Raw genomic sequence first — 42,242 nt, forward strand, 5'->3', positions numbered from 1 at the left:
GGAGCGATGGCCAGCCCTTCACGGCTGACGACATCATGTTCTGGTACGAAGACGTATTCATGAACGCAGCACTGTCTCCCGCGAAGAACCCGACATTCACGGTCGCCGGCAAACCGGTCAAGGTGCGCAAGATCGATGATTTGACCGTCGAGTTCAAGTTCGAGTCGCCCTATGGCCTTTTCCTTCAGCAGCTGGCTTACGGCCAGGGCCACCTGCCGGTCATCTATCCGAAACACTATCTCAGCCAGTTCCATGAGAAGTACAACAAGGATGGCATTCCCGCCCTGTTGAAGGCCAATCCGGCCGCTGGCGACTGGGTTGCGCTGTTCAATTCGAAAATCTCGCTCACGTTTCAGCCGCCCTATTGGCAGAACCTCGATCTGCCGACCATGAACCCGTGGGTCCTGACGGTGCCTTATGCCGACAGCGAACGCGTGGTCGCGACGCGCAATCCCTACTATTGGAAGGTTGATCCCGACGGCAACCAGCTGCCTTACATCGACGGTGTCACCTGGGCGAAGCTCGATGATCCGCAGCTGATGGCGCTGAAGATGACATCCGGCGAATTCGACTTCGCCTTCCGCCACATCAACAACGCCACCTTCAAGTCCGTCCTCTTTGACGGTCAGGAGACCGGCAACTATCGCTTCGTCGACGTGAAGGATCTTCCGGCGAACGACGCCGTCCTCCTCCTGAACCTCAACTCGACGGACGAGATCAAGCGGAAGCTCTTCCAGAACAAGGATTTCCGCGTCGCGCTCAGCCACGCGATCAACCGCCAGGAGATCATCGATCTCGTCTATGTCGGTCAGGGCGCCCCGGCGCAGGTGGCGACCCAGCCCGAGCACGAGCTCTTCAACGAGCGTGAGGCCACTCAATATACCGAGTTCGATCCGAAGGCGTCCAACGAGATGCTCGACAAGATCATGCCGAAGAAAGACGCCGAAGGGTTCCGCCTCGACGACAGCGGCAAGCGCTTCACCATCAACTTCATGGTGGCCGACGTGTTCGGTCTCTCTTATCCCGACGTCATGCAGATGGTGCAGAAGTACGCCAAGGACGTCGGGATCGACATCCAGCTGCGCACGACCGACCGCGCCCGGCTGAACACCATGTGGGCGGCAAACGAACAGGATGCCTATATCTGGAACTGCGTCGGCGGCCTGTCGGAAGTCTATACCGATCCGCGTTGCTACATGCCGTTCCAGAAGGCCGACATCTTCTTCGCGATGAAGTGGAGCGAGTGGTATTCGAACCACGCGACGGGTGAGGAGCCTCCGGCCGACATCAAGGCTCTGATGGCTTCCTACGACAAGGTCAACGCTGCCGTTACCGATGACGACCGCCGCGAGAAGATGAAGGAATTCCTCAATCTCTCGGCCGACAACTTCCTCAACATCGGGATTTCTCGCCCCATGCCGAAATACATGATGGTGTCGAAGAACCTGAAGAACGTCGTCAGCGGCATTCCGATCACCGGCAACCTCTGGCATCCGGCTCCGACACTGAGCCAGTGGTATTTCGACAAGGCCAACTGAGGCTCTTCCCGGGCCGGTGGGGATATGTTCCCCGCCGGCCGCCCCTTCGATCCCATCGAACGGTCAGAAATCATGCTCCGTTATATCGCCAAGCGGCTGGTGTTCGCGATCCCGACACTGTTTGCCGTCTCCATCATCGCCTTCATCATCATCCAGCTCCCGCCCGGCGACTACCTCACGACGCTCATGGCCGACTGGGCGAGCCAGGGCGGCGCCGTCGAGGAGGGCACCGTCGCTGCGATGCGCGAACGCTACGGTCTGGATCAGCCGATGTACTTCCAGTACTACAAGTGGATCGCAGGCATCATCATGCACGGCGATTTCGGTATCTCCTTCGAACTGGGCAAGCCGGTCACCGAACTCATCTGGAGCCGCCTCGGCTTCTCGCTGCTGCTGTCGTTTCTGACGCTTTGCTTCGTCTGGGCGATCGCCATCCCGATCGGCATCCTGTCCGCCGTACGTCAGTATTCGATCTCGGACTATTCGGCGACTTTCCTGGCATTCTTCTTTCTCGCCGTGCCGGATTTCCTGATGGCATTGTCGGCGATGTATGTGATGTCCGCCTATTTCGGCCAGAGCGTCGGCGGGCTGTTTTCTCCGGCCTATATCGATGCACCCTGGAGCTTCGGCAAGCTTGCCGATTTCGCCCAGCATGTCTGGTTGCCGGTCATCGTCATCGGCCTCGGTTCGCTCGCCGCTCTTGTCCGCATCATGCGCGCCAATCTGCTGGATGAGCTTTCCAAACCCTACGTGACGACCGCCCGCGCCAAGGGTATGTCGGAGTTCGAACTGCTGATCCGCTATCCGGTGCGTCTGGCGCTCAACCCGTTGATCTCTACGCTCGGCTGGATCCTCCCCGCCGTCATCTCGGGCGAGATCATTGTTTCGGTCGTCATGAGCCTGCCGACCACGGGGCCGCTGCTGCTGCGCGCGTTGCTTGCCCAGGACATGTACCTCGCCGGTTCACTCATCCTGTTGATTTCCGTGCTCACCATCATCGGCACGCTGATTTCCGACATCCTGCTCGCCATCACTGACCCGCGGATCCGGTTCCAATGACAGACATTACTCATCTCCCGCCGGAAACCGGCCCATCGTTCGATCTGCGCGGCAAGGATATTGCCGTTGCCGGCCAGTGGCAGCTCTTCTGGCTGAAATTCAAGAAACACAAGATCGCGCTCGTGAGCCTTGTGGTGATCGTGTTCATGTATCTGGTCGCGGCCTTTGCAGATTTCATCGCCCCGTTCGATCCGAACGCCACCAATGCGCGCTTCACCTATGCGCCGCCGCAGGGCATCTCGCTTCTACTGGACGGCTCGTTCCGTCCGCATGTCAATCAGCTGAAGATGACGCTGAATACGCAGTCCATGCGGCGCGAATTCACGCCGGACCCAGCCAAGCCTGTCCCTGTGGGCTTCTTGGTCCCGGCACAGCAGCCCTATCATTTGCTCGGCTTCATCCCGATGCAGACCAAACTCTTCGGGCTCACCAATCCGATGCCTGGTGACAGCCTGTATATTTTCGGTGCCGACCGCCTCGGTCGCGACATCTTCTCGCGCGTTGTCCATGGCGCCAAGATTTCGCTCTCGATCGGTCTTGTCGGCGTCTTCATGAGCCTGATCCTCGGCGTCACGATCGGCGGTATCTCGGGCTTCTTCGGCGGCTGGGCCGATATCGCCATCCAGCGCTTCATCGAGCTTCTGCGCTCCATTCCGACGATCCCGCTTTGGATGGGGCTGGCTGCCGCCATTCCCGTCGGCTGGCCCCCGCTCAGGACCTATTTCGTGATCACGCTCATCGTGTCCTTGATCGGATGGACGAGCCTGGCGCGCGAGGTGCGCGGCAAGTTCCTGTCGCTTCGCAACGAAGACTTCGTCATCGCCGCACGTCTCGACGGCATGAGTGAGATCGGCATCATCTTCCACCATCTGGTGCCATCCTTCATGAGCCACATCATCGCGACGCTGACGCTGGCGATCCCGTCAATGATCCTGGCAGAGACGGCTTTGTCCTTCCTCGGCGTCGGCCTTCAGCCGCCAATTATCTCCTGGGGGGTACTTCTCCAGGAGGCGCAGAACATTCGTGCAGTCGCCCAGGCGCCCTGGCTGCTCTTTACGCCCGCCGCGGCAATCGTCATCTCGGTCCTTTCCCTTAACTTCCTCGGCGACGGTCTCCGCGATGCCGCAGATCCCTACGAGTCGGTGTCATGAGCAAGAACAACGATACGATTCTCAAGGTCGACAACCTGAAGACCTATTTTCCGACGCGAACGGGTCTCTTCAAGGCGGTCGACGACGTCTCTTTCGAACTGAAGCGCGGCAAGACGCTCTGCGTCGTCGGCGAGTCCGGTTCTGGCAAGTCCGTCACAGCACGCTCGATCCTGCAGATCGTCGACAAGCCGGGCCGCATCGACGGCGGCTCGATCGTGCTGACGCGCGCCGATGGCTCGTCGGTCGATCTCGCCAGGCTGGATCCGCGCGGCAGGGAGGTCCGCAGCGTGCGTGGCAAGGAGATCGCCATGATCTTCCAGGAGCCGATGAGCTCGCTCTCGCCGGTCCATCGCATTGGCACGCAGATTGGCGAGGCGCTACGCATCCATTTCGGCATCCGCGGCAATGAGCAGCGTCAACGTGTTCTCGAACTGCTGCGCCAAGTGGAAATCCCGCGACCGGAGACAGCCATCGATCGCTATACGTTCGAATTCTCGGGCGGGATGCGCCAGCGCGTGATGATCGCCATGGCGCTTGCCTGCAATCCGCAGGTTCTGATTGCCGACGAACCGACGACGGCGCTCGACGTGACGACCCAGGCCGAGATCCTCGACCTCATCAAGCGGCTCCAGCAAAGCCACGGCATGGCGGTGCTGTTCATCACCCATGACATGGGGGTCGTGGCCGAAATCGCCGACGAAGTCCTCGTCATGTATCGCGGCAAGGTGATGGAGCGCGGGTCCGTCGACCAGATCTTCCATGCACCGCAGGACGACTATACACGCGGATTGATCGGCTCGGTCGTCAAACTCGAGAAGAAGGCCGAAGTCCGGCTGTCACGGCCGCAAATTCCGGCCGACGCTCCGCCGCTGCTGGAGGTGAGGAACCTCTCGCTGACCTTCCCTTCGGGCCTCAAGGCCGTCGACGACGTGTCGCTGATCGTCCGTCCTGGCGAGACGCTCGGGATCGTCGGCGAATCCGGCTCCGGCAAGACGACGATGGGGCGCTGCCTGCTGCGTATCTACGATCCGCAGTCCGGCGCCATGGACTACCGTCGTGCGGACGGCAGCACTGTCGATCTTTGCACGAGCAACAACACGACGCTGAAAGGTGTCCGTCGCGATATCCGCATGATCTTTCAGGATCCGGTCGGCTCGCTCAGCCCGCGCAAGACCGTTGGCCAGATCATTGCCGAACCCTTGAAACTCGCCGGCATGAAAGGCGGGGAGCTGGAGGACCGCATCGCCGAGCTCATGCAGCAGGTCGGCCTCGAACCGGCCTGGCGAGAGCGTTACCCGCACGCCTTTTCCGGTGGCCAGCGCCAGCGCATCGGTATTGCCCGCGCGATCGCGGTGAAGCCGAGACTGATTGTCGCCGACGAGGCGACGTCTGCGCTCGACGTCTCCCTGCGCTCGCAGATGCTGGACCTGATGATGAAGCTGCAGGACGAGCTCGGCCTCTCCTATGTCTTCATCTCTCACGACATGTCGGTCATCCGCTACATGTGCGATCGGGTCGCCGTCATGTACCGCGGCAAGATTGTCGAGGCGGGCGAGACCGACCAGGTCGTCAACAATCCGGCGCACGACTATACCCGCGCGCTGCTCTCCGCCATTCCCCATCCCGACCCCCGCGATCGGCGCATCCACAACCGGTTCCGCTACGACCCTGCACCAAAAGCTTCAGCCAACGGATAAGTCATGAAAATTACCGACGTCAAAATCATTGTCTGCTCTCCCGGGCGCAATTTCGTTACCGTCAAGATCTTCACCGACGGGGGCTTGACCGGTGTTGGCGACGCGACCCTGAACGGCCGCGAGAAGGCAGTCGTCGCCTATCTCCAGGATCATCTGGCCCCGCTGCTGATCGGGCGCGATCCGAGCCGCATCGAAGATATCTGGCAGTATTTCTACAAGGGTGCCTACTGGCGTCGTGGTCCGGTGACGATGGCGGCCATTGCTGGCATCGACACGGCGCTCTGGGATATCAAGGCAAAAGCCGCCAACATGCCGCTCTATCAGCTGCTCGGTGGCGCAAGCCGCGAGAAGGTGCTCTGCTACACTCACGCGCAAGGCACCGATATCGCCGAAGCGGTGGAAGCGGTCGGCAAGTGCATCGAGCAGGGCTACAAGGCGATCCGTGTCCAGGTTGGTATTCCCGGCCTGCCTGATGTCTACGGCACGGGCAAAAAGTCCGTCACGAACAATGCCGATGACGATGCCGTTCCGCACGAGGAAACCTGGTCGACCTCCAAATACCTGCGTTACATCCCCGAACTCTTCAAGGCGGTGCGCGAGGCCCACGGCTGGGATATCGAGCTCTTGCACGATAGTCATCATCGCCTGACCCCGATCGAGGCTGCCAGGCTTGGCAAGGATCTCGAATTCGCCCGTCTCTTCTGGCTGGAAGACACGGTGGCTGCCGAGTACCAGGAAGGGTTCCGGCTGATCCGCAAGCACACGACGACGCCGCTTGCCGTCGGCGAGGTGTTCAACACAATCTGGGATGCGCGGCTGCTCATGGAAGAGCAGCTCATCGACTATATCCGCACGACGACTGTGCATGCCGGCGGCGTGACGGCGCAACGGCGGATCATGGATTTCGCCAGCGTATACAACGTTCGGACCGCCTGCCACGGCGCCATGGACATGTCGCCGATCTGCCTCGGTGCAAACCTGCATCTCGATCTCTGGGTTCCGAACTTCGGCATCCAGGAGTATTCCGGGTACCTGCCGGAAATCCTCGAAGTCTTCCCGAGCGCATGGAGTCTGTCGGACGGCTATCTTCACCCGGGGGAAGCGGTCGGCCACGGTGTCGATATCGACGAAAAACTTGCGGAGAAATATCCGTACCAGCGCGCCTATCTGCCGGTGAACCGTCTTGAAGACGGCACCCTGTGGCACTGGTGATCGGGGGACACCATGAAGATTACAGCCATCAAGAGTTATGCCGTCAAGGTCGGCATCCGCAATCAGCTTCTCGTCAAGGTCGAGACGGACGAGGGCATCTTCGGTTGGGGCGAGAGTGGTCTATCCGGCCGCGAAAAGGCAGTCGTCGGAGCGCTCGAGCACTATGCGGAATTCCTTCGCGGCCGAGATCCTTTCAAAACTGGCGCGTTGTGGCAGGAAATGTACCGCAGCCAGTATTTCGAGGGCGGCCGTGTGCTCCAGGCGGCGATCTCGGCGATCGATATTGCGCTCTACGATATCAAGGGAAAGGCGCTCGGTGTTCCGGTCTATGAGCTGCTTGGCGGAAAGCAGCGCGATCGGATACCAACCTTCGCAACAACCTTTGCCGAACCCGGCCCGGCGATGATCGAGCAGGCGCAGATGCTGGTCGAGCACGGCTGGACCGCAATGCGGCTATCTCCGGCAGGCCATGAAAACAAGGATATCTACGAACCGCGGGAGCACATCGCCACCACTGCCAAATGGTGTGTCAAGGCCCGCGAGGCGCTCGGCGACGACATCGTGCTCGGCATCGACTATCACCATCGGCTGACGGTCGCGGAAGCCGCAAGCTTTTGCCAGAAGATGCCGTCCGGCACGCTTGATTTCCTCGAGGAGCCGATCCGTGACGAGTCCCCTGGTTCCTACGAAGCGTTGCGCCGCATGACGGATATTCCTTTCGCGATCGGCGAGGAATTCGCCTCGAAATGGCAGTTTCAGCCATACATCGAGCGAGATATCCATCAGTTTAACCGGCTCGATGTGTGCAATGTCGGCGGCCTGACGGAATCGATGAAAGTGGCGAGCTGGAGCGAAACGCACTACGTCGACATGATGCCGCACAACCCGCTCGGCCCCGTCTGCACGGCCGCAACGGTTCACTTTTCTGCCGCCGTGCCGAATTTTTCGTGGCTTGAAACCCGCGCCAGCCCCGCAGAGACCCATCTCGGCTTTGACAACTCCGAGTTCTTCCCCGTCCAGCCGAAGCTCGAGGGCGCATATTATCCGGTGTCGGATGCGCCCGGCCTCGGAATAGAAGTCAACGAGGAGCTGGTTGCCCGCCAAAGCTTCGAATTCTGGGAGGCACCGCATCTCAAACGGCGCGACGGTTCGGTAACGAACTGGTGAGGAAACAGCGGCCTTAAGCCCGCGTCGTCACGGTCGCGACGACGCGGGCTTCTGCTTACGATGCCATTGCCGTTGGTTCGGGTGGTCTCGCAGCAGCCCACCCATGAAACGGCCTGGCCGTTTCCTCACGCGCCATCGCCGCCAGAAGATCGTCCTTGGATCCACATCCAGCCTGGAAAAGGTCAAACAATCTGGACGCCATTGAGCAGCCCTCCACGCTATTCGGATCGGTCTTTGTCAGGCGGCACCACTCAGACAGTGCCTCGAAGACGACGGTGACGTCGTCATTCAATAAAATTGCGCGAAATAGATCACTCATGATCGCTCCTCCGTTCGGGCAGAAGCGCGTGACTCCCAAGCGGTCGCAGCCTTCAATATTCGCAACCGATAGAGAACCTGTACGCGCTCGTCGGCGTTGTCGCTATTAAGTTTGACATGTGCCGCAAACGTGAGGCCGGCAGGGATGCCGCGACACGGTGGAGTGACCGCGCAAAGTCATGCAGCTGGTGCATAGGTGGCTTGATGTCTTGCCACTGTCAGTCAACGCAGCGAGGAGCTATAAGAAGGTCATCGAAGCAAACAAAGCGCCAAGGACTGGCAGCTCTGCCTCGAAAGCCCAGGAAAGGGGATTATCATGAACGTAGCACGCTCTTTCAACAATTGGCGCAAGTACCGTCAGACGGTCTCCGAACTTGGCCGCATGAGCTCACGTGAACTGCAGGATCTGGGCATCGACCGCTCGGAAATCCACAGCGTGGCACGCGCAGCTATTGCTCGATAACGCAAGCTAGCCACCGTTTTGTATTCTAAAAACGCCTGCCGGTACTACCCGGTAGGCGTTTTTTTGCGTCGTGGCATAGAGCCAGTCAATCCTGCATCACGATGAAGGCGAGAGCTTCCCGCTCGTGACATGGCGTGTGCTTGGGTTGCACAGGTATGCATAGTATTTAGGCGAGAACCGCAGCTTATCGCAATGAAGGGTTGGAGACCGCATTACGCGGTGTCGGTCAGTTTTCAAGCTGTTGTGCCGCGACGGCACTGACAACCACCTGGTCTGCGCCCTTCGGATAGAGCGGAAGAGTAAGAGTGATCGCCAGCTCCCGTCCGCCGACCTTTGCGGTATAGGCCTTGTGGACGCTGTCCTGGCCGCGCGTTTCTCCGGCCGGCCGGGCAGCGGTAAGCTCTTTCAGCTGCAACTCGAAGGCTTCCGCGTCGATCTCGGTGAAGGCCACCGTGCAGCCTTCGACTGCGTTCCCGCCGACGGTCGACTTGGAGACGACGACTGCTTCGAACGCATCTCCGTTCTCGCTATTGCCGACGATCCAGCCCTCCAGGGCGACGGGGTTTTCGACGGGCGTCAGGCTGACGGCCATATCTGTTGCAAGCGGCGTCCAGCTTCGATCCTTCGCAACGACTGCCGTCCGCTCGAAATAGGGTCCCGGCGACAGGCAGTGCTGTTGAAATATGTTGATCGGGGGCGCTGCCTGCGCCGCAATGCAGGGGCCGGCGAGAAAAGCAGCGGCGACCGCTGCGGAAAGAATTCGTCTCATAGGAACTGACCCAATGTTCGAGCACATAGGCTAGCGTAGCCGAACACTTCGTCAATTCTTCGTCAGTCAACATCGATTCTGGTCCGTCGCCCGATCTCCCGGGCCGCGAGCTCAATGCCTCGCGCTTGGCATGTCCGAAAGCCTCACTGTTCCGAGAATGCCCGCGACATGCTGTCCGTCACCGGCTTCGCAATATAGCTGAAGAATGTTCTCTCCGCTGTCTGGATCATCACCTCCACCGGCATGCCGGGGGTGGGCGTGAACCCTCGGACCCTCGCGATTTCTTCGGGCGAGACGTTGATACGGGCAACATAGACGTCATGATCCGCCACGCCGGGCTTGCTGTCTTGAAGAGCGTCCGCCGAGAGATAGATCACGTCGCCGTGCAGGACGGGGGTTGTTCGCTGGTTCAGTGCGATCAGGCGTATGGTGGCGACCTGACCCACCTTCACGCTGTCGATGTCGTTACGGCGTATCTGCGCCTCGATGAGCAAGGGCACGCCCGCGGGAAGAATTTCGAGGATGGCCTTGCCGCTTTCAATGACGCCGCCCGTCGTATGGTAGTGCGTGCGCACGACGGTACCTGACACGGGCGAATTGATCGTTGCGCGTTGGAGGACGTTTTCGGCTTCGCGCAATTGCTCGCGAACCACATCTCGTTCACCCTGGATCGCTTGAAGCCGGTCAAGCGCTTCTTCCCGGTAAACGCCTTCCGTCCGAAGTATCTCTTGCTGTTCTTTCACCGATTGCGCTTGCGTTTCCGCTATCTCCGACTCAAGCCTTCCGACCTGTCCTTCGGCCTCGGCAATCGCGCGCTGTATCGCCTTCACATCGTTGCCGCGCACCAGACCCTTTTTGAGCAGCGACTGCTTGTCCAGATATTCGGCTTTGAGCAGGTCCACCTGCAGCACGGTCGCATCCCGTTGCCGCCTGTAGCCTTCCTCGCGAAACTTCAGGGCTTTTACATTTTGCTCGAGCAGGGAGAGTTCGCTGGACAGCTTAAGTTGCTGTGCCTTGAAATTAAGTTGCTGGCTGACGAGGATTGACCAGACATCGGGGTCGTCACGATAGTCGTTGAGCAAATCCGTGATGACAAGATCGTCCCTGCGTTCAGATTGGGCGGTCAATCGAGCCGCTGTGCCTTCCAGCCTCATACGGCGCAGAAACAACTCCCGTTTTTTTGACTTTGCTGCGGTCTCGTCAAGAAGGACAAGCGGCTGCGCCTCCGTTACCTGATCTCCCTCGTTGACGAGAATCTGCTTGATGATGCCGCCCTCCAGGTGTTGCACGATCTTGTTCTGGCCCGTGGCAACGAACCGACCCTGGGAGATCACGGCAGCGGCGAGGGGGGCTGTCGACGCCCATGTACCGAAACCACCGAATGCCACCCCGAGGAGGATCAGCCCGACAGTCGTCTGTTTCCAGATGGATCGCGGTACGTCAGCATACCATTCTATATCATGGACCTTGGCGATGTCGGACATGACGCTCGACTCCTACTGCAACTGATGACCAAACGAGCCACCCTCGATACCGATCCCACGCGACGCCATCGCCTGCAGCACGTCCATACGCACACCGAAGAGCGCCACGGTTCCGTTCACCAGCAGGAGTATCTTGTCGACATTATTGAGAAGCGAAGGCCTCTGGGTAATGGTTACCATGGTGATTTTCTGCTCTTTAGCATGCTGGAGAGCACGTACGAGCGCCGCTTCGCCTGCAGTGTCCAGGTTGGAATTGGGCTCGTCCAGCACCACGAGGTGCGGATCTCCGAAGAAGGCGCGGGCGAGAGCGACACGCTGCTTCTGGCCGCCGGAAAGGGGGGATCCGTCGGCAGCGACCACTGTTTCGTAGCCATGCGGTAGGCCTGCGATCATCTCGTGAACGTCGGCCAGCATGGCTGCCCGGTAGATCTGCGCGTCGTCGGCGTCGGTGCGCATGCGGGCAATATTGGCTTTGATCGTGCCCGGGAACAGTTGCACGTCCTGGGGCAAGTAGCCGATGTTCTCGCCGAATTGGCGCTGGTCCCAGTTGCGCAGATCCATGAGGTCCAGCCTGACATTTCCGGAGGTTGGCAGGATCGATCCAACAAGCATTTTTCCCAATGTGGTCTTTCCCGCACCGGAGTTGCCGATGACGGCAAGAGAATCGCCGGGCTGCAGGGCAAACGATAGTCCATTGAGGACGACCCGCTTCGTTCCTTGCGGTACGTAAAGCAGCCGTTCGACGTCAAGACGCCCTTCTGGCTTCGGCAGATTGAGGCGTTCGAAATTGAATGGCGAGGCTCGCAGCAATGCTGCTATCCGGCCGTAGGCGGCGCGCGACTGGCTGAATTGGTTCCAGCCCTCGATTGCGCCTTCAATGGGGGCAAGTGCTCGCCCTGCAATAATCGAAGAGGCGATCACCATGCCGCCTGTCAGCTCACCCTCAACCGAGAGATAGGCACCCCAACCAAGCATGGTTACCTGCGTCAGAAGCCTCGTGCCCCTTGAAACCGCTGCGATTGCGATATTCCTGTCCTGGGCGATGATCTGCGCCTTCAGCGAGGCGGCAGTGTCCTTTCCCCAGATCTGAACGGCCTCGGGTATCATCGCCAATGCGTTGATGATCTGCGAGTTGCGGGTCATGGAATCGAGGTGAAGATTGGCCTTCACTTGCGCAGTATTCGCTTCGGCAAAGGGGGCTGCCGTCATTCGCTGGTTAATCTGGGTGAGGATCAAAAGCAGGACCGCGGTCACCACGACGATATAGCCGAGATCGGGATGAATGAGAAAAACTGCCACGAGGAAAACGGGTGCAATCGGTGCATCCAAGAAGGACAGCAGCGTCCGGGAAACCAGAAAGCCGCGAACCTGCTGAAGGTCCCCAAGCGTCTGATATTCCTTTCCGTTGCCGTGCAGCGATGCGCGCGCTGCGGCGCTCAGAATTGGTGCGCCAAGCTGTGCGGCAACTTCAACGGCGGTACGCATCAGCACGAAGCGTCGCAATGCGTCGAACATGGATTGCAGGATGATCGCGCCGACGATCACGAGGGTCAGCATGATCAGGGTGTCGATTGAGCGGCTGGTCAGGATGCGATCGGAAATCTGGAACAGATAGATCGGAATGGCCAGCACAAGTACGTTGCTTGCCAGGGTAAACAGCATGACAATCATCAGATTGCGCCGCACCGCGCTGATGCCTGCCTGGAGGCTCGCATTGAAATCGACCGGCGCCAGACGTTTGTGAAATGTACCGCCTCCATTGCCGTGGCCCGACCCGCCGCCGCCGGACGATGGTTTGTCGACTGTGCTGTGCTTGGCGGCGATCGGGCCGCAGTCACCGTCAATGACCTTAAAACCATCGGCGGCCTTGGACGTCGGCGCGTCGCGCGCCGACGGTCCCGGCTGGCCCTCGACTGGGCGCTCTGCAACCGGGTCGCTGAAAGGACGAGGTGCACCCGGGGATGAGGCCTGGCTGTCGCCAACCGCGGAAGGAGATTGCAACGGCACCTCGGCTGCCCCCGCCACCGGCACCTGCCGCAGACTGTCCGGTTGAGGCAAGGGAGGCGCTGAGGCCACGGCGACGCATTCCTCCACGGCACGCTCGAATGTCTGATATTGATCGGCCATGTCTTCAGGACCGACTTGACGCACATTGGTGTTGTCTGGTTTGGCCGCCATCGACCCTGCCGGGACTGTGGGGCTCTTGCGGATCTCGTACATATGTCCCTCTAGTGTCCAAGCATCGTGTTGACCCCGTCATCCGGGTGGGTATCGTATTCTGCTGAAGGGTTGGCTCCGGTCTGGGTTGCATCGGACGGGGCCAGCATTGAATCGTCGAGGAAAAGGATCGCCTCGTTCACGAGTGCATCCGGATTGGCGCCCCCAAAGTCAGGCTGGTGCGATATCAGTTCGGCTTGATAGAGCGTTTCCTGAGAATATTGTTCACCGCCGACGTAGGTCTTTCCGAAAGAATCGAGGTCGACGATCGCTGCATTGTTCAAGAGCGCGTTCGAACCCGTCGAGATTGACCATTCTGCATCCGCGTGGGGAGAGACTGCATCCATCGCGAGCGCGATCTGATCGCTGTCGCCTAGTATGTTTGTCTGCTTGATGTATTGAAGGTTGATCAGGTCGCCGCTTATATAGAGGACCCTCAACCCCTCAAGGCCTGCAAACGCGTGGTCGGAAAGCACGCCACCTGGAATGTTTTTGCCGCCGGCTGCGAGTGCGTGGGCGGCATCCAGGTAGTCTTGCGGCAAAGAATCGAACCGGTCTGAACCGCCGATATTGTAGATGTGTGCCTGGTTCCAGAGAAGATTTCCGGACGAAGAGACACTGCCCATTCCGGTGGTCTGGAAACCGGACACCGCGCCCACCAGGTCGTTGTCGAACAAGACGTTCATCTGGTGAATGATGTTGGCGTCGTAGACAGATCCTCCGATGATGATCAGGTCATAGCCAAAGCCCAGTTCCACGACGGACGCGTGGTTGACGCCAAGATTGTCGCCGCTGACGATGCTCGTCGTAACGCCCGACGAGGAGAGAACACCGACATCGTTGTCGCTCATGAAGACAAGCTGTTCTAGCCAGTTCACGATCATGAGATCTCCCTTGATCTCAGTGATCGACCAGTACGCCGGGTAGTCGCTGGAGTGCAACGGATCGCCGCCCCGGGCCTGCGAGGTTTCCAGACGCTCGAACGTTGCGATGTTGAACAGCTCGTTGGCTTCACCTGTCGTCCAATGATTGACCGCAGATGTGATAGCATCGGAGTCCCAGATTGCGTTGATTTGAACAATCGCGTTCAGTTCGATGTGGTCACCGACGACCGCGGTCACCGCCCCGCCGCTCCAGAAATTCTTCATGACGGCGTCGTTGACCAGGGTGTCTCCGCCGGCTCGCAGTTCCACCGAGACCTTGATGGTGACGGACCCATCCTCCATTGTGAAGGTATTGGATTTCGGATTGGGTTCGCTGTCGTCCGCTTTGTTGTCGAACGTGTAGTGGTCTTCAAGCACAGGCGCTTCCGCCACAAGTTCGCCATTGACGTAGATGCCTTCGATGGCGTGCGTGCCGTGCAGGAAGATCTGGGTCGCCGCCTGTCCCGGAACTGCGGCGGCATCATCAAGCTGGGTAATCGCTGCCTTGATGACCTCGATGGTTTCCGCGCTCGATCCGGGCCTCTCCAGATCGCCGATAGGCGATAGCGAGGCTGCCGATTCTGCGCCGGCAAACAGCGCCGAATTGTCGACACGATCGGGTGAAAACTCGAGATTGTGCCCGCCGACGCTAAAATAGTCATCGTCTGATAGCGCGATTGCCTGATTGAGATAATTGGCCACCGATCCGGGTGGTTCCATCTCCGGTGGCGTAAATTTCATCGTCGTGGTGGCAGTGTGATGGGACTGGGACCAATGGTGCTGCCAGTGTTGCGGCCAGTGATGCTCCCGGCCCACGTGCAAGTCGTCGGCACCGTGAGGGCGTGGCAAACCCAGGAACATGGGTGGCCAGGGACGTATGTGCCAGGGATCATGACCGGGAGAGCGATAGTCTATTCCCGGCTCGTAATCGATCAGTTCGAAGGGGGCCGCGAACTCTGAAACGATTACAGGGTGCGCATCCGGTTCTGTGTGTACCGGGTCGAGAGAGAATTCCTGATAGGTCTCCCTAAACCGTGCGTCTTCGACGCTTATATGAAAGACGCCGATGAAGTGGGCGATCTCTTCAGTGATCTTATCCATCATCGTCACGGCGTGAACTCCTCTGTAACAATCGGCCATCTCTAATCATTGCCGCGAAGATCAGGAGGGTCGCATCTTGGGGCTGCGCGCAGTACCTGCGCGCAGCCCACTTTACCTGCTTTAGGATTGATCTAAGCGTATCCGGCCTCAGCTGCTGCCATCGCTCGCATCGTCGCCGATCACGGTGCTGGTCAAATCGCCGCCGACGATGGTCATGTCGATTGCGTTCTGCTGCAGATTCGCGCCCATCACGATATCCTGATTGAAGGCGCTCGTGTCGATGACAGCATCCGCCGATGCAGAGCTCGTACCGGTGACGTAACCATCGTCGCCGTTGCCTGAACCCCAGGAACCGCCGTCGCCGGCACCACCATAGCCGTTGGTGGCTATGCCGCCGTCTGCGCCGTCTCCGCCGTTCCCGCCGAAGGCCCAGCCGCCGTAGCCGTCACCGCCGATTCCATCGGCCCATGCGCCGCTGAGGGCAGTCCCGCCGTCGCCGCCGCCAGCAAACGCACCTCCACCATAACCGTCACCAGTCGTGGCGTCGCCAGTTGCTGCCGCGCCGCCGGTTCCGGCTGCACCGTCGCCGCCGTCGCCGCCATTTCCAGCACCGCTTCCAGCGCCAGCGCCAAATCCCAAACCAGCACCAGTAGCGTCGCCGCCGCGGCCACCATCACCGGCGTCCGTAGCATTTCCGCCCGCACCACCTGCGCCGCCTGCGCCGACGCCGCCACCGGCTCCGCCGGTGGAGTCGCCGCCATTTCCAGCAGTGCCGTCGCCGCCATCACTGTCTGCAAAGACGGGATCTACAAATCCAAGAACGAGCCCAACACCGGTACTGGCAGCACCGCCGGTTCCGGCACCACCATCGCCGGCATTGTCGGCGTCACCGCCGTCGGCGTCACCGCTGTCCCCACCCTGGTCTCCGTCGCCGGCTGTGTTGTCGCCGCCGTTGCTGCCGTCACCGGCAAGTGCCAGCCCCGCACCAAGGCCCAGTCCAAGGCCCAGTCCGACGCCAATGCCTTCGGCGCCGCTGCCGCCACGTCCGCCGTGGCCGGAGCCACCCTGGGCGTTGCCGCTCGTGGCATTTCCGCTGCTTCCATCACCGCCATCGGAATCGCCGCCTTCGCTGGTGCCGCCAAATGCCAGGCTAGCGGCAAGACCGCCGGCTCCGGCACCGCCCACTCCTGCTCCGGCTATCGCGCCGCCGCCGCTTGCCCCATTGCCACCATCGGCATCGGCATCGCTGCCACCTTTGCCGCCGTCGCCACCGCCGCTGATCCCATCTGACGCGAATGCCAATCCACCGTTGGCATTGTTGTTGAGCTGGAAGCTTCCGTCGTTGGAGACCTCTGCTTTTTCGAGGTAATCATTGTCTTGCAGGTTGGCAATTTGATTGATGACATTGCCAACGTCATTGCCGTCGCCGCCAAGCGCGCCATTGAGAATGTCGTCGAACTTCGTGTTGAACAGGCCGTCGATGGAGCTGCCGCCCTGGACGTCGATGTCAGCGAAGTCATCGTCGCTCGGCAAATAGCCTTCCAGGCCGACGTCCACTGAAACGTCGACGGTCGTGGTATTGGTGTTTTCGTTGATATTCTCGCTGGCATTGAAATTGCCATTGAGGTTGCCGTTACCATTCAGGTTCAGGCTGCCGTTACCGTTGAGGTTCAGGTTGCCGTTGCCATTACCATTGTAGTTTTCCGATTCACTTCCCTGGTACTGGTTCTGGCCCTGCTCCTGCTGCTCCTGCTGCTGTTGTTGCTCACGTTGCTGCTGCTGTTGCTCCTGATCGTCGTCATGGGATGACGGATCATAGTTGTTCCTGTGCTTGTCAGCCATTGTCGTGTCCTCTGGCTCTGGATCCGCAACAGCTTGGCCACAATTCATCTTTTTTATGGTCTTGGCCGTGCAGATGTTGAACTTGAACGATCTGGTGAAGTGCGGACTTTATCGGGGACCGCGTTCCGGTGCTGGATTTGGATAATCTGTTGGCACGTCCTCCTGCTGTTGACGATACGGCATCTGAATGAAGGGTTGACACACGAAGGCAACGCATGCCCCGCAAGCGACCCTTTTGACCCAGCCGCAACTTTGAATGTGCTGCTAATATGCGAGGAAGGTAAGTTGCTACATGGAGCTAGTACCCGCTGAAGGCGGTAGCGTGGCTCCTTTTGGCACAGTTTTGGGCGCCAACCGGGTTGAGCCAAGTATTTTTGCAGCAGATTGTGCCGGTAACAAACGCTGTTCTCATATCCAGACGCGTTCCCTATCGCGCCAAGGCAACCGTGCGCCCGCTGCAGACACCCTAAATTCATCCTTTGCGGTGCCCACCCGAATGCTCAACACCACCGGATGATTGGAAATTGATCCTTTCGCTTAGGCCTTTAGTGCTAGGATGGCGCCACAAGAGGTAGCGGATATCAGCGACTACCCCCTTGGTAGGTAGTGGGAGCGCGCCTCCCCCTTTGATTTGTCGTGAAAAAACGCCTCCACACACGCTATGCGCGATGTGTAGGTGCGATGCCAGTGAGGCGAAAGGCGATGGCCATAGCTCCTTCGAGCTATTCCCAATCGGCTCTGTTTGGTCTAGATTTTCTGGAAAGAAGCGGGGGAAGCGCACGCGCTCCGCATAAAAATGCCTGGGGAGGCTTGCGAGAATGACGCACGATGCGCCGACCTTACACAACTTCAGCGTGGAACGCGTTCCGCCCTTCGAGGCGAGCCGCTATTTGCGCACACTCTTGTATGTCGGCCCGCCGGATGTCGTCTCCGACGCTATGGCTGCGGCCATCGAAAGAGAATTTCCATCGCTCTGCGTGAAGAATGTTCCGGATCTGAAGGCGGCGCTGTGCGAATTCGAAATTCCCTTGCGGCTCCTGCTGGTCGATCTCGAGCTCGCCAACAGTCTCAATAGTTGCGCAGGCGAGCTCCTGAAACAGCATCCCTCCATCGCGGTCGTGATCGTGACCGAGGGCGATCAACGGGAGAGCGCCGGTCGGCTTCATTTCATTGACACACGGCTTGTTCGCGGCGTGCTGCCGTTGAACGTGAGCCTCGACGTGCTGCTGTCGATACTGCGGATCATTCTGAAGGGCGGGACGTATTTTCCGTCTGCCACCTATGGCATTCAGGAGGGAGCGTTGCGGGAGGCGGGCAGCCCTCGTTCGCCCGACTCACCCGCGGAGACGATACTTCGCTTGGCGCACGAAGTCCGAGCGAAAACAATGCACCAGCTGACGAAGCGTGAAAACGAGATCTTGGCCCGGATCGCATTGGGCAATCAGAACAAGATCATTGCCGCCGCGCTCGGATTGTCCGAACACACTGTGAAGATTCACATCCACAACATCATTACCAAGCTCGGCGTCCATAACCGGACGGAGGCGGTCGCGATGTATTTCGAGCATGAGGAAACTGACGGCGGTGAGGCCTTGCCGGGCGATTCAGTTCATTCAGGCAGTGGTTCGGTGCCAGGTGGCGATGCGTAAGTTTCAGGATGTTCTGTTGCTGCTGGGGCAATTGAACTACACTTGGACGAACACCGAGAGTCTCTTGATTCACATGATTGCCGGGCTCTGCCAGTCTGACAAGGAAACGGCAATCGTCATTTTCCTGACGCTGAATACGTCGCGTGCGCGCATCGATCTCGTGGAGCGGTTGGCGAAGATGCAGCGGACCCCGGCGGCTTGTCGAAGCGAGGTCTTGGATGCAACAAGGCGCCTTTCCGAGGAAGGAAAACTCAGAAACAAGTACAACCACTGCATCTATTCATTTGACCCTGACAGTGGTCGTGGTCTGACGCAGTCAATGCGGATCTTCGAAAGCCGAGATGAAATAAAGTACGGAAAGATCGAAGAACTCGACGATCTGGAGATCGTGCGGATCAAGGAGAGCATACAATCCCTGATCAAAATCAATCGAGATCTATGGGATCTGACTGAACGATATAATTTTCCAAAATAGAATTTGATCGTCAGCGCCGCGAGCCGCCCGGCCCAATTGCGAGCAGCGAAGACCCCTCACTTCGATGGCGGGCAGTCGTCAGACCGCATCGCGCAAAGCGGCGTCGGCAGCAAATTCCTCAGTCGAAATAGTGTTGCCAGGCTCGCCGACGGTGGGGCTTCCCGGCTCGATCGGTTCCAACCTCGGCCTGTTGCGTCGCTCGAGCAGACGCGATCGCATGATCGAGACATAGCGGCTGCGCATCTGCGTTGAACCGATCGACCCTGAGATCCAGAGGCCGAGGAGCGTCATGAACTCGGGGTCGCCATCGATATCGATTCCGAGCGCCTTCCAGCGTGAAATTGTGCGCTCGGCGATCTCTTTGCGTGAACTCGTGGCCAACAACATGCGCGACTCAATCGTCATTTCGGATGACCCGCATAACAGGGAATGGTAATGCAAGCCACGTGAAATCGACAGGGTGCTGCGGCTAAGCCAGCCGGTCCTTGGCCAGATGATAGAAGTACATGGCGCCGCGTTCCAGGATCTCGTCGTTGAAATCGTAGGTCGTGGTATGCAGGCCGGAGCTGTCGCCGTTGCCGATCAGAAGATAGGCGCCGGGAACTTTTTCCAGCAGGAATGAAAAATCCTCACTTCCCATCAAAGGAAGGTCGAGGTCGACGAACGCGTCCTCGCCGAAATGCTGTGCGATCGTGGACTTTGCCGCGCGGACGGCTTCAGCGTCATTGATGGTGGCGGGATATCCCACCTGCCAAGCGAGAGCCACGTCGGCGTTGTAGCTCTTTGCCTGGAACGTCGCGACCTGCACGACCCGGTCGCGGATCTCTTCGCGGACCTTGGGGTTCATCGCACGCATGCTGATTTCGAGCACGGCGGTGTCCGGAATAATGTTGGATGCGGAGCCTGACAGAAACGAACCAACGGTGACGACCGAAGGCTGGTGGGGGGAGACGTTGCGCGAGACGAGCGTCTGCAAAGCCATGACGATGCTTGACCCAATGACAACCGGATCGACCGTGTCTTCCGGCTGCGCACCGTGTCCGCCCTTGCCCTTGACTGTGATGGTGACCACGTCGATCGAGGCTGCCACAGGGCCGGCACGTGTCGCGAAGGTACCCGTCGGGATGCCTGGCCAGTTGTGAAGCGCAAAGATCTGATCGCAGGGGAAGCGTTCGAAGAGGCCGTCCTCGAGCATCAGCTTTGCACCGCCGAAATTCTCTTCGGCGGGCTGGAAGATGAGATGCACGGTGCCGGAAAAACTCTGGTCCTGAGACAGCGCCCACGCCGCGCCGAGTAGCATGCTTGCATGGCCGTCGTGGCCGCAGGCATGCATAACACCGGGGTGCTGGCTGACATAGGGCAGGTCGGTCTCTTCCTGCATCGGCAGGGCATCGAAATCTGCGCGAAAGCCGATCGCGCGGTTGCTTTTGCCGGCACGCAGCGTCGCGACGATGCCCGTGGTGGCAAGGCCGCGGGTTATTTCGTATCCCCACTTTTCGAGCTGGGCCGCAATGAAATCCGAAGTCTTGAATTCCGAAAGACCGATCTCGGGCATCTCGTGAAGCCGGTGGCGAATAGCGACGAGATGAGGGAGGAATGCCTTGAAATTGATATCGTTCATCGTCGTACTCATGCCATCTGAAGGAATTGACGAAGCCGTGGGGATTGCGGGTCCTTCATCATGGTGTGGGGCGCCCCGCGCTCTTCAACCAGGCCCTTGTGAAGGAAGATGACCTCGCTCGAAATGTCACGCGCGAGCGCCATTTCATGCGTCACCATAACCATCGTACGGCCTTCCTCCGCAAGTTTCTTGATGACCTGCAGCACCTCGTTGACAAGTTCGGGATCAAGCGCCGACGTCGGCTCGTCAAACAGCATCACTTCCGGTTTCATGGCCAGCGCACGGGCAATTGCCGCGCGCTGTTGCTGGCCGCCTGAAAGCTGCGCGGGATATTGGTCGCGCTTTGGCATAATGCCGACCTTCTCCATCAGCACCTCGGCCTCGGCGATCGCATCCTTTCGTGACATGCCGAGCACGTGGATCGGTCCTTCGATGATGTTTTCCAGGATCGTTCGGTGGGACCAGAGATTGAAGCTCTGGAACACCATGCCGAGCCGCGTGCGAATATGCTCCAGCTGGCGGGGATCGATGGCGTGAAGCTTGCCACCTCTTGTCGGTGCCGTACGGATCACTTCGCCTGCAACCGAGATTTCACCCTTGTCCGGTGTCTCCAGGTAATTGATACAGCGAAGCAGGGTACTCTTTCCCGAACCGCTGCTGCCGATCAGCGAGATCACGTCGCCCTTGCGCGCCTCGAACGATATGCCCTTCAGGACTTCGACGCCGCCGAAGCTCTTGTGGATGTCCCTTACCGAGAGTGCCGTCTCGACCATTCCAATTCCTCCCAGCCTTGCGCGCTCAGGTGCGCACGACGCGATAGCGCGTCATGCGGAGTTCGACAGTGTTCATGATCCTGGTCAGGATGAAGACCACGGCAAAATAGATGATGCCGGCAGCGATCAGCGGCTCGAAAATCAACAGCGACTGACGCTGCAGCATGCGGGCCGTGCCCATCACCTCCAGAATCGTGATCGTCGAGGCAAGCGACGTCGTTTTTAGGAGAATGATCAGATCGCTCGTCAGAACCGGCATGCAGTGGCGGAATGCCTGCGGCAGCGTCACTCGGCGAAGGATCGTCCATCGCGTCATGCCGATCGAGAGTGCCGCTTCGATCTGCCCGCGCGGGATCGACTGAATGGCGCCACGGATGACCTCGGCATTGTAGGAAGCCTGGTTGAGGCTGAGTGCCGCGATCGCATACCACAAGCCGTCGCGCAGATAGGGCCAGAGAAAGCTGTGACGGACCCAGGTGCCCGGCAAGACCTGTCCCAGGCCGTAGTAGATCAGATAGATCTGGACCAACAACGGCGTTCCACGAAACGCGAAGGTGAACGCGAAGGCCGGCCATGCCAGCAACCGGTTCTTCGATAGGCGGGCAAGCGCCGCAAGGGTACCGATGACAAGGCCGAAAATACCGGCTGTTGCCGTCAGAAGCAGCGTCAGCGGCGTTGCCTTGATGAGGGCAGGCAAGAAGGAAATGACGTTGGTGATCGTTTCCATCAGCGATGCCCCCGGTTCAGGTGCTTTTCGATGCGGCTGATGGCGAGAACAGATACCAACGTAATCAGCAGGAAGAGGACGGCCGTCAGGCCGTAAAAGAAGATGTACTGCTTCGTTCCGGCGGCTGCGCGGTAGCCGGTGTAGAGCAGTTCGCTAAACGAACCGAGAACCGAGATGATGGCGCTTTCCTTGGTGATGGACAGCCAGAGATTGCCCATTCCGGGTACAGCGTGACGCATCATCTGCGGAAGGATGACGCGGGTCATGATCTTGCGCGGCCGCATGCCGATGGAGACGGCAGCCTCGATCTGGCCGGATGGAACGGCAAGGTATGCTGACCGCAGCACCTCGGTCATGAATGCCCCTGAGACGAAAGCGAGGGCCACGATCGCTGCCCAGAAGGAGCTGAACTGGAAGCCGTCATCAACGAGGCCGAGATACTTCAAGAACCGCTCGGCGCCGCTGGCGACGGAGAAATAGAGAAGCAGGATGACCAGCAGTTCCGGCAGCGAGCGCACGACAGTGGTGTAGAGATCGGCAATCAAGCGAAGGGAACGATGCCGCGAAAGCTTGCCGGCGGCTCCCAGAGAACCGAAAACGACGGCGACTGCGTAGGAGACGATGGATACTTCCAGGGTCATCAACAAGCCCCAGGCGAATTCGTCACCCCAGCCTTCGGCACCCCAGGCAAGCAAATGCCAATATGAGTCCATGCGTTCGTTACCTGCTTGATGCGCCGTTGCCCATGGCCGTCAGCCGAGCGACGCTTGGTTGTGGCGGAGCCTCAGTGAACCGGCAAGCCCGCCACGGATACAAGGGAGCGCAGTTGCGCCAATGCTCCCGAGCGCGGCCGGTGCCGCGCCCGGGATCACGCGACTACTTCTTGCTGAAGATCCACTGATCGACCAGCTTCTTCAGCGTGCCGTCCTTGTCCAGCTCCGCAAGCGCTGTATTGATCTTACCGAGTGTTGCCGCATCGCCCTTGCGCGCCGCGTAGGCGACACCTTCGCCAAGCGTGGCATTTGTCGGCACTTCCAACTTCACCTCATAGTCCGCGCCTGCCGGGGATTTCAGGAATGTCTGGATGTAGAGATCGGGGATGAGCACATAGTCAACGCGACCGGCGATGAGGTCCGCGACCGAGTTGTCGGCGGTATCGTAGCTCTTGGCCTCGGCACCCGGGAGGTACTTGGCAACATAGGCAGCCTGGACGCTCGACGTCTGCACGCCGACGATCTTTCCGGACACAGCCTCCGGATCGACGATCTTGCCCGAACCATCGGATGCGTCGACCAAGGCGATCTTCGCGTCATCGGACTTGGCGCCGACGAAGGACGTGCCCTCGGTGTAATAAGGCGTGCTGAAGTCCACGACCTTGCGCCGGTCGTCGGTGATCGAGAACGCGCCAATGATGAAGTCGACCTTGCTTTCCTTCAGTGACGGGATGAGACCATCCCAGGCCATCTGCTTGATATCGCACTTTGCCTGCAGCTTGGCACAAACGGCGCGCGAAAGGTCGGCTTCGAGGCCTTCCCATTCACCGGCCGTGTTGATCTGCGTAAACGGCATGTAGGGCTCGGGCGTCATGCCGAGACGAATGGTGTCTTCAGCATGGGCAAAGCCGGCGGACAGGACGAGCGCGACGCCCGCGGCGATCTTCGATTTGAGGCTATACATTATGTTCTCCCAGTATGTTCTTGAGACAGCTGCTTATTTGCCGTTCCGGTACCAGCGCAGCGACATGCAGGACAGACCTGCGTCGATCTTGCCGATTTCGGTGGTCTTCATCGGCACGACCTTGTAGCCGAGCCTGTCGAGCATCTCGATCGTGCGTGGAAAATCCGAGCCGACCATGACGACGTCATTGACGCGCAGGGCATTTGCCGCAGGCTCTTCGCCTTCGGGAATGATGATCTGCTTGAAGTCGTTGAAAACGCCGGAGCGGGCGAGGCGGGCCGTCGACAGGATGCTCTCGTCGTCCAGCAGCGAGCAATCGGTTTTGAAGTGAAGAACGCCTTCCGGTGTCGCGACGATTTCTGCCTTGCGACCGAGCTTACCGATGCAGGCGGCAAGCGCTTCAGCGCCTGTCTTGTCGGTGCGCGCGGAAAGACCGATCATGACGCTTTTCGGCGTCGTCAGCACATCGCCGCCATCGGCAAAGCCCGGGCTCGGCAGATCGAGAACGGTGTCGAACATGGCGCGCAGCGTCGGCGTGATTTCCGCAGTCTCGTCAACGCGGCTTGCCGCGCCCGGACGCAGCAGGATCGCGCCTTCGGTGAACACGACCGCCGGGTCTTCGACGAAGACGGAATCCGGGAAGGCTTCGAGTGCCGGCAGGATGGAAACATCGACGCCGGCTGCGCGCATGGCAGCGATATAGGCGTCGTGCTCAGCCTTGACACCTTCATAGGTCGGGTTGCCGCGATCGTCGGCACGTAGACCATTGACAACCGAGCGCGACGGCTCGCGAACAATGACGGAGTTGAAGTGATAAACTGATCTGGCTTGCGACATTTCGAAGTACCTTACCTTTTGATGGGGCTTCTCTATCCGGCTCGCTTGGCCGCGTAAAGCAATTGTGTGGTTGCCGGCTCACGGCGTGAAAGGTGAATGCCGGCCAGCATGCAGCGGACGGAACCACCGGCGAGCTCGATGGTCGAAACATCGAACGGCAGCAGCTTTGCCGAGCTTTCGATGGTATTGATCTGCCCGGGGGTGAGGGAGGCGTAGGCCCGCGCGGACAAAACCACCACGCGGCCGTCCCTGCCATCCAGTTCGATGGCATTGCCTGCAAAATTCTCGATCTGCTCAATCGACAGTTCGATCACCGTGCGTCCGGTTTCTTCCAGTCGGGCAACGATTTCCCGCCGACGCGCGATGTCGGGGATCATCTGCGAGCCGAGCAGCGCGAAGTCCGTGCCGATGCACATCAGCACATTGGTATGGTAGATGGACCTGCCGTTGCGATCCACGGCATCGAAGACCATTGGCTCGAAATTGAAGTGCGTGCAGAAGCGCTCCAGCGCGACCTCGTTGGTACGGTTCGAGCGGACGGCATAGGCGACGCGACCGATATGATCGAGCACCATGGCGCCGGTGCCTTCGAGATAGACATTGTCTTTCTCAAGGCCCGAATAGTCTATGACGTCCTGGACGCGATACTCGTTCTTCAGCATCTCGATGACATCGGGACGGCGCTCGCTTTGCCGGCTTGCCGAATACATCGGGTAGACGGCGACGTGCCCGCCAGAATGGGTGGAGAACCAGTTATTGGGGAAGACCGAGTCGGGTCTCGTGGCAGTTTCGTCCTCGAACACATGAACGGTTACGCCCGCAGCAGCGAGACCCTCTGCCATGCAGGTGACTTCGTCAAAGGCGGCTGTTGCGATTGCGGCGGCAGCGCGCTTTTCGTCGTTGGACTGGAACGAATTGTCTTTCGCCGTCATCGGGTTCGGCGTGAAGTGATGCGGACGGATCATCACGACGGACTTCGGAGCCTGCACGGAAAGTCTGCTCATGGCTTAGGCGTACCTCTCCTGCAGGACAGGAGCGGACTGGCGGAACAGACCGTAGAGGTTGCGCGGATCCGCAGGCTGCGTGGTGAGATCGAGGTCCGTATAGAAATCAGTACCTTGCACGGCATCGCGCAGGTAGCGCAAGGCAGAGAAATCCTCAGTGGCGAAGCCGACGGAATCGAAGATGGTGATCTGGGTGTCGGAGTGCCTGCCAGTCGCTTCTCCGGTCATGACCTGCCAGAGCTCGGTCACCGGAAAATCGGCCGCCATCTGCTGGATTTCACCCTCGATGCGGGTCTGTTCGGGAAATTCGACGAAGACGTCAGCCCGTCGCAGGATGTCGCCCTGCAGCTCGGTCTTGCCGGGGCAATCACCGCCAACCGCGTTGATGTGCACGCCGACCCCGACCATGTTGTCGGAAAGGATCGTCGCGTTTTTCTTGTCTGCAGTCACGGTGGTGATGATGTCGGCAAGTGCGACGGCTTCCTCTGCGGTCCTGGCGACGACGATGTCGATATCCGTATCCGCAAGGTTATCGCGGAACTTGGCAGCGGCATCTGGATCGATGTCGTAGACGTAAAGGCTCTGGATCCCGAGAAGTGCGCGGAAGGCGAGGGCCTGGAATTCGGACTGGGCGCCCAAACCAATGATGGCCATCGTGCGGGAATTCTTGCGAGCAAGGTATTTCGCTGCCAGTGCCGACGTCGCGGCCGTCCGAAGCCCGGTCATCAATGTCATCTCCGACACGAGGCAGGGATAGCCGGTGCTGACATCGGAAAGGACGCCAAAAGCTGTGACCGTCTGGAGGCCGACGTTCGGGTTTTTCGGATGGCCGTTCACATATTTGAAGCCGTAGTGCTGGCCATCGGACGTAGGCATCAGCTCGATGACACCGGTTTTGGAGTGGCTGGCGACACGAGGCGTTTTCTCGAACTGCTCCCAGCGGCGGAAATCCTCTTCGATGTAATCCGCGAGACCAAGCAGAAATGCCTCGATGCCGACCGATCGGACCAGTTCGATAACATTGCTGACGCCGACATACTGTACCACGTTGCAGCTCCATCAGGAAATTCGATGAAACCAGACTAGGTATGCAGTAAAGAACTTTAAATTCGAAAAATGCGGCATTTTTTGCATAAAACCTAGCATAATGCACAGCCGCATTGTACAAATCTATGTATGCATATTTTTGACGATCTCGATCACCGGCTGATCTCCGTCCTGCGCGAGGATGGTCGAGCGCCTCTCTCAAAGCTTGCCGCCATACTGGGCGTCTCACGTGGGACGGTTCAGGCGCGACTTGATCGACTGCTCCAGTCCGGCGCGGCCCTCGGTTTTACAATCCGTGTTCGCCAGGACTATGACGACGGGGCAATCCGGGCGATCATGATGATTGAAGTGCAGGGCCGATCAACCACGAAGGTCATAAAGTTTCTGCGCGGCCTTCCGGAACTCTACGCGCTGCACACAACGAACGGATCCTGGGATCTTGTCGCGGAGATCCGCGCCGGAAACTTGCGTGATTTCGACCGGGTTCTTCGCGAAGTACGCACGGTCGAGGGTGTGCTTAACAGCGAGACTAGCATATTGCTAAGCAGTGTTTGACGGTGTGTTGGCAGGTTTCCTGCGATAGCTGCCCAGTCAATTGCTTCACTTCCGTGTGGCCAAGGGGCTTCAACGGCTGCGGACACCGACGCTTCGATCGGCACGATCACGGACTTGAGCAGGCATGCTTGTATAGTGCAGGTTTTGTAGAAATGGTTCGCGCTCACCAATGGTTTCCATATAACCATAGACTGGCGAACTGCGATGAGAGGGACCATGGATGTGGACTAGCCTTTTGAGGGATCCGGTCTTCCAGTTCGCGGCGCTAGTGGCCATCAGCTTGGCAGCGAGGGTGGCTTTCGGAAAAAGGCCCACCTTCAGATTTGCTGCGAACGTCGCATTCTTCGCCTTGCTGACGTTGGTTCTTCTTATCCATGGGATCCAACCTTACGCGACGGATACCGCGACCGACGATCTGTCGAGAAGGATCTTTATCGGAGCTGCCAAGACCGTTTGGTGGATAGGAGGTGCGATGGTGCTCGTAAGCTCCGTCCGCTTATTCCTGACCTTCGAACGCAAGCCTCGCGAAGGACGACTGCTCCAGGACCTGGTCGTAGCGATCATATATCTCGGTGCCGGGCTGTCTGTGATCGCTTATGTTTTCAGTGTTCCCGTGGGAACCTTGATCGCGACATCGGGCGTCTTCGCGATCGTCCTGGGCCTTGCACTTCAGAGCACGTTAAATGACGTATTCTCCGGGATCGCCCTGAATCTCGGTCGGCCGTACACTGTGGGTGATTGGATCGTACTCGAGGATGGCGCCCAAGGACGGGTGGTCGAAACGAACTGGCGGTCTACTCACTTGCTCAACGGGACCAACGATTTGGTCATCGTGCCCAACAGCGCCCTAGCTAAAGCCCGTCTTACAAACGTTACGAGCCCCGATGAGTCTCATGGCCTATCTCTTGTTATCCGTGTGCGACCGACGAAACCGCCCGCGTCAATCGAAGAAACGATGCGTGCTGTCTTGCTCAGCAGCACCAAAATTCTTAAATCGCCCGAACCTTCGGCCACAATTTCGGGGCTCGACAGCCAAGCGGTAGAGATTGAGCTTTCTTTCCGCGTAGCAGGTATCGGTGGGATTGGTGCGGCGAAAACGGAGATCTACGATCTCGTGTATCGGCATGCTGCAGCGGCGGGACTGCAACTTGCAGGACCCGTGGGAGCCTCCGGCTTCAAGCAAGACAGCGAATCGGCCGAAGAAAACCTGCGCCATCCGGGTACGCCCTGGCGATTGCTGAACTCGATCCCGTTATTCACGACGCTGACAGAGGACGAGAAGGAAGTTCTTGCATCCAACATGAAGCGTCTGACTTTCCGCAAGAACGCCATCATCGCGACGCAAGATACGTCGCTGACCTCTTTGATGATTGTTCGAAGTGGCGTTGCCGTGGTCGAGAGGACTGACGACATCGATGGGAGAACTGAACTTACGAGGTTCGCTCCCGGTGACCTGTTCGGCGAACGGGGCGTTCTCATGGGCGCACTCGAGCCAGGAGACGTTCGTGCGCTTACACTGGTCGTGGCCTATGAGATTTCGAAAGAACACCTCGCCTGCGTGATGCATGATCGCCCGATACTCGCCGAAGAGCTAGGAATGCTTCTTGCAAGACGAATGGAGACCGAGAAGCATCTCTCGCATGGAGAGGAAGGAATCGCGCGACCGACGTCGCTGACGGCGCGCATTCGTCATCTTTTTCAAATTCAGCACTGACGCTAGCATCGGCGCGAAAGCATGCACGCGCTGCCGGCCTATAAGCGCGAGCCGTGGAACGCGACCACTACGATCACCGCGGCTTGCTATCTTTGGAGCATGTCGCGGTACCAAAACGCGTGGGTAGAAGTGTGCTCTTCAGCTGCATGTGTAGCAGCAAGCTAAACCACCATTCCGCAGCCAACGAGAGACAATACAGGGGACATTTGGGGCGGATCTGCGCGCTCGGCCGGAGCGTTTGTAAGACGTGTTGTCGGCAACGGCTGCCTGAATTTGTTGCATCAGTCAGTGAAAATCAGCGCCCAATGTCAGGGTGCCCCACCGTCTCACAGAACTGAACCCTGCGCCGCCCGACTCCACCCGGCTGCTAGGGCAACCTTCAAAAAGAGAAAGGTGTGATCCAAACACATTGCCGTTACCCAAGTTTAATGCGGCACAAAACACCGTTTGGGCCGTTTAATCAGAGGCAGCAATCGTGACGAAAATGAGGATTACGCCAAAATCGTCGCAGCACTACTAGAAAGGATGCAAGTCATGGAGAAAACGCCATCGTTAAAACTGGCCGAAGAGTACATCCGGCTTGGCGGTCATCGTCGCGTAAAGATCGACGACAACATCGTTACCACGCGACAATGGGAGCACGACACGCCTGAAGCAGAGGCGTTTTGGAGGGAAAAAGTTGAGCCATTGGATGACAGGCGTCGTCACGAAGTCGAAGTCTATTTGCCATCCATTTAGGCGTGCGCATCGGCCCACTGCTACCCCTCGGGGTGTGCTGCAGCGCACTATCATCCGGGATTGATGGAGCGAGCGCGTTGCTCGTTTCGGCAAAGATCTCTGGTGGGTTCATTTGTCGTGGGCCGTGATCGGTTTCGTCCGGATCTACATCGTACTCGACAATCGGCCCAGAGAGGCGAGGTTGATACAGGACCTGATCGTGGCCGCCGTGTACCTCGGCGTGTTGCTTTCGATCTTGGCTTTCATCTTCGGCGTCCCGATCGGCACGCTGTTGGCGACATCCGGGGTCGTCGCCATTATCCTCGGACTTGCGCTGCAGAACACCCTCGGGGATGTGTTCTCGGGCATCGCTCTTACGCTCGGTCGCCCGTATATCATCGGCGACTGGATCGAGTTGAGTGACGGTACCGAGGGAAGAGTGGTGGCGAGCAACTGGCGCTCGACCTATCTCCTCACAGCGACGAGCATATCCGGCATTAGGTAGCAAAAACCACCAGACCTGAAATGGCATCCCGACTACCCTGGTTCCGGTGAAAACGGAGCCTCGAATGAGTGTAGCGTACGAGTTGAAGCGGAAGCGGGCCGCCTTGACCGAAAGGTTGCAGCAGCTTGAAAGAGAGCGGGTCGACATTCAGGAACTGATGGGCGCGCTCGGACCGTGTCATCTTGGGCTATGAGCCCGACTACCAAGCGTCGGCGCTGCCGGAGACCGAACGTCGAGATCGGTCTCGAAAGGTCAAGCCGTCGTCATCCGAGGTGAAAGCGGCGATGAACGGCGTAAACAAGCGCCAAGCCGTCTTGGAGGTCCTCCGCGAAGCAGGAGAACCGATTTCGGTGACCGACTGCGCAGCGAAGTTCGCCTCCAAGCTCGGCATCCCGAGCGAGCCAGTCAACCTCTCGGAGATTGCACACCGCTTGTTGGCGGTCCTTACCCAACTGACGACTGCGGGACGCGTTCGGCAGTCCGGCCAGTTCGACGGACGTAAGGTTCTGTGGGAGGTCGCCGCTTAGCCTTCCCAGATCAAGACCGTGCCTGAGGTGACGCTGAACACGGTCTTGCAGGTCTTCTCAGTGCACTTGAAGCGATTGCGGCTCATCGTGTGGCCGCAGCGTTCCGCACTTGGGGCAATAAGGCTCGCCCTCCGTCTCGTGCCAGCGCAGGCGCTTAAACCAGTTGTAAGCAGTCGTATCCCGCATCCTGGCGAGATCGAGCACCGTCAACGTTCGGCATTCTGGCGAGAGCAGGAAGTGCTGGCCCTTGGGCGTGTCTTCGGGGGTCGCCATGGCTCACCCCCTCCGCGATCCGAAGGAAGGTTGGGCATATTTCCAAGCCCCCGACCAAGACGCTGACAACCGATACCGCAGCCTGGCGGCGATGGGCAATGGCGATGGTATCGATGGCGTTGAGGGTCATGTTCAGGCTCCAGACGACGGCAGGCACAGCGGATCGGCGGCCGAAAACGGCCGCAGGGAGATCAGAGCTGTATGCGTATCATCCTGAACATGACCCAGGTTCTTACCTGGAATCTTCACGGCAGAATCGGATGGTTAACGGGCTCGCTTTCAAGCGGCGAGCGCCGCAGCCATCCGGCGCAGTTCGGGCATCATCTGCGGCTCTTCAGGTTCAACGATTTCAGAGCCAATATCCATTACGATGGATTTGACCAACGTCGTCTTATTCAACGCGCTTTTCTTGATGAGTTCGTCAAACTCGTCGCCAACGCGGGGGGTCACTTTCATGGAAAGACGTTTTGACGGGGCATCGTGCCAGCTTTTCCACTTCGCTCGATGAACCACCGCATTTCTGCGAAGTCGCTCGACCAAGGAATCATCATTTAGAGACCTATGAACGAAGTAGGCGATCAGTTTTTTTCGGAGGAGTACGCCAGCAGAAGGATCAATGCGGTAGGAAGCCAGGTCCAACGTGTCCATAAACGGCGCGGCCATGACCACTTCTAGGGGCCTGGAGGCAATCTCGCGAGCAACACGGATTGCTGGCGTTGATTGCGGCGGGATAGCTACAACCGTACCACATTCATCACAGGTAGCCGCCATGATCTGCTTCGCTACGCCAGTCCCGCTTTCGAAAGGCACATCGTGGTAATCGAAAGTTGTCGCAACGACCTTCCGGCAGGTTTCGCAGAGCGCCTTGCTCTTATTTCCAGAATACCAGATTTTCATATTCGCCTACCTTGATGGATGTACACTTATGAAGACCGTGTCAGGGTCAACGAAATAGAACTTTATGTACCAGCCATCTCGCTTGAGGATGTGGACTTCAACGCCCTTGAACTCATGGTGTTCAGAACTCTCATGATGCTTGCCATTGCACCTATCGACGATCTTTATCAGTTGCTCGGGAGAAATGTCGCCAGTCATCAAGGCATTCTTGTCCTCGATGCTCCCACGAGCCGCATGCTGATAAGTACCCTCCCTGAGTGCCTTGATGACGCGATACCTGACGCCCTTAAAAGCCATTTCATCCTAAATATACGAAGGTCTTCGTAAAAATCAATGGGTGAGGCACGCTGTGGCAAACATGCCGCAAGAGAGATCATCCAGTGTCTGACACCGCGGGAAGCGGAAGTGTTCGGATTCGTGGCCAAGGGTCTGATGAACAAGCAGATCGCCTATGAAATGGGTATAAGCGAAATCATGGTCAAACTGCATCGCGGTTGGATGATGAAGAAGCTTGACGCCCGGTCTGTCGCAGACGTCGTACGCATCTTCGATGAGGTCTATCAGTAGAGGTCGGAGTGCGCTCAGGCGACATTGCTAACCTTCGTATAGCTATCCGTTCGATGCAGGCCTCGTCTACGATCCTCAGGTAACCGTTCATCTCAGAAGGAGAAAATCCATGCGAACGCTGGCGATCGGCTTGCTATGTGCGGCCATGACGGCGGTACCCGTCGTGGCTGCGGATGAGCCGCATAATGCCAATGTTACCGTGGTGTTCGACCAAGTACTTCCAAACGTCCCCGGCAAGAGCATGCCCGGGGTTTTGGTCGAGTATGGCCCTGGAGGCCATAACCCCTCGCACATGCACCCCAAGAGCGCCTTTATATACGCAACAGTCATCGAGGGCAGCGTCAGGAGCCAGATCAATGACGGCGAGATCAAGGTCTACAAAAAGGGTGAAAACTGGATGGAGACCCCCGGCGACCATCACCGCGTAAGCGCCAATGCGAGCGAGACCGAGCCTGCGAAGCTTCTCGCGGTTTTCGTAGTCGACACCAATGAAACCAAGCTGGTGTATCCCGACAACTAAGTTCGTCGCTGTGCCGCTACCTTAAAGCCGAATGATCCATGTAGGATCTCAACCAAAGGATAAGACCATGAAAATTGTCATCATTGGAGGCACGGGCCTCATCGGAACTAAAGTTGCAGCGCTGCTGAGAAACCAGGGTCACGACGTCCTGCAGGCCGCTCCGTCCACCGGGGTAAACACTCTGACGGGCGAGGGACTTTCCGGCGCACTCGCGGGTGCAGGGGTGGTGATCGATCTTGCCAACTCTCCTTCATTCGCGCCCGCTGACGTACTTTCGTTCTTCGAGCAATCGACCTCCAATCTCATCAATGCGGAGAACGCCGCCGGTGTTCGCCATCACGTTGCGCTTTCCATCGTCGGCATCGAGAGATCACCCGACAACGGCTACTTCCGGGGTAAAGTCGCCCAGGAAGGCATCATCAAGAAGGGCGGCGTCCCGTACACGATCGTCCGGTCAACGCAGTTTATGGAATTCCTGGGCGGCATCGCCGACAGCGCTACGGTCGACAACACTGTCCACGTTTCACCTGGCGCGTTCCAGCCAATCGCGGCAGACGATGTAGCAGGCTTTGTCGCGGAGGCTGCCACCGGTATTGCGGCAAACCAGACAGTCGAGATCGCAGGTCCGGACAAGAAATCGATGAGCGACTTCCTGACAGGCTATCTCTCCGCCACGCATGACGCTCGGACCGTGGTGGTCGACAAGGAGGCCAAGTACTTTGGCGCACTCGTCGACGACCAATCCCTGGTTCCTCTCGGAGCAGCCAAGCTGGGACGACTTGACGTCAAGACTTGGTTTATGCAGCGCGCGAAAGCGGCCGCCTGAGTTTGATATACGACGGCTGGGGCACGGAAGAGTGCCTCGGCCGTCGGCCATGACCTGCGGCCTGCCGCCATCGGTCTTAAACGATCGGTAGTCCCTGACAGGCATCTGCGATTAGAAAGGGCCGCTCGCTATGTCGTATTGGCGCAGGACCCTGTTCGATGCGAGCGCTGCTCTCGATATCTGTCACAATCCTCGATCGGCAGTCCGCCTGGATTGTTGAGGTGTCTTCACCACGATGGCGGCACCGCGCCAATGCGTACCAGCTTGAGCACGCGGCCTTTCCATGCCGGGCGACAGAGCTGTAGCTTCAACCACCGCCGGTCGAATGACCGATGTGAACAGCGTTCCGCAACTCCGGATGTTCCTCAACCGCTGCAACGTCGGCGGAGGCGTGGTGATCCAAGTCATAGCCGCCGCTGACCTTTCCGATCGAACACGGTAGCCTTTTCCCAGAAAGAAGAGCATCCGACTGTCCCAGTCGCCGCCGCAGAGGGGCCACCCATAATGGAACACGAAGCCTGCGCACCCGTCGGACCCAGTCATCGTAGAAAATCGGGTTCCATCCATCGACGTCACGTAGCCACGCCCGGCCTCTCGGGTGTCGCGGTTGATGAGTTGATGTTAATTATGAATTCATGCCGATAATATATTGATATAGTACCAAAAAACTTGCAATGTACGCTAGGATTTCCCTGTCTGAAAAGCGATCCGTACGCTTGATCCGTGACGACCCCTCGATGGCCCTTGAAACCACTATGGCCTTCGGTTGCGGACGGAACTTGTTGGTCTCTAGCCAGTCGTGCGCCTTCCGTTGGACTGAAGCGCGGCGCGGGCGTAAAACATGTCGAGCGATCACAGCGAAGCTCCAGATGGGAGAGCAACCGATGACGCCTGATACTGTCATAGCGGGCAATTCTCCCGTCGACGCCGCAAAGACTGTCGAAAACCTGACCGGCGTCGGATGGGCATTTGGCTTCGTGCACAAGAAGAGCTGCGGGTCGCACAGAGAAATCTCGCAAGGGCGAGCGAAGCGGCGAGCATGGCCGAACTCACGGCATCGATCGCGCACGAAATAGGTCAGCCGTTGGCGGGCATGGTATCGAGTTCCGAAGCCTGTCAGCAGTGGCTCAGCGCCGACCCTCCCAACCTGGAACGTGCACAAAAGTCGATCGAGCGCGTCGTTCTCAGCGCAAAAACAGCAACAGAAGTGGTCCGTCGCGTCCGGGCCCTTTTCAAGCATACCGCAGACGCGCGTCGGACGGAGGCATTTGAAGCCGTGGCAGAGGAAGCCCGCGATATGATGGCCGAAGAGGCCTCGCGACGAGGCGTACGATTGGAATCCCGAATTGAGCGCGACCTTCCACCCTTGTTCTTCGATCCCATCCAGATACAGCAGGTCTTCGTCAATCTCATCCAGAATGCATTGGAAGCAATGGATGTTGCACAAGACTGCGCGATGCTACAGTTGAGCGTCCGACGCGACAGCGAGCGGATTTACACTGAAATATCCGATACCGGGCCGGGCGTGGAAGATCCAGACCGAATATTCGAACCGTTCTACACCACAAAAGGACAAGGGATGGGGATGGGTTTGGCAATATGCCGTTCGACCATCGAAGCGCATGGCGGCAAGCTTTGGGTGGAGAAGAATGTTCCGACCGGAGCAAAGTTCATCTTTGATTTGCCGGTCGAGCGCCAAGCTGCCAACGGTCGATCCCTACGTCGAAGAGTAACGATCATCGACCCATGGGAGCATTCGCGTCAATCCAAACCTAAGTATGCTATCGGCATATACGGTCCACTCCTACTGCTGGCGACGGTCGTGTACGGAGGAAGCGAATGACCAGACATGTCGAATCCGTTGTCGCTGCGAACAAGACCAACAGGATCTGTATCCGCCAGTTTTGCAAGAGTTACCGGGAAAGTGCGAAGAAGAGGGACAGCTGCGCACCGAGTGCCGGAGTTGCTTATGCGGCAGTCCTCGCTCCTGTCGATGACACGTCGGCACTGTAGACAAGCGTGATTATCCTCATACCCGCTTCCTCCGCTGCACGCACGAACGCCGCTCGTGCATCCTCTGCGGAAACGGACCCGGTGATTGCGTCGAGACACGTCTTGACGGCAACTATGTATTCCTCGCCGTCGTCGTCTACCCAGTGTGCGAGGAGGGCATTGGCGGCCTCAAGCAAAGTCCTAATCTTGACCACACGGCCGCCGACGACCAAGGACAGCGAAGAGAATGTGTGCGATGTGTATCGATTCATTACAGACTCTTCCCCCGAAAAGTGTTGCATCGATTGCTCTGCAAGATTCGGTCCACTTGAAAAACCAGGCACGGGCGGGCATTGCAGCGGACGAGTTCCCCCTGCAACGCCACGCGGATATAGTCATGATGCAGCTTGCAAGGGTCGAGCGGAAAGGCTCCCACCTTCATTCCTGCCCGGTTCAACAGGTGGGCGCGCGCTGCTTTCGTGAAGGAGCGGATGGGGAAACCGAGGTCCTCTTGACTACTATGCGCCGCACCAAGAGTTGGACGATGCCCAGGGGCTGGCCGATCGACGGACTGAATGCACACGAGGCGGCTAAGCCGGAAGCAACGAAATGATGTCGGCAAAGGTCCGGCCTCCTCGTGAGACCGGACCCAGTGCCGCCTTGTCGAACAAGCACGGCGCGGGGCTTTTAGGAAACGCATACCGCTAAGCCAACGGTCTCCGATGTTACCAGAGCGGCGAGGGCACTTCATCGCTCCCGGTGGGCCGAAAAACTCCCATAAGCCGGGACGAGGGCTGGCTGGAATTGGTCCTTGTCTCCTAATCGTGGCTGGCGCGGCGCGGCTTGAACAGCGGGAAGGCTAATCGGACCAGTCGTTCGAATATGAACCTCAGATGAACAAAATCGACCGCTAGACGTTGTCGTTAGATAAAGGAGAGCGTCATGTTCCAGTCTAACCCAATAGACCGTTCTAGTTCACTCGCGTCTCTCACGGGCATATCCTCAAGCTTGTCGTCAGCTTTGGCATACTCTGTCGGACTCGAGGGTGCCAAAATCACGGTTGTTAATGATTGCGGTGTGATCGTCTTGGAAGGCGAAGCGCCCTTTGGTTGCCTGGCACGTATTTCCGACATTGCGGCCAGCATCGTCGGTTCGAAGTTTTGCAACCTGATCAAACCGGTTTAAAGCTTGTGAGAAGTCTCGGATGCATGTGGTGCGACCAAGTTGCGACCAAACGGATTTATTGCCACCAAAACTGTAAGTAAGGTAGCAAGAAGGGTCAGCGTCAAAAGCGGCGATTTCGTCAATTTCGCTCTCCTCTGCTTGAGACGGGTCACGGTCCGAGTTCGGCGAACTTATGCGGCCTTAGTGAAAATTCCGTTGTGAAACGGCCGTTCCCGGGGTTAGGTTCCATCGATAATCGTTGGAGATTTCACGGTGAATGCGAACCGGGATAGCCCGAGGTCGAAACAATCCTGGTGGTGGGCCGTTCTCCGCAGGCGTAGTCCACGTGTTTCTGTGGTATTCGTTTCCACACTGAAATCCGACTAGCCGAGCCATGACACGGGTAAACGCGGTCCACTGTAGACCTTCTTAGGGTGGCCGATCACGTGGCACCGGCCCACTAGATCATGATCTCACCACCCGTCACCGGAATAACCGCGCCGGTCATGTAGCTTCCTAGCTCGGACGCAAGGAGTACATACGCGCCTGCCAGTTCCGCAGGCTGACCAGCTCGGCCGATCAACGTCTGTTCGCCAAACTTCATGGTCTTTTCCGGTGGCATTGTGGATGGGATGAGCGGCGTCCAGATTGGACCTGGCGCAACCGCGTTCACCCGAATGCCTTTCTCAGCGACCATTTCAGCCAGCCCTGCCGTAAAGTTCGAAACCGCGCCCTTGGTGGACGCATAGGCAAGTAGGTGCGCTGATGGTTGCCGGGATTGGATCGACGTTGTTTATAATCGAGCTACCGGGCCGCATGTAGGGGATTGCAGCCTTTGATAGAAAGAACGGCGCATAGATATTGGTGCGGAACGTTCGATCCCATTCGTCAACAGAAATGTCCGCGATATCGGCGTAAGTCCGTTGAAACGCGGCGTTGTTGACAAGGACGTCGATGGAACCGAGTTCTCGAACGGTGTGCTGGACAAGGTCCTTGCAGTGATCTTCGGACGTGATGTCGCCCGGGACGACGACCGCCTGTCGACCCGCTTCTCGAACCCACTTAGCGGTATCTTCGGCATCCTCCCCTTCGTCGAGAAACGAGATGAGCACGTCGGCACCTTCGCGGGCAAACGCAATGGCAACTGCCTTGCCGATTCCAGAGTCCGCGCCGGTAATCAGGGCGACTTTTCCCACCATCCTTCCGTTGCCGCGGTAGGAGTGCTCACCATGGTCGGGGACGGGCTGCATCTGTGCCGTCGTGCCGGGCGGTTGTTGGTGCTGTTCGGGAAAGGGTGGGGTGGGGCGGCGGTCGTCGCTCATTGTTGTCTCCTTGCTCGTGCTGGAGGTAAACCACGGCGAGCGGCAAGAGTTCCTGGATGTTTCGCGCCACTACGGGTTTGCAGACGGCATGGACGCCGTGCAGTCTCAGATCGCATCCTTGACCGGCAACTGACCGATACCCTCGTCGTCCGGCTGGACTTGAGCCCGATGGTGATCCAGGTCTGCAGTCTTTTGACCGCCGTCATTCGTCATGACGACCACGCATCCTGGTTGGTCCGCTGTGCCATGCCGGACGAAGCCGACAACAGAAGGGGTCATCGAACAGGTCGGTTTGGGACCCATGCGCAAACTTCTCAGGTGAAGGCGATGTTGTCTGCGACACTTCGCTCCAGATCGTCGAGGCATATGCTGCTCACCGCGAACGGCTAGCCGGAGAAGATGTCTACGACTGGCCAACGTCCCTCGAAGGCGCCACGTTGTGCGGAACCTGAGATGCATCCGATCGTCTTCAGCTCCGCTGATTGATTACCAGAAACCGGCCGGTGGGCGGAGCAAAAAAATCGATCAGGGTCCTTGATTTTTCGTAGGGCGCGCGCCACGTCATCGGCGCATTTTTTCATTCTCTCGATGAGGTCTCCGGGTGTCCCAAATTCAAGAAAAACCAGTCGAAAGCCACGTCTTCGAAGCCGATGTCGCTCGCCTTCTCCACATGATGGTGCACTCAGTCTATTCAGATAAGAATGTCTTCCTTCGCGAGCTGATTTCAAACGCTGCTGATGCCTGCGAGAAGCTACGCTATGAGGCCATCGAAACGCCATCTCTGCTCGGAGGCGATGGGGAAGCGCGCATCACTTTGACGCTCGATGAGGAAGCAAATCGCCTCATCCTGGAAGACAACGGAATTGGTATGAGCCACGACGAGTTGATCGAGGCTCTCGGTACGATCGCTCGATCTGGAACACGGGCCTTTATGGAACGGATCGAAGCTAACAAGCTCGGAGGCGAGGGGTCGCAACTTATCGGGCAGTTCGGCGTCGGCTTCTACTCATGTTTCATGGTCGCCGAGCGCGTCGACGTCGTCTCTCGACGTGCCGGATCGGACGAGGCGTGGCGTTGGTCGTCGGATGGCAAGGGCAGCTATGAGGTTACTGCGATCGACTCGATAAATGCGCCAGCTCGGGGGACACGCATCGCTCTCCATCTAATGGAGGATGCCAAGAACTACACATCCCGCTGGACGGTTGAACGTATCGTCAAGGAACAATCGGGCCATGTGCCCGTGGCAATCAACATTATCGCTAAGCCAGGCGGCGAGCCAGAGCGGATCACCGACGGCTCCGCACTCTGGACCAAGGCCAAAAGCGACGTGTCTAAGGACGAGTACACCGACTTCTACCGCGGAGTATCAGGACAGTACGATGATCCGGCGCTGACTGTCCATTTCCGGGCGGAAGGAAGGCACGAATATACCGCACTGGCCTTCGTCCCCGGTTCCCAGCCGTTCGACATGTTCGACCCCGATCGCAAGGGGCGAATGAAGCTATACGTGAAGCGTGTGTTTATTACCGACGATGCCGAGCTTCTGCCACGCTATCTTCGGTTTGTTCGTGGTCTCGTCGACACCTCTGATCTGCCTCTGAATGTCTCTCGCGAGATGATCCAGGAAAGCCCGATCTTGTCGGCTATTCGCAAGGGTGTGGCGAACCGTATTGTAGCAGCGATCGAAAAGCTCGCGGAGAGTGCGCCTGAAACATTTCGTACCCTCTGGGATAATTTCGGTGCAGTTATCAAGGAAGGCATCTACGAGGATTTCGAACGCCGCTCCCAGCTCCTTGCGCTATCGCGGTTCCGGACGACAGTCTCAGGCGAGGGCTTCAGGTCGCTTGACGAATACGTCATGGACATGAAGAGCGAGCAAAGTGTCATCTATTACCTGGCGGGCGGCAACCTCGAACAGTTGAAGGCATCGCCGCAGTTGGAGGGTTACCGTGCACGAGGGATAGAAGTGCTGCTTTTGACGGACTCCATCGATAGCTTCTGGACGATGAACGCCCCTGAATTCGAAGGGAAGGCGTTTAGGTCGGTAACGCAAGGCGGTGCCGACCTATCCCAATTCCCCAAGCTTGATGGGCAGTCTATTGCTAGCCCGGAGGCCGCTACGGAAGCGGCGGTGTTTGTCGAGTTTGCGAAGAAGACGTTGGTCGATCAGGTCGCAGATGTTCGGACCTCCGATCGGTTGACGGAGAGTGCGGTGTGCCTTGTCGCGCCCGAAAACGGCTATGATCGTCAGATGGAGAAAATCCTCCAGAGTGCCGGCCGTCTCGACACAACGGCGAAGCCGATCCTCGAAATTAACCCCGCGCATCCGATGGTCGCCGCAATCACGGCAATGAAAGATGACGACGGGTTCCGTGAGGACGCGACATATCTGCTTCTCGACGAAGCCCGCATTCTAGATGGGGACAAGCCAGCCGATCCCCGAGCGTTCGCCGAGCGTCTGGCGCGGGTGTTCGCGAGGACGGTGCGCTGAGTTAGGACCCTTTCCGTCGCTTCGAACCAACTGACTTGTACGAGATTGGGCGTGCGTTTCGCGATGTACGGCGACTAAGCACGACCGATCACGGCAAATTCCGGTGGGGCAGATCACCCCGTCGCTGGAACCTGCTGCCCGCTTGTCTGGGTCATGTCTGTTCAATGTGAAGGCGATGTTGCGCTTGGCTCGGCGAGCCCCGCCTATGTCGCTCTCAGCTTCCTGATACGTCTCGCTCGGAGCGTAGGAACAACCTCGCAAAATAATAAGACTACTAGGACGATGATTGTCATTCCGGTCATGAACCGATTATCCGTCCAAGGCACCGTGCGGGGAGGGGCGGGTGAGACGCTCCATCCGGGTTTTAGCTTTGACAGTTGGAGCAGCCGGTCATTTCGCCGCATCGAGGTAAGAGAGCGCTTGTCGCCGTCGGGCAATGACGCGGGGTTCGTAGGGTTGCGGGTATACACGTAGATACGGTCGCGGCTAGGGCAGGGGGTAGGGATCTTTTAACCGCAGCGGCCGACGGCGAAAGATGAGCCGTCCCTAAGGTTACCCGATCACCCTCCTTGTTTCGGGCATGCAGCGTTCTCTTGCAAACAGCAATGACGATTCACAGTTTCAAAGACGCGCGGTCACCTGAACTCATTGCCGGAAAAGTCCCTAAAGGATTCCCGCCCGATGTCGTGAAGACCGCACGCCGGAAGCTGTTTATGCTCGATAGCGCGGCCGCGTCGACCTGTTAGCGCCACCGGGGAACCGTCTTTGAAGCGCTCCACGGCGACCGCAAAGCATCAACGGCCAATGGCGGATTTGCTTCCGCTGGACCGACGCCGGTCCCGAAGACGTAGAGATTACGGACTATCACTAGACCAGACCGCCAAGAGGAAGGACTCACATGACACGTTTCCACCCGCCGATTCATCCCGGCGAGATTCTCCGTGAAGAATTCATGGAGCCGCATAACCTGAGCTTGGGCGACCGAAAGCAATCCCGTTCGGGTGACTTTAAGTGGGTTTACTGAGTCTGCGATTACCGTTCTGTACAGAGCCAGATTGTCTCCGGCCAGAGGACGGCACAATCTTCAGTGCCCGCGAAATTCGTGCGACTAACCGCTCGTCGACCAACCGACCGGCTTCGATCTTTGCAATCTCGAACTCTGTAAGTCCGCAGTATGCGGCGTCCACGCCCCATTGATTTTTCAGTTGCAGCGGCTTGATAGTTTTACCTGGGGGCCGGTGTGAGCTCACCGACGAGTATCTGACGAGCTCATTGTGCGGCCTTGATGCGGGCGGCATAGGCCCAAGGCATCAGGGCATCGATGTCTTTGACGAGGTGGCCGTTTGCGAGGCGGGTGAAGAGGTCGCACAGATAGGCGTAGGGCTCAACGCCATTCATTTTACAAGTGCCGATCAGGCTGG

39 protein-coding genes and 5 pseudogenes (1 of these 44 running past the window's edge) are annotated in these 42,242 nt (G+C 58.4%); 22 read left to right on the plus strand and 22 right to left on the minus strand.

The window, feature by feature from the left end; genetic code table 11:
* From AC1D2R_RS06625 to AC1D2R_RS06650, 6 genes are all read left to right on the plus strand, one after another.
* On the plus strand, window positions 1-1,538 hold the 3' portion of the coding sequence (locus AC1D2R_RS06625) for an ABC transporter substrate-binding protein (protein ID WP_477965977.1). Its footprint begins 400 nt before the window's first position; only the last 1,538 of its 1,938 coding nucleotides appear in the window; its start codon lies off the left edge, out of view; the stop codon is at window positions 1,536-1,538.
* A 72-nt stretch (window positions 1,539-1,610) separates the two neighbouring features.
* Window positions 1,611-2,597, plus strand: a complete 987-nt coding sequence (locus AC1D2R_RS06630) for an ABC transporter permease (RefSeq protein WP_477965979.1) — start codon at window positions 1,611-1,613, stop codon at window positions 2,595-2,597.
* The gene (locus tag AC1D2R_RS06635; protein WP_477965981.1) at window positions 2,594-3,748 is read left to right on the plus strand and encodes an ABC transporter permease subunit; all 1,155 of its coding nucleotides are present in this window, start codon (window positions 2,594-2,596) and stop codon (window positions 3,746-3,748) included. The genes AC1D2R_RS06630 and AC1D2R_RS06635 overlap by 4 nt, the downstream gene beginning before the upstream one ends.
* Window positions 3,745-5,445, plus strand: coding sequence for an ABC transporter ATP-binding protein (locus tag AC1D2R_RS06640; protein ID WP_477965983.1), 1,701 nt, complete (start codon window positions 3,745-3,747; stop codon window positions 5,443-5,445). Before AC1D2R_RS06635 ends, AC1D2R_RS06640 begins: the two co-directional genes overlap by 4 nt.
* 3 nt (window positions 5,446-5,448) lie before the next feature.
* Complete coding sequence (manD, locus tag AC1D2R_RS06645; RefSeq protein WP_477965985.1) at window positions 5,449-6,657, plus strand: D-mannonate dehydratase ManD; 1,209 nt, start codon at window positions 5,449-5,451, stop codon at window positions 6,655-6,657.
* A 12-nt stretch (window positions 6,658-6,669) separates the two neighbouring features.
* On the plus strand, window positions 6,670-7,824 hold the full coding sequence (locus AC1D2R_RS06650) for a mandelate racemase/muconate lactonizing enzyme family protein (protein WP_477965987.1): 1,155 nt from the start codon (window positions 6,670-6,672) through the stop codon (window positions 7,822-7,824).
* Between the two features lie 55 nt (window positions 7,825-7,879).
* Here AC1D2R_RS06650 and AC1D2R_RS06655 read toward each other — a convergent pair whose 3' ends face one another.
* Window positions 7,880-8,143 carry a hypothetical protein gene (locus AC1D2R_RS06655; protein ID WP_477965989.1) on the minus strand — a complete coding sequence of 88 codons (264 nt, stop codon included), beginning with the start codon at window positions 8,141-8,143 and terminating at the stop codon, window positions 7,880-7,882.
* A gap of 315 nt (window positions 8,144-8,458) precedes the next feature.
* Here AC1D2R_RS06655 and AC1D2R_RS06660 point away from each other — a divergent pair, with 315 nt between their 5' ends.
* Window positions 8,459-8,605: a DUF1127 domain-containing protein gene (locus AC1D2R_RS06660; RefSeq protein WP_477965991.1), complete on the plus strand. Its 147-nt coding sequence runs from the start codon at window positions 8,459-8,461 to the stop codon at window positions 8,603-8,605.
* Window positions 8,606-8,831: 226 nt separating this feature from the next.
* Here the strand turns inward: AC1D2R_RS06660 and AC1D2R_RS06665 are convergent, their stop codons facing one another.
* The 5 genes from AC1D2R_RS06665 to AC1D2R_RS06685 all read right to left on the minus strand — a co-directional run bounded on the left by AC1D2R_RS06665 (window position 8,832) and on the right by AC1D2R_RS06685 (window position 16,941).
* A complete protein-coding gene (locus AC1D2R_RS06665; RefSeq protein WP_477965993.1) occupies window positions 8,832-9,374 on the minus strand; it encodes a hypothetical protein in 543 nt (180 codons plus the stop codon).
* 143 nt (window positions 9,375-9,517) lie between these two features.
* The gene (locus AC1D2R_RS06670) at window positions 9,518-10,858 is read right to left on the minus strand and encodes an HlyD family type I secretion periplasmic adaptor subunit (protein ID WP_477965995.1); all 1,341 of its coding nucleotides are present in this window, start codon (window positions 10,856-10,858) and stop codon (window positions 9,518-9,520) included.
* Window positions 10,859-10,870: 12 nt separating this feature from the next.
* Window positions 10,871-13,078 (minus strand): type I secretion system permease/ATPase, encoded by a 2,208-nt coding sequence (locus AC1D2R_RS06675; protein ID WP_477965997.1) that lies wholly within the window; start codon window positions 13,076-13,078, stop codon window positions 10,871-10,873.
* Window positions 13,079-13,086: 8 nt separating this feature from the next.
* Complete coding sequence (locus AC1D2R_RS06680; protein ID WP_477966074.1) at window positions 13,087-15,102, minus strand: hypothetical protein; 2,016 nt, start codon at window positions 15,100-15,102, stop codon at window positions 13,087-13,089.
* A 144-nt stretch (window positions 15,103-15,246) separates the two neighbouring features.
* Complete coding sequence (locus AC1D2R_RS06685; protein WP_477965999.1) at window positions 15,247-16,941, minus strand: hypothetical protein; 1,695 nt, start codon at window positions 16,939-16,941, stop codon at window positions 15,247-15,249.
* 818 nt (window positions 16,942-17,759) lie between these two features.
* On the opposite strand from AC1D2R_RS06685, the gene AC1D2R_RS06690 reads away from it, so the two are divergent.
* Window positions 17,760-18,590 carry a response regulator transcription factor gene (locus AC1D2R_RS06690; protein WP_477966001.1) on the plus strand — a complete coding sequence of 277 codons (831 nt, stop codon included), beginning with the start codon at window positions 17,760-17,762 and terminating at the stop codon, window positions 18,588-18,590.
* Window positions 18,583-19,065 carry a hypothetical protein gene (locus AC1D2R_RS06695; RefSeq protein ID WP_477966003.1) on the plus strand — a complete coding sequence of 161 codons (483 nt, stop codon included), beginning with the start codon at window positions 18,583-18,585 and terminating at the stop codon, window positions 19,063-19,065. Before AC1D2R_RS06690 ends, AC1D2R_RS06695 begins: the two co-directional genes overlap by 8 nt.
* A 78-nt stretch (window positions 19,066-19,143) precedes the next feature.
* Here AC1D2R_RS06695 and AC1D2R_RS06700 read toward each other — a convergent pair whose 3' ends face one another.
* From AC1D2R_RS06700 to AC1D2R_RS06740, 9 genes are all read right to left on the minus strand, one after another.
* A complete protein-coding gene (locus tag AC1D2R_RS06700; protein ID WP_477966005.1) occupies window positions 19,144-19,452 on the minus strand; it encodes a hypothetical protein in 309 nt (102 codons plus the stop codon).
* Between the two features lie 82 nt (window positions 19,453-19,534).
* Window positions 19,535-20,686 carry a M20 aminoacylase family protein gene (locus AC1D2R_RS06705; RefSeq protein WP_477966007.1) on the minus strand — a complete coding sequence of 384 codons (1,152 nt, stop codon included), beginning with the start codon at window positions 20,684-20,686 and terminating at the stop codon, window positions 19,535-19,537.
* Between the two features lie 8 nt (window positions 20,687-20,694).
* Complete coding sequence (locus AC1D2R_RS06710; protein WP_477966009.1) at window positions 20,695-21,459, minus strand: ABC transporter ATP-binding protein; 765 nt, start codon at window positions 21,457-21,459, stop codon at window positions 20,695-20,697.
* A 25-nt stretch (window positions 21,460-21,484) separates the two neighbouring features.
* The gene (locus AC1D2R_RS06715) at window positions 21,485-22,186 is read right to left on the minus strand and encodes an ABC transporter permease (RefSeq protein ID WP_477966011.1); all 702 of its coding nucleotides are present in this window, start codon (window positions 22,184-22,186) and stop codon (window positions 21,485-21,487) included.
* Window positions 22,186-22,899 carry an ABC transporter permease gene (locus AC1D2R_RS06720; protein WP_477966013.1) on the minus strand — a complete coding sequence of 238 codons (714 nt, stop codon included), beginning with the start codon at window positions 22,897-22,899 and terminating at the stop codon, window positions 22,186-22,188. Before AC1D2R_RS06720 ends, AC1D2R_RS06715 begins: the two co-directional genes overlap by 1 nt.
* Window positions 22,900-23,062: 163 nt before the next feature.
* Window positions 23,063-23,863 carry a transporter substrate-binding domain-containing protein gene (locus AC1D2R_RS06725; protein WP_477966015.1) on the minus strand — a complete coding sequence of 267 codons (801 nt, stop codon included), beginning with the start codon at window positions 23,861-23,863 and terminating at the stop codon, window positions 23,063-23,065.
* Window positions 23,864-23,896: 33 nt separating this feature from the next.
* A complete protein-coding gene (locus tag AC1D2R_RS06730) occupies window positions 23,897-24,700 on the minus strand; it encodes a dimethylarginine dimethylaminohydrolase family protein (RefSeq protein WP_477966017.1) in 804 nt (267 codons plus the stop codon).
* A 32-nt stretch (window positions 24,701-24,732) separates the two neighbouring features.
* The gene (ctlX, locus tag AC1D2R_RS06735) at window positions 24,733-25,704 is read right to left on the minus strand and encodes a citrulline utilization hydrolase CtlX (RefSeq protein WP_477966019.1); all 972 of its coding nucleotides are present in this window, start codon (window positions 25,702-25,704) and stop codon (window positions 24,733-24,735) included.
* A gap of 3 nt (window positions 25,705-25,707) precedes the next feature.
* On the minus strand, window positions 25,708-26,751 hold the full coding sequence (locus tag AC1D2R_RS06740) for an ornithine cyclodeaminase (RefSeq protein WP_477966021.1): 1,044 nt from the start codon (window positions 26,749-26,751) through the stop codon (window positions 25,708-25,710).
* A 129-nt stretch (window positions 26,752-26,880) separates the two neighbouring features.
* Here AC1D2R_RS06740 and AC1D2R_RS06745 point away from each other — a divergent pair, with 129 nt between their 5' ends.
* The 6 genes and pseudogenes from AC1D2R_RS06745 (at window position 26,881) to AC1D2R_RS06770 (ending at window position 30,769) form a co-directional block, all read left to right on the plus strand.
* Entirely contained in the window at window positions 26,881-27,306 is a 426-nt protein-coding gene (locus AC1D2R_RS06745; RefSeq protein ID WP_057469568.1) for an Lrp/AsnC family transcriptional regulator, read from the plus strand.
* 220 nt (window positions 27,307-27,526) lie between these two features.
* A complete protein-coding gene (locus AC1D2R_RS06750; protein WP_477966024.1) occupies window positions 27,527-29,020 on the plus strand; it encodes a mechanosensitive ion channel domain-containing protein in 1,494 nt (497 codons plus the stop codon).
* 534 nt (window positions 29,021-29,554) lie between these two features.
* Window positions 29,555-29,758 (plus strand): hypothetical protein, encoded by a 204-nt coding sequence (locus AC1D2R_RS06755; protein WP_477966026.1) that lies wholly within the window; start codon window positions 29,555-29,557, stop codon window positions 29,756-29,758.
* A 91-nt stretch (window positions 29,759-29,849) separates the two neighbouring features.
* Window positions 29,850-30,224: pseudogene (locus tag AC1D2R_RS06760) on the plus strand (mechanosensitive ion channel family protein); the annotation flags it as partial.
* A gap of 82 nt (window positions 30,225-30,306) precedes the next feature.
* Entirely contained in the window at window positions 30,307-30,435 is a 129-nt protein-coding gene (locus AC1D2R_RS06765) for a hypothetical protein (protein WP_477966028.1), read from the plus strand.
* A 91-nt stretch (window positions 30,436-30,526) separates the two neighbouring features.
* The gene (locus AC1D2R_RS06770) at window positions 30,527-30,769 is read left to right on the plus strand and encodes a hypothetical protein (protein ID WP_477966030.1); all 243 of its coding nucleotides are present in this window, start codon (window positions 30,527-30,529) and stop codon (window positions 30,767-30,769) included.
* Between the two features lie 57 nt (window positions 30,770-30,826).
* On the opposite strand, the gene AC1D2R_RS06775 is transcribed toward AC1D2R_RS06770, so the two are convergent.
* Window positions 30,827-31,042, minus strand: a complete 216-nt coding sequence (locus AC1D2R_RS06775) for a hypothetical protein (RefSeq protein WP_477966032.1) — start codon at window positions 31,040-31,042, stop codon at window positions 30,827-30,829.
* A 279-nt stretch (window positions 31,043-31,321) separates the two neighbouring features.
* On the minus strand, window positions 31,322-31,939 hold the full coding sequence (locus AC1D2R_RS06780; protein WP_477966034.1) for a hypothetical protein: 618 nt from the start codon (window positions 31,937-31,939) through the stop codon (window positions 31,322-31,324).
* Between the two features lie 381 nt (window positions 31,940-32,320).
* Between AC1D2R_RS06780 and AC1D2R_RS06785 the strand changes: the two are divergent.
* From AC1D2R_RS06785 to AC1D2R_RS06800, 4 genes and pseudogenes are all read left to right on the plus strand, one after another.
* Window positions 32,321-32,506 (plus strand): annotated as a pseudogene (locus AC1D2R_RS06785) (response regulator transcription factor); the annotation flags it as partial.
* Between the two features lie 109 nt (window positions 32,507-32,615).
* Entirely contained in the window at window positions 32,616-33,026 is a 411-nt protein-coding gene (locus AC1D2R_RS06790) for a cupin domain-containing protein (protein WP_477966036.1), read from the plus strand.
* Window positions 33,027-33,093: 67 nt separating this feature from the next.
* Window positions 33,094-33,852, plus strand: a complete 759-nt coding sequence (locus AC1D2R_RS06795; RefSeq protein ID WP_477966038.1) for an SDR family oxidoreductase — start codon at window positions 33,094-33,096, stop codon at window positions 33,850-33,852.
* 1,039 nt (window positions 33,853-34,891) lie between these two features.
* On the plus strand, window positions 34,892-35,695 hold the full coding sequence (locus tag AC1D2R_RS06800; RefSeq protein WP_477966040.1) for a sensor histidine kinase: 804 nt from the start codon (window positions 34,892-34,894) through the stop codon (window positions 35,693-35,695).
* A gap of 124 nt (window positions 35,696-35,819) precedes the next feature.
* Here the strand turns inward: AC1D2R_RS06800 and AC1D2R_RS06805 are convergent, their stop codons facing one another.
* Complete coding sequence (locus tag AC1D2R_RS06805; protein ID WP_477966042.1) at window positions 35,820-36,116, minus strand: DUF982 domain-containing protein; 297 nt, start codon at window positions 36,114-36,116, stop codon at window positions 35,820-35,822.
* A gap of 670 nt (window positions 36,117-36,786) precedes the next feature.
* Between AC1D2R_RS06805 and AC1D2R_RS06810 the strand changes: the two genes are divergently transcribed.
* Window positions 36,787-37,029 (plus strand): hypothetical protein, encoded by a 243-nt coding sequence (locus AC1D2R_RS06810; RefSeq protein ID WP_477966044.1) that lies wholly within the window; start codon window positions 36,787-36,789, stop codon window positions 37,027-37,029.
* A 439-nt stretch (window positions 37,030-37,468) separates the two neighbouring features.
* On the opposite strand, the pseudogene AC1D2R_RS06815 reads toward AC1D2R_RS06810, so the two are convergent.
* Both AC1D2R_RS06815 and AC1D2R_RS06820 read right to left on the minus strand, forming a co-directional pair.
* Window positions 37,469-38,330 (minus strand): annotated as a pseudogene (locus tag AC1D2R_RS06815) (SDR family oxidoreductase).
* A 105-nt stretch (window positions 38,331-38,435) separates the two neighbouring features.
* Window positions 38,436-38,633: a hypothetical protein gene (locus AC1D2R_RS06820; protein WP_477966046.1), complete on the minus strand. Its 198-nt coding sequence runs from the start codon at window positions 38,631-38,633 to the stop codon at window positions 38,436-38,438.
* A gap of 298 nt (window positions 38,634-38,931) precedes the next feature.
* Here AC1D2R_RS06820 and htpG point away from each other — a divergent pair, with 298 nt between their 5' ends.
* The gene (gene htpG / locus AC1D2R_RS06825) at window positions 38,932-40,821 is read left to right on the plus strand and encodes a molecular chaperone HtpG (RefSeq protein WP_477966048.1); all 1,890 of its coding nucleotides are present in this window, start codon (window positions 38,932-38,934) and stop codon (window positions 40,819-40,821) included.
* 605 nt (window positions 40,822-41,426) lie between these two features.
* Window positions 41,427-41,692, plus strand: a pseudogene (locus AC1D2R_RS06830) (type II toxin-antitoxin system RelE/ParE family toxin).
* Between the two features lie 99 nt (window positions 41,693-41,791).
* On the opposite strand, the pseudogene AC1D2R_RS06835 reads toward AC1D2R_RS06830, so the two are convergent.
* Together AC1D2R_RS06835 and AC1D2R_RS06840 are read right to left on the minus strand one after the other, a co-directional pair.
* Window positions 41,792-41,890 (minus strand): annotated as a pseudogene (locus tag AC1D2R_RS06835) (adenylyl-sulfate kinase); the annotation flags it as partial.
* A gap of 200 nt (window positions 41,891-42,090) precedes the next feature.
* The coding region (locus tag AC1D2R_RS06840) for a transposase domain-containing protein (RefSeq protein ID WP_477966076.1) at window positions 42,091-42,242 on the minus strand (152 nt) is incomplete at its 5' end.

The sequence above is a fragment of the Rhizobium sp. P1_C7 genome (assembly GCF_056406295.1).

What these genes read in the sequence shown, in the direction of transcription:
- AC1D2R_RS06640 (WP_477965983.1), top strand. Translation starts at nt 3,745, where the DNA reads ATGAGCAAGAACAACGATACGATTCTCAAGGTCGACAACCTGAAGACC.
- AC1D2R_RS06630 (WP_477965979.1), top strand. Translation starts at nt 1,611, where the DNA reads ATGCTCCGTTATATCGCCAAGCGGCTGGTGTTCGCGATCCCGACACTG.
- AC1D2R_RS06810 (WP_477966044.1), top strand. Translation starts at nt 36,787, where the DNA reads ATGTTCCAGTCTAACCCAATAGACCGTTCTAGTTCACTCGCGTCTCTC.
- AC1D2R_RS06750 (WP_477966024.1), top strand. Translation starts at nt 27,527, where the DNA reads ATGTGGACTAGCCTTTTGAGGGATCCGGTCTTCCAGTTCGCGGCGCTA.
- AC1D2R_RS06805 (WP_477966042.1), bottom strand. Translation starts at nt 36,116, where the DNA reads ATGAATCGATACACATCGCACACATTCTCTTCGCTGTCCTTGGTCGTC.
- ctlX (WP_477966019.1), bottom strand. Translation starts at nt 25,704, where the DNA reads ATGAGCAGACTTTCCGTGCAGGCTCCGAAGTCCGTCGTGATGATCCGT.
- AC1D2R_RS06710 (WP_477966009.1), bottom strand. Translation starts at nt 21,459, where the DNA reads ATGGTCGAGACGGCACTCTCGGTAAGGGACATCCACAAGAGCTTCGGC.
- AC1D2R_RS06715 (WP_477966011.1), bottom strand. Translation starts at nt 22,186, where the DNA reads ATGGAAACGATCACCAACGTCATTTCCTTCTTGCCTGCCCTCATCAAG.
- AC1D2R_RS06685 (WP_477965999.1), bottom strand. Translation starts at nt 16,941, where the DNA reads ATGGCTGACAAGCACAGGAACAACTATGATCCGTCATCCCATGACGAC.
- AC1D2R_RS06635 (WP_477965981.1), top strand. Translation starts at nt 2,594, where the DNA reads ATGACAGACATTACTCATCTCCCGCCGGAAACCGGCCCATCGTTCGAT.
- AC1D2R_RS06650 (WP_477965987.1), top strand. Translation starts at nt 6,670, where the DNA reads ATGAAGATTACAGCCATCAAGAGTTATGCCGTCAAGGTCGGCATCCGC.
- AC1D2R_RS06820 (WP_477966046.1), bottom strand. Translation starts at nt 38,633, where the DNA reads ATGGGTCCCAAACCGACCTGTTCGATGACCCCTTCTGTTGTCGGCTTC.
- AC1D2R_RS06705 (WP_477966007.1), bottom strand. Translation starts at nt 20,686, where the DNA reads ATGAACGATATCAATTTCAAGGCATTCCTCCCTCATCTCGTCGCTATT.
- AC1D2R_RS06730 (WP_477966017.1), bottom strand. Translation starts at nt 24,700, where the DNA reads ATGTCGCAAGCCAGATCAGTTTATCACTTCAACTCCGTCATTGTTCGC.
- AC1D2R_RS06700 (WP_477966005.1), bottom strand. Translation starts at nt 19,452, where the DNA reads ATGTTGTTGGCCACGAGTTCACGCAAAGAGATCGCCGAGCGCACAATT.
- AC1D2R_RS06755 (WP_477966026.1), top strand. Translation starts at nt 29,555, where the DNA reads ATGGAGAAAACGCCATCGTTAAAACTGGCCGAAGAGTACATCCGGCTT.
- AC1D2R_RS06720 (WP_477966013.1), bottom strand. Translation starts at nt 22,899, where the DNA reads ATGGACTCATATTGGCATTTGCTTGCCTGGGGTGCCGAAGGCTGGGGT.
- AC1D2R_RS06800 (WP_477966040.1), top strand. Translation starts at nt 34,892, where the DNA reads ATGGCCGAACTCACGGCATCGATCGCGCACGAAATAGGTCAGCCGTTG.
- AC1D2R_RS06725 (WP_477966015.1), bottom strand. Translation starts at nt 23,863, where the DNA reads ATGTATAGCCTCAAATCGAAGATCGCCGCGGGCGTCGCGCTCGTCCTG.
- AC1D2R_RS06655 (WP_477965989.1), bottom strand. Translation starts at nt 8,143, where the DNA reads ATGAGTGATCTATTTCGCGCAATTTTATTGAATGACGACGTCACCGTC.
- AC1D2R_RS06665 (WP_477965993.1), bottom strand. Translation starts at nt 9,374, where the DNA reads ATGAGACGAATTCTTTCCGCAGCGGTCGCCGCTGCTTTTCTCGCCGGC.
- AC1D2R_RS06765 (WP_477966028.1), top strand. Translation starts at nt 30,307, where the DNA reads ATGAGTGTAGCGTACGAGTTGAAGCGGAAGCGGGCCGCCTTGACCGAA.
- AC1D2R_RS06670 (WP_477965995.1), bottom strand. Translation starts at nt 10,858, where the DNA reads ATGTCCGACATCGCCAAGGTCCATGATATAGAATGGTATGCTGACGTA.
- AC1D2R_RS06695 (WP_477966003.1), top strand. Translation starts at nt 18,583, where the DNA reads ATGCGTAAGTTTCAGGATGTTCTGTTGCTGCTGGGGCAATTGAACTAC.
- manD (WP_477965985.1), top strand. Translation starts at nt 5,449, where the DNA reads ATGAAAATTACCGACGTCAAAATCATTGTCTGCTCTCCCGGGCGCAAT.
- AC1D2R_RS06745 (WP_057469568.1), top strand. Translation starts at nt 26,881, where the DNA reads ATGCATATTTTTGACGATCTCGATCACCGGCTGATCTCCGTCCTGCGC.
- AC1D2R_RS06775 (WP_477966032.1), bottom strand. Translation starts at nt 31,042, where the DNA reads ATGGCGACCCCCGAAGACACGCCCAAGGGCCAGCACTTCCTGCTCTCG.
- AC1D2R_RS06675 (WP_477965997.1), bottom strand. Translation starts at nt 13,078, where the DNA reads ATGTACGAGATCCGCAAGAGCCCCACAGTCCCGGCAGGGTCGATGGCG.
- AC1D2R_RS06780 (WP_477966034.1), bottom strand. Translation starts at nt 31,939, where the DNA reads ATGAAAATCTGGTATTCTGGAAATAAGAGCAAGGCGCTCTGCGAAACC.
- AC1D2R_RS06795 (WP_477966038.1), top strand. Translation starts at nt 33,094, where the DNA reads ATGAAAATTGTCATCATTGGAGGCACGGGCCTCATCGGAACTAAAGTT.
- AC1D2R_RS06770 (WP_477966030.1), top strand. Translation starts at nt 30,527, where the DNA reads ATGAACGGCGTAAACAAGCGCCAAGCCGTCTTGGAGGTCCTCCGCGAA.
- AC1D2R_RS06660 (WP_477965991.1), top strand. Translation starts at nt 8,459, where the DNA reads ATGAACGTAGCACGCTCTTTCAACAATTGGCGCAAGTACCGTCAGACG.
- AC1D2R_RS06680 (WP_477966074.1), bottom strand. Translation starts at nt 15,102, where the DNA reads ATGATGGATAAGATCACTGAAGAGATCGCCCACTTCATCGGCGTCTTT.
- AC1D2R_RS06690 (WP_477966001.1), top strand. Translation starts at nt 17,760, where the DNA reads ATGACGCACGATGCGCCGACCTTACACAACTTCAGCGTGGAACGCGTT.
- AC1D2R_RS06790 (WP_477966036.1), top strand. Translation starts at nt 32,616, where the DNA reads ATGCGAACGCTGGCGATCGGCTTGCTATGTGCGGCCATGACGGCGGTA.